The organism is Nocardia sp. NPDC049737 (genome assembly GCF_040674755.1).
Taxonomy (GTDB): domain Bacteria; phylum Actinomycetota; class Actinomycetes; order Mycobacteriales; family Mycobacteriaceae; genus Nocardia.
The window spans coordinates 1-57,671 of record NZ_JBFANH010000022.1; the positions used below are offsets into that span (position 1 = coordinate 1).

The following is a 57,671-nucleotide window of genomic DNA, read 5'->3' on the forward strand; positions in this document are numbered from 1 at the left end:
GGGGGGGCGGGGGGGGGGGGGGCGGGGGGCGGGGGGCGGGGGTGGGGGCCCCTCCGACAACCCGCCCCCCCCGGCCGCCCCCCCCCCCCCCCCGCCGCCCCCCCTCGACTGGGTCCCGGCGCGGTCGCGGGCGCCGGAACGAGTTCCGGCGCAACGACTCCCACTCGGCTGACTTCCAGAAATCTGAAGGCCGATGGGCGGATCCGGTGGCGGCCGGATCCGAGGAGGATGCGCGACGAACAGGTGCCGTTGTTCCCCGTGTAAGCGAGGATGATCCGCGGTCTCGTTCGGAGCGCAGCCCCCAAGGCGGGACGGTCGAGCAGGCAAAGGAGGCGTGTCTTCGCCTGCTCGCCGTCCGCGCCCGCAGCCGTGCCGAACTAGCGCAGCGTCTCGCGGCCAAGGGCTTTACGTCCGAGATCACCGAACGCGCCCTGGACCGCTTCACCGAGGTCGGCCTGATCGACGACGCAGCCTTCGCCGAACAGTGGGTCCACTCGCGTCACACCTTCTCCGGCAAGGGCAAACAAGCTCTCGCCCAAGAACTTCGCCGCAAGGGCGTATCCCAGTCCGACGCCGCCTCCGCCCTTGACGCCATCACCCCCGACGACGAGGAACAACGCGCCACCGAACTGGTCCGACGCAAACTACGCACCATGCCCACAAACCTGGACCGCGACAAAACAATCCGCCGCCTCGTCTCCATGCTCGCCCGTCGCGGCTACAACCAATCCACCGCCTTCACCGTCGTGAAAGCTGAACTCGCACAGGCCCAGTTCGACACGCCGGACCCCGACTGAGCTCTGGCAGCCCGCCCCGCCTGCGTGAGGCCTTGGTCGCCCACATGGCTCTTGCTCTAGGCACACGTGCGACCGGGCGTGTGCGTGGTGAACAGGGGTTGGGCTGCGGACTGGCTCCAATGGTTAGAGCTGAAGGGCGGGGGCGAGAACTTCCTCGCACCATTGGCGGAAGGTGGTGGGGGTTGTGGATTGAGGGGTGCGGGGTTCGGCGTTGTCGAGGCCGTTTTCCTTTGCCTCCAGCATGTCGTACATGCCCTGGGCCATGGCCTCGGACATGCCGGATTCGAGCATTGTGGCTTTGTAGGCTTCGCCGGAGACTTGTTGGAACCGGATCGGGCGGCCCAGCACTTCGGACATGATTCGCGCCATGTCGCTGTTGGACAGGTCTTCTGGGCCGAGTACAGGGACGCTGTCGTATCCGCTCCACGAGTCGTCGAGCAGCAGTTCGGCGGCGACGGCGGCGATATCGCGGGTCGCGCAGGTGGGGCGTTTCAAATCGGGGGAAAGCGGTGCGAAGAATATACCCTCAGCCTTGATTACTTCGACTTGGCGAAGCAGATTATCCATGAACGAGGGCATCGCCAGCGCTCGGTAGCTCACGCCGGTACGCGCAATCAGATCGTCCATGGCCAGCGACGCCGTGACCAGTCCGGCGTTCCCGACCACCGCTGACCCGCGACCGATGGATGAGACTCCGACCACTCGCTCGACACCCTGACTCTTGAATGCCTCGCACGCGGGCCGTGTGAAGTCCAGAACCGCGGCTTCGACGCTCGCGCCGCGATGGACCGGGGGCAGCAACCAGAACACGGCGTCGGCGTCGGCGAACGCCGGGGTGACGACATCGATATCGCTATGCGATCCCGTTACGACTTCGACGTGCTCGCGGATGTGCGCGGGCAGGCGTGCTGGATCACGCGCGATAACGCGGACCGGTGCGCCGCGGTCGAGGAGATGGGGGAGGACCTGACGGCCGATGGCGCCGGTAGGGGTAGTAACAACGATCATGACGACCTCTGCTCGAGTGATTTGGCACTGGCCAGTCAAGTCGGCGCGGCACCGAACCTGAAGGACCGATTCGATAAGCGTTGATACCGTGGGGATATGAGTGATCTGGAGGTTCGGCAACTCCGATACTTCGTGGCCGTCGCGGAGGAACTGCACTTCGGACGGGCGGCCGAGCGACTGGGGATGGCGCAACCACCCCTGTCCAGGGCGATCCGGGAACTGGAACGTCAACTGGGCGTTCAACTTTTCGAGCGCACCACCCGACACGTCGTGCTCACCGCGCCCGGCGAGACCCTGCTCCGCGACGCGCGGACCGCACTCGATGCCGTTGCGGCGGCTGCTCAGCGCGCCCGCCACGTCGGCAAGCCCGCGCCGGGGCTACGGCTCGCGCTCAAAGCTGACTACGATGCCGGACTCCTGCCGCGGATCTTCGAGACATATCACCTCGAGGACGCGGCAGTTCCGGTGGAGTTGATGTTGGGCGGTCGGGGCGAGCAGGTCCCGGCCCTTCGTCAGGGCCGCGCAGATGTCGCCCTCCTGGCCACCCCGTTCCACGACCGGGGTCTGGACGTCGAACCGCTGCTCACCGAACCCCGCTTGGTCGCGCTGGCCGCATCCGATCCGCTCGCCGCCCGGACAACTCTGTGCCTTGCCGACCTGGCCGGTCGAACGCTCCCCGACGGAACTCCCGCCGACCGCGACGGCCTCGCCCCGCCTCCAGAACCCCCGCGCCCGGTCCTGGATCTGGCGCAGCTGTTCAACCTGGTCGAACTCGGCAACATCATCTGGTTCCCGCCCTCCTCGGTCGCTCGCCGTCACCCACGCCCCGGGATCGCCTACCGCCCTGTCACCGACCTCCGACCAACGGCCCTCGCGATAGCCTGGCCGCAAAATTGCCACTCACCCGCGGTAGCGGCCTTCGTCCGTGCAGCCACCGCCGTAGCCGCGGCCACCTACCCTCCCGAATCCGCAATGCCCGCCGAAACTTTCACCGCTGCCCCGCGCTCCGAAACCGAAGAATTCCGCAGCACCGTGCCCTCATCCTGATCACCGACCACCTGATCGACGGCCCCCCGCGCATACGCTGGGCTCCCGCAACCCCCTGTGACGCCGCACAGCCCCGCATACCGGGTGTGCGGCGGTCCCAAAGGGGGTGAAAGCCTCCGCGCCACCAGTGCTCTCGTTCTGATTACCGCGACCGATTGCGCGCCACTCACCCGATCGACGCGACGATAACCCAACCGCTGCACACTGGAATCTGCAGGCGCTTGGTATCAGCCGCACGCCCCCGATACTGCGTCTGCGAAAGCCGAGTCAGCCCGAATGAGTCTGAGCGTGCACGTTCCCGCGAAATCTGGCGATCTCTGCTGGATTCGGGCGAAAGTGCGCGCTCAGACCCGTCAGGCCACGGACTCACGGCTTCTGCGTGATATCCATCCCCGGAGTCGCATCGGCGAGAATCGAGTCGGCCGCCACGACGGCCGCGCCCTTGGTCCGCTTGCGCGAGCGCAAACGCTGCTCCAGTTTGTTGGCCACGATCGTCAACGTGCTGTTGAGCAGAATCATCACTACTGCGACGACCATCAGTGCGGGCACCGTATTGCGTTCGGCAGCACCGAGCTGCGAGCCCTGACGCACGATCTCGAGGTAGGTGATCTGGTAACCGAGCGCCGAATCCTTCAGCGCCACAACCATCTGCGAGATCAAGGCGGGCAGCATGGCGGTAATCGCCTGCGGCAACAGGATCAACCGCATCAGCTGTCCCTTGCGCAGACCCAGCGCCACCGCGGCCTCGGTCTGTCCCTTCGGCAGCGATTTGATGCCCGCCCGCACGATTTCGGCGATGACCGAACCGTTGTAGACAGTCAACGCGATCACCACGGCCCACAGGGCGAGCTGATCGACCTTGAACACCTTGTAGTCGGAGAAGACGTAGAACAGGAAGATCATCAGGATCAGCACCGGAATGGCCCGGGCCACCTCGACGATCGTGCCGGCCACCCAGCGCACCACCCGGTGCTCCGACAGGCGCAGGATGCCGAAGACCATGCCGATCACCAGCGCGAACACGATCGAAAGCAGCGCCGCGACCAGGGTGCCGCGCAGACCGGGCAGCAGATAGGTCTTCCAGACGTCCGCCTCGATGAACGGCTTCCACTTCTCGGCGGTGAATTGTCCCTTATCGGCGAAGCCGCGATAGAACACCCACCCGAGTGCCAGCACCGCGACAATCGCGATGACGGAATAGATTTGGTTTCGAATGCGCGCGCGGGGCCCCGGCGCATCGAAAAGAACCGAAGCTCCACTCACCGGGCCACCTCGAATCGTTTGGCCAGCCAGCCGAACAGCAGACCGGTCGGCAGGGTCAGGATCACGAAGCCGAGTGCGAAGATGAAACCGATGGTGATCAGCGCGGCCTCGTTCTCGTTCATCTTGGCCATCAGGGTCGCGGCCTCGGCGACGCCGATCGCCGAGGCGATCGTGGAGTTCTTGGTGAGCGCGATCAGCACGCTGCCCAGCGGGGCGATAACCGAGCGGAATGCCTGCGGCAGCACCACGATTCGCAGATTCTGCGTAAAGGTGAAGCCCAAAGAGCGGCCCGCCTCGGACTGACCCATCGGCACGGTGTTGATACCCGAGCGCAACGACTCGCACACGAATGCCGCTGTGTAGATGCTGAGTCCGAGTACCGCGTAACGGAAGTTGTTCTGCGCCAGCGAGTTCGGACCCTCAGGCGCGAGCTTCCAGCCCATGGTGGAGTAGAGGCCGAGTGAGCTGAACACGATGATCAGCGTCAGCGGGGTATTGCGGAAGATGGTGACGTAGGCGGCGCCGAGAAAACGGGCGACCGGCACGGGGGACACGCGCATCGCGGCGACGAATGTGCCCAGGATCAGGGCCAGAACCGCCGACGACGCGGTCAGTTTGATGGTCACCCAGAAGGCGCCGAGGACGTCATACCTCGAGATCAGGTCGAACACAGTGGTCGCGTCCCTCCGATCGGATTGTGCGGCGGCCGGAGATCGTCCTTCCGCGCGCGATGTACAGGTTGCTCGTAGCGAAGTGACCGGGTGGCCCGCGCGGGCCACCCGATCACGAATCTCAGTACCGGTTCACCGTCGGGGGCGTGGGCGCCTGGTAGCCGGAGGCGCCGACCGTGGAATCGAACGCCTTCTTCCACGACCCGTCGGCGATCATCGCCTCGATCGCGTCATTGACCTTGTCGCGCAGCTCTTTATCGCCCTTCTTCAGGCCGATGCCGTAGTTCTCCGTGGTGAACGGCTTGCCGACGACCTTGAACGTGCCCGTGCTCTGTGCGGCGTAACCGGCCAGGATGATGTCGTCGGTGGTCACCGCGTCGTACGAACCGGCCTGCAGGCCCTCGAGGCACAGCGAGTAGGTGTCGTTGGTCTGCAGCTGCGTGGCCGGGTAGTTCTTCTCGATGTTCTGGGCCGGGGTGGAGCCCTTCACCGAGCAGACCTTCTTACCCTTCAGATCATCGGGACCATTGATGCTGTTGTTGTCGGCCTTCACCAAAAGCGACTGGCCCGCAACGTAATACGGCCCGGCGAAGTCGACCTTCTGCTTACGTGCGTCGTTGATCGAGTAGGTGGCGACGATGTAGTCGACCTGACCGTTCTCGATCAGCGTCTCGCGCTGACCGGACGGGGACTCCTTGAACGTAATGTTCTCCGGTTTCACACCGAGCTTGCCCGCGACGTATTTGGCGACCTCGACGTCGAAGCCGCTGTAGGAGCCGTCCTTATTGCGCAGGCCGAGGCCCGGCTGGTCGAATTTGATTCCGACGGTGAGCTTTCCGTCCTTGGCGTTGTCGAGTGCGGATTTGTCGCTACCACCGCCACAGGCGGCGGTTGTTGCGGCCAGCGTCAGGGCGATCGCCCCGATGCCGAGTCGAAGCGAACGGTTGATCCTCATCGTGTTCCTTCTCCCTCTGGTGATTTCGGTGGCCGAGGTCTTACGGTTGCGGTGATTACTCGGTTCAGTGGCTCAGAATCTTGCCGAGGAAATCCTTGGCACGGTCGGACTTCGGCGCGGTGAAGAACACCTCGGGTGTGTCGTCCTCGACGATCGACCCGTCCGCCATGAACAGCACCCGATTACCCGCCTTGCGCGCGAAGCCCATCTCGTGGGTGACGACCAGCATCGTCATCCCCTCCTTGGCCAACGACACCATGACGTCGAGCACCTCGTTGACCATCTCCGGATCCAGCGCCGAAGTCGGCTCGTCGAACAGCATCACCTTCGGGCTCATCGCCAGCGCACGGGCGATCGCGACGCGCTGCTGCTGGCCGCCGGACAGTTGCGCCGGATACTTATCGGCCTGATTGGCGATCCCGACGCGCTCGAGCAACTCCATCGCGCGCTTGCGGGCGTTCTCCTTTTTCACCTTGCGAACCTTCAGCGGCGCGAGCATCACGTTCTCGACGATCGTCTTGTGCGCGAAGAGGTTGAATGATTGGAACACCATGCCGACATCGGCGCGCAGTGCGGCAAGCGCGCGGCCCTCGGCGGGCAGTGGCACCCCGTCGATGGCGATATCGCCGGAGTCGATCGGCTCGAGTCGGTTGATGGTGCGGCACAGCGTCGACTTCCCGGACCCCGAGGGGCCCAGAACGATAACAACCTGCCCCTTGGGGACTTCGAGGTTGATATCGCGCAGTACATGCAGGTCACCGAAGTGCTTTTGCACATCGCGCATCGAAATCATCGGCGCGCTTGTGGCGGTACTGCCCTCATCAGAACTAGCTGCCCCGGTTTTGGCCAACCCGATTGTGTCGGGCGTGGTGGCGTCGTCGGTCATGGTCCAAGACCTTAAGCGGAAAACGGCGATTTGCCCGGGTTTCGGCGACACACCGTGACGCCGCGCCGATACGACACAGCGCCGTAACCCTACTGATGCGCCTCGGCCTGGGCCTGGAGCCAGCGCCGATGCGCTGAAAACCCGCGTTGCGCACCCCCGTACCCTGGACGAGTGGATTCGATCGGACAGGCAGTGCTGTCTCCCGCCCCTGCGGCCGCGGACGGCGCACGCAGTTACGAGGTCCGCACCTTCGGCTGCCAGATGAACGTGCACGATTCCGAACGCTTGTCGGGCCTGCTCGAGGGTGCGGGTTATGTGAAGGCCGCGCCGGGTGCGACGGCCGATCTCGTCGTCTTCAATACCTGCGCGGTGCGCGAGAACGCCGACAACAAGCTCTACGGCACCCTCGGCCACCTGGCCCCGATCAAGGCCGACCGGCCGGGCATGCAGATCGCCGTCGGCGGCTGCCTGGCGCAGAAGGACCGCGACACCGTCGTGCGCAAGGCGCCCTGGGTGGACGTGGTGTTCGGCACGCACAACATCGGCTCGTTGCCGGTGTTGCTGGAACGTGCGCGGCACAATGCCGAGGCGCAGGTGGAGATTCTGGAATCGCTGGAGGCGTTTCCGTCGAGCCTGCCCGCCAAGCGTGAATCCGCTTATGCCGGTTGGGTTTCGATCTCGGTCGGTTGCAATAACACCTGCACGTTCTGCATCGTGCCGTCGCTGCGCGGCAAGGAGGTCGACCGCCGTCCGGGAGATGTGCTCGCCGAGGTGCAGGCGCTGGTCGATCAGGGCGTGCTGGAAGTCACGCTACTCGGGCAGAACGTCAACTCCTACGGTGCGTCCTTCGCCGATCCCGATGAGGCGCGCGATCGCGGTGCCTTCGCGAAACTGCTGCGCGCTGCCGGGCGCATCGATGGGCTGGAGCGGGTGCGCTTCACCTCGCCGCATCCGGCCGAATTCACCGATGACGTGATCGAGGCGATGGCCGAGACGTCGAATGTCTGCCCGCAGCTGCATATGCCGCTGCAGTCCGGTTCGGATCGGGTGCTGAAGGCGATGCGCCGGTCCTACCGCAAGGCGCGCTACCTCGGCATCATCGAGAAGGTGCGGGCCGCGATGCCGCATGCCGCGATCACTACCGACATCATCGTCGGCTTCCCCGGCGAGACCGAGGAGGATTTCCAGGAGACTTTGGATGTGGTCCGACAGGCTCGGTTCACCAGCGCCTACACCTTCCAATACTCCAAGCGTCCCGGCACACCTGCCGCGGATATGCCCGATCAGTTGCCGAAGGCGGTAGTGCAGGAGCGCTACGAACGGCTGATCGCGCTGCAGGAGGAGATCTCCCTCGACGCGAACAAGGCGCTCATCGGCACCGAGGTCGAATTGCTGGTCGCCGAGGGTGCTGGCAAGAAAAACGCGGCGACCGCCCGAATGAGCGGCCGCGCCCGCGACGGCCGACTCGTGCACTTCCGTCCCGAAGGCGCTGCGGAAAAGATCCGCCCCGGCGACATCATCACCGTCGACATCACCGATGCGGCCCCGCACCATCTGATCGCTGACGCGACCATCAAAACCCACCGCCGCACCCGTGCCGGGGACGCCCACGAACGTGGCATCACACCCAAAACCGACCCCATCGGGGTCGGCCTCGGCCTTCCACGCATCGGCACCCCCAGCACCGAGCCGGTCGCCTCTGGCTGCTCAACCGGCTGCGGCGCATGAACACTCGGCCGGGTGACGATGACCTGACGCGTGCTGGGGGAGCGGGTCTCACACCCGGTGCGTCTGGAGCGTCGTCCGAGTCGTATTCGACTGGTGCCGAAGGGGATCGTCCGGTGCGTGCTGCCGAGGGGGCGGATCTCGAGTCCGGTCGTGCATCCGATGCGTCTGTCGGCAGTGCGCCTGAACCGGATTCGGGGGCAGGAGAGGCAAGTACTACCGAACGTAGTGGGGTGGTTGCGGGGGAAGAGGGCGGTGATGGCACAGTGGATGCGGGTATGGCAGCCGAGCAGGGATCAGCCGAAGGAGACGAGGGCGCAGTGAACTCGGTCGAGAGCAGTAATGGCTTCGAGCAGTTCAAGGACGATCTCGATGCCGTCGAGCGGCGCATTGCGGGGGAGATAGATCCGGGGGTGCGCGCGATGGTGGTCGCCGGTGCCGTTTTCCTGCTGCTGTTTTCACTCGTGCTGTCGCATGCGGGCGGCGCGCGCGGGTTCGATGTGTTGCTCGGTACCGATGCCGCACGTGCCGAGCACATCGGTCTGCCGTCGCGGATCTTCGTCTGGTTCGCCGTCGTCTTCGGCATCGGCTTCTCGCTGCTCGCTCTGATGACCCGTCGCTGGGTGCTCGCCTGGGTCGCGGTCGCCGGTTCCGCGATCGGCAGCGTGTTCGGCGTCTTCTCGATCTGGCACCGCCAGACACCAGGCCTCGGTAACTACCACGGCGCAGGCCCCGGTGTCGGCCTCATCCTCGGCGTCATCGCCATCATCGTGCTGACCTTCCACTGGATCCGCGTCGTCTGGAGCCGCACCGCGCTGCAACTCGCCGCGGAGGAGCAGCGCCGCACCGCCGCAGCCGCCGCCGAGGAACGCGACCGCCGCCGCCTCACCGGCGACTCCTGACCCCCGGCGCACCCGATTCCGGACCTACCCCTGAGCCCGCACTTTTCGCGACGACGTCGCCGAAACCGAAGTGCGAAGGGGCATTTGGCGATCGACCATATTCCGCGGGTCTCTGATCGGCACCGCGGCTGCGCGACAGCGTGAGCCGGATCCATGCTGCTGGAATTGGGAAGACACCCGCTGGGTGGCGGGCAGTGACGGTCGATCATGGGCGGATAGGCCCCTGTTCGTTCGACCTCAACAGGGCGCCGAGACTACGACCGAACCGGACAGGCTACCTCCGAGGCTGGCATGGCGGTGGGGTCGACCAGCGCGTCGACGAGCGGGGTCAGTCGCCGAAGTTCTTCCAGATGGGTCGCGCTGAGTCGTGCGAGGATTTCTCGACCCGCTTCGGTCAGTGCGAGACGGACGACGCGGCGGTCCTTGCCCTCCTCCCGATTGCGCGCGACGAGGCCGAGTTGCTCCGTGCGATCGATGAGTTGCACCACACTGTGGTGCCGGGTGCACAAATACTCAGCGATTTCTCCGATGCTGGGGCCCGCTGGATCGGAATGTCCTCGAATTGCCAGCAGCAGTTGATGCTGGGTGGCAGTGAGTCCCACGTCGGCTGCCCGTCGTTCGCTCCAATGCAGGAAGCGGCGGAGCCCGGCCCGGAACGTCAGCAGCCTCGAATACTCCTCGTCGCTGAGGTGATCAGCCACCGACATGGACTCATATATCATGTCGTGATATTATCACATAACGCTGCGTGGGCCGGGCGGTCAGGGCTGTGGGCCGTCTCCGCTCGACAGTCTCTATTCACACACTGCGTCTGAAGGTGGTGGAGGACATGACCAGTGAGGCCATGAGCATGAGCCGGCATCCCGACATCCTGGAGTTGCGGGCCAAGCATGAGAAATATGAGCTCGCCTCGGAGGCGCCAGCCGCCCAAGCGGTCGCCGGCCTGATGTTCCTGACCGGGCTCTATATCGCTATCTCGCCCTGGGTTGTCGGATTCAACGGGTTCACGACCTTGACAGGGAACAACCTCATCGTCGGGATCGCCCTGGCTATGCTGGCCGTCGGATTCGCTTCGGTGTACGGCCGAACCCACGGGATCGTCTGGGCCGCTCCACTGATCGGTGTATGGACGATCGTCGCTCCCTGGGTGGTGAGCGGGAACGTCGATACCGCATCAACGATCTGGAGCAACGTAGTCGCCGGCGCGGTCGCGGTACTGCTCGGCCTGGGCTCGATGTTCCTCGGAATGAGCCGAATGAGCCGAACCGGCCGAATGGCAGGCCGGGCGCCTGGTACGGGCGCGGTTCAGAGCTAGGACCGCCCGGGTACTCCCGAGGCAATGACAGCATTCGTCGTGTGGGATACGGATATTCTGGGTGCCACCAGGGCGAGGATGTTGCACGCGCCGACCGAGCATCGGAACCTGCCCGACCTCGTCGGCGCGCTCAACGCCGCCCGCTACGCAACCCAGTCCGGCCTCGTCGCCGCTGGACGGTTGGTGAGGCTGTGGCTGTCGGCCCGTGACGGCGTACCCGCTCCACTCCGCGGAACTACCGCGCGGCCTGCCACGGCACCGCTGCACGTGGCCATGGCGAATTACGCGAGCCGCCGCATCCAGATTCGCCACCTCGTCCCCGCCGCCCGACCACGCCCCGCCGCCGAACTGCTCTCAGGCGCCACCACCGGCGGCCTCACATGATCGCCGCGGATGTGCGGATCGAGGACCCGGTGACGGTCGCCGCCTACAAGTTCCCGACACCCGAGCCCGAGGCGGACGGCACTCTGACCTGGGACGCCACCACGGCAGTCGCGGTCGACCTGACAGCGGGGGGCGAACACGGGCTCGGCTGGACCTATAGCAGCCCCGCGGCTGCCACGGTCATCACGCACGATCTGGCGCCCGTTCTGCGGGGATGCTCACCGCTCGACATTCCCGGCTGCCGCGCGGCCCTGCAACGCGCTTGCCGCAATATCGGCACCACAGCCGTAGTGGCTCATGCGTTGAGCGCGGTCGACATCGCGCTGTGGGATCTAAAGGCCAGGCTGTTGCGAGTACCGCTGTCGAAGCTCTTCGGTTCAGCGCGGCCGGCGACCCCGGTGTACGGGTCGGGCGGCTTCACCAATCTCACCGACGGCGAACTCGCCGAGCAGATAGCGGATTGGCTCGCGGCGGGCTGCTCTGTCGTGAAGATCAAGATCGGTCAGGACCGGGGCGGCGCGACCGACCGCGATCTCGCACGTGTAGAGAAGGCCACCGACCTACTCGGCGGGACCGGTCGCCTGATGGTCGACGCCAACGGCGGGTACAGGGTCGGACAGGCGCGGCGTGTCGGCGCCGAACTCGACCGGCTCGGTGTGATCTGGTTCGAGGAACCGGTCACCAGCGACGACCCAGCCGGGCTGCGGCGAGTGCGCGACGCGGTGCGCTGCGATGTGGCCGCCGGTGAATACGTCTACAGCCGCTACGACGCCGCGCAACTCGTCGGCGCCGTGGATTGCCTGCAGCTCGACGTCACCCGATGCGGCGGCTACAGCGGATTCCTCGAATGCGCCGCCCTCGCCGCCGCCCACGGCTTGGATGTCTCGGCACACTGCGCACCGGCGTTGCACGCACCGATCACCGCAGCGGTGCCCAACCTGCGACACCTCGAATGGTTCGTCGACCACGCCCGCCTGGAACCGATCCTGGTCGAGGGCGTCCCTGTGGTCGCCGACGGTGTCCTGCCACCGCCCATCCGTCCGACCGGACACGGCATGTCTCTCGCCGAAACGGCTGTCCCCTACCAGATTTCATGACGACTACAGCGCGGTAATGCGGTCTCGCAGCACAAGTGAAACCCCGACCGATCCGTTTCGCACCAGCGCCCGGCGCTATCGGATCAGCGGTTGCTGACCGCGCCCTCTGCGGCCTCGGCCCACTCGCGCCACTGCTTGGCCTGCTCGAGCGCCTTCTCCGCATCGCGCTTATTGCCTGCGGCGGTTGCCTTGGCGGCTTGCTCCTCGAATTGAGCGACGCGCTCACGGAATTGGGCGGCGCGGGCCATGGCCTCCGGATCGGTGCGGCGCCATTGGGCGTCGACCGCATCGCGGACGCGCTTTTCGATGGTGCGGAGTTTGCCTTCTAGTTCCTGGATGCGTTCGCGCGGGACCTTGCCGATCGCGTCCCATTTGTCCTGAAGTTCGCGCAGCGCGGCGCGGGCGGTGTCCAGACCGGTGGCCGGATCGATGTGTTCGTAGGCGTGCAGCAATTCTTCCTTGGCTGCGGCGTTGTGCTCGAATTCGGCGTCGCGCTCGGAGACCGCGGCATTGCGTGCGGCGAAGAAGACGTCCTGGGCGCTCTTGAAACGCCGCCAGAGGGCCTCGTCGGCCTCGCGTGGTGCCCGGCCCGCCGCCTTCCATTCAGCGAGCAGATCGCGGAACACACCGGCCGTGCCGACCCAGTCGGTGGAGCCGGACAGTTCCTCGGCGCGCACGCAGAGCTCTTCCTTGCGCGACTTCGCGGCCGCGCGTTCGCGATCGAGTTCGGCGAAGTGTGCACCGCGGCGGCGGTTGAACGCCTCGCGTGCCTTGGAGTAGCGCTTCCACAGTGCGTCGTCGACCTTGCGGTCCACGCCGCGGATGGACTTCCATTCGTCCAGGATTTCGCGCAGTCGATCGCCCGCGGCCTTCCACTGCGTGGATTCGGTGGCGATCTTCTCGGCCTCGGCGCACAGCGCTTCCTTGCGCTCGGTGTGCTCGTGCCTGGCCTTTTCCTTCTCCTCCTTGGCGTGCGCGGCCGCCTCTTCGGAGTGTTCGGTAATGGCCTGCAGTCGTCGCGCCAGCCCGTCGACATCGCCGATGACCGCCGCGGTGGGCAGCGATTCGGCGATGGCGACCGCGGCTGCCTTGGTCTTGCGGGCATCCGCCCCGGCGGCCAGTCGCGCCTCGAGCAGCGCCACCTCGGTGGCCAGATCGTCGAACCGACGGCCGAAATGCGCTAGGCCCTCGGTGGCGTCACCGGCCTGCCAGGATCCGACGACGCGCTCGCCCTCGGCGGTCTTCACCCACGCGGTGCCGTCGTCATCGACGCGACCCCACACACTAGGATCGCTGGCGGTCGGGACGACGAGGGGATGCGGATGCTGCTGCGCGGCCTGCCCCGGAGCCGGTTTGACCGCATGTGGCTTGGGATGGGCCGTCGACCCGCCCGGCTTGGGGGTCGCGGCTGGTTTCGGGGCGGCGGAAGGTTTAGGCACGGCGGCCTTCGGAGAGTCCGAGGGGCGCGGCGTGCTGCCGGGGGTCGCTTTCGCCGTTCCGTTGCTCTCGCTCATTGCTCCTCGTCCCTGCCGCGCGTCACGGCTGCCTGGTTACGCCCTAGCTCACTCCATTGAACCCGGTCCGAGCCCTGTAAACCATCGATCAATGCCCTCCGACTGATGATTCCCAGGGAAATCAACCCGTGATGACCTGGGTTGTAGCACCTCGAACACTATCAATCTCGGCCGAGTTTGCGGCAGAGACACTCGAACCCCGACGTTGCGGACGCCGCGGCGGTGCTGTGGATCGCGCATTCGGCGAACGACTACGGTTACGGCGTGTTCTCCATTGCGGCCCTGGTCCCGTCGCCGCCGATCCTGGTGCCCGAGCTCTGCGGCGCTGTCGCGTACGCGGCCGGGTCGGATTCCGATGACGCGACTGTGGAGTTGCGCGCGGCCGCGCTCACCGCGGTCGGCGCGTTGGCCGCGACGACTCGGCACTGGACCGTCGTCGGTGTGGGCGCGTCAGCGCAGGTCCTCGGACCGGATACGGTCGGCACCTTCCGCGGTTTCGGTGCGGACGTGCAGGTCGGGATGTCGGCGGACGCTCTGTCGCGATCGCGGCACACGCCCGGCGCAGCGGACCCGCAGCAGCCGCTGCCCGCCCTGATCGCCGGGTGGTTGCGCGGCCAGGTCGCACCGGATGCGGTTGCCGCGACGACCCTCGTCGCTGCCGACACGCCCGCCGACGGGTGCGCCCGGGTCGGCGCGCAGTTGCGTACCGCCCTGGACGATTCGCCTGAGCAGGCGGGCGTGCTCGTCGTCGCGGACGGCGCGGCCACACTGACCCTCAAAGCACCGGGATACCTCGACGAGCGCGCGGCCGACGTGCAGCGCGAACTGGACCGTGCACTGGCCGGAGGCGATACCGCCGGATTGCTCGCCCTGGATCCGGACTTGTGCGCCGAACTCGTGCTGTCCGGCCGCGCGGCCTATCAGGTGCTCGCCGGACTGTTCGTCGCCGATCCGGTCGCACCATCTGTCGAAACCCTGTACAGCGATGCCCCTTTCGGCGTCGGATATCAGGTGAGCGTCTGGCGGCCGAGCGCATCGGGAGGCGATCGGTGATAAAGCCGATCGCCGTGGTCGGCCCCACCGCCACCGGCAAATCCGATCTCGGTCTCGACCTCGCCGAACGACTCGGCGGCGAAATCGTGAATATCGACGCGATGCAGCTCTATCGCGGTATGGATGTCGGCACCGCGAAACTCCTGCCCACCGAACGCCGGGATATCCCGCACCACCAACTCGATGTCCTCGAGGTGACCGAAACCGCTACCGTCGCCGCTTACCAGGCCGCGGCCAGTGTGGATGTGCGCGAGACCATGGCGCGTGGCCGCACGCCGATCATCGTCGGCGGTTCGATGATGTATGTCCAAGCGCTGCTCGACGATTGGGAATTTCCGGCCACCGATCCGACGGTCCGCGCGCGCTGGGAGGCATTGCTCGCCGAGCGCGGCGTCGGTGCGGTACACCAGGCATTGAAAGCGGCCGATCCGGCTGCCGCGGCGACCATCCTGCCGACCGATGGCCGTCGCATGGTGCGAGCGCTCGAGGTCGTCGAACTCACCGGCCGCCCGTTCGCGGCCTCGGCGCCGGTCATCGGAAAACCGCGCTGGGACACCGTGATCATCGGTGTGGACCGCGATACCGCCGAACTCGACGCGCGCATCGAACGGCGCACCGCGCTGATGTTCGAGGCCGGTCTGGTCGACGAAGTGCGCGGACTGATCGATATGGGTCTGCGCGAGGGTGTTACGGCGCGCCGGGCGATCGGCTACGCACAAGTCCTGTCGTACCTGGACAACGAATACGACCTGAACCACGCGCAGGAACGTACCCTGATCGGCACCCGGCGCTATGTCCGGCGGCAGCGCTCGTGGTTCCGCCGCGATCCCAGGGTGCGGTGGGTGGACGGCGCCGATCCCGAACTGGTCGCGACCGCGTTGTCCCTGCTCGAGAAGGAACGGATCCCGCAGTGACACGTCGTGTGAGTACCCGCAATGCCTCGGTCCAGGTGTGGCAGGCGTACCTGAACAACCGGACCAAGCGCCACCGCGACGGCCGCTTCCTGGTGCAGGGCGTGCGCCCGATCACCCAGGCGATCGCCAACGACTGGCCGCTGGAGACGATGCTCTACCGCATCGGCGCGCCGGAGCTGTCGAGTTGGGCACGCGAATTACTGGAGACCAGCGGCGTGCAGCAGGTCGGCCTGGTGCCGGAGTTGATGGCCGAACTCGGCGAAAAGTCCAGTGGTATACCGGAATTGGTGGCCGTCGCGATATCCAGGCAACCCGAGCTCGACACCTTCGAACCCGGCGAACCCGGCGACGGCGCGCCACCTGTTGTGGTGGTTTTCGACCGGCCCAACTCACCGGGCAATCTCGGCACGCTCATCCGCTCCGCCGACGCGTTCGGTGCCAGCGCAATCATCGTGACCGGTCACGGTGCCGACCAATACGATCCGCAGGCGGTCCGCGCATCGACGGGTTCGCTGTTCGCCGTGCCCGTCTTCCGGGCGGCCGGAGTCGCGCAGGTACTCGAATTCCGGGACCGGCAGATCCAGCGCGGCATCCCGACCCGCATTGTCGGCACCGATGAGAACGGCGCGGATGCCGTCTTCGACTACGACTTCGCCGAGGCGACGATTTTGGTCGTCGGCAATGAGAGCAGCGGCATGAGCGCGGCCTGGCAGGAGGCCTGTGACGATATGGTCTATATCCCGATGGGCGGAACCGCCAGCTCGCTCGGTGCGCCCTCGGCCGCCGCGGTCGCGCTGTACGAAATTTCGCGGCAGCGCCGTACGTTGGTTCGAGGACGATAAGCAGGGAGAATGCGCGACGTGTCGGATATCGAGTTCACCAAGGGCCACGGCACCGAGAACGACTTCGTGGTGCTGCCCGATCCGGAAGTTCGGCTGGACCTGACGCCGGACCGGGTCGCCGCGCTGTGCGATCGTCGCCGCGGACTCGGTGCGGACGGTGTGCTGCGGGTGGCGCGCGCGGGGGCACTGCGGGACGCGGGTGTGCTCGCCGAGATTCCCGAGGGCATCACCGATACCGACTGGTTCATGGACTACCGCAATGCCGACGGCTCGATCGCCGAGATGTGCGGCAACGGGGTGCGGGTTTTCGCGCACTACCTGGCGGCGAAGGGGCTCGAATCGAGTGCAGAATACGTCGTCGGCAGTCGGGCAGGGGCGCGTCCGGTCACGGTGCATTCCGGCGGCCCTGCCAATGGCGAGGTCACCGTGGGGATGGGCATTGTTCGTGAGCTCGGTTCCTCCACCGCGACCATCGGTGGTTGGGCGCTGCCCGGCATCGGCATCGACGTCGGCAATCCGCACCTGGCCTGCGTCGATGCGAATATGTCGGCGGACGCGCTCGCGAAACTCGATCTCACCGTCGCACCCGGCTTCGACCCGGACCTGTTCCCGCAGGGCGTGAATGTCGAGATCCTGACCGGACTGGAGCACGGTGCGGTCGATATGCGCGTCTACGAACGCGGAGTCGGCGAAACCCGTTCCTGCGGAACCGGAACCGTCGCCGCCGCGGCGGCGGCCTTGGCCGCAAATGGTTTCCGTATCGCCACCGATAGCGGCGAGGTGCGCGTACGAGTGCTCGGTGGCGAGGTAACCGTCCGCCTCGTCGAGGGCGTGGCCTGGTTGCGTGGACCGTCGGTGCTGGTCGCGACGGGGCGGATCGCCGAAAACTGGTGGTCGTCGCTTTCGCGGAGCTGAGTGCCGATACCGCGCGCCTGTATAAAGCCAGGATGACCGTCCTCGGCCGTATCCAGGGATAACCGAATGCGCATCGGTTAGTACTCGTGGCAGCATGGATGATGTATGACGAAATCGAAGACTTTTGAATTCACTCCGGCCGACGACGACAATGACCATGTCGAGGCCGTCGAGGACACGACGGAAGACACCGGCGATGTAGTCGCCGAGCACGCCGCGCGGATGCGCCGGTCCGGTTGGACCGCCGATCCCACGGTCGGCGAGATGCAGCTCGACGAGCGCTCCTCGCTGCGGCGTGTCGCGGGTCTGTCCACCGAGCTCACCGATATCACCGAGGTCGAGTACCGGCAGCTGCGACTGGAGCGGGTCGTGCTGGTCGGGGTCTGGACCACGGGCACCGCCACGCAGGCCGAGGCGAGCATGGCCGAACTGGCCGCGCTCGCCGAGACCGCGGGTTCTGAGGTGCTCGAAGGACTGATCCAGCGTCGCGACAAGCCGGATCCGGCCACCTACATCGGTTCGGGCAAGGCCGACGAACTGCGCGCCGTGGTACTGGAAACCGGTGCCGATACCGTGATCTGCGACGGTGAACTGACTCCGGCGCAGCTGACCGCGCTGGAGAAGGTCGTCAAGGTCAAGGTGATCGACCGGACCGCACTGATTCTGGACATCTTCGCCCAGCACGCCACTTCCAGCGAGGGCAAGGCGCAGGTGTCGCTGGCCCAGATGGAATACATGCTGCCGCGATTGCGTGGTTGGGGTGAGTCCATGTCCCGGCAGGCCGGCGGTCGCGCGGGCGGCAACGGCGGCGGTGTGGGTCTGCGTGGTCCCGGTGAGACCAAGATCGAAACCGATCGTCGCCGCATTCGCGAGCGAATGGCCAAGCTGCGCCGCGAGATTCGCGAAATGAAGACCGCACGCGATACCAAACGGTCCCGTCGCACCTCCAGCGGTATCCCGTCGGTCGCCATTGTCGGCTACACCAATGCGGGCAAATCCAGCCTGATGAACGCACTGACCGGGGCGGGCCTGCTTGTCCAGGACGCATTGTTCGCGACCCTGGATCCGACCACCCGTCGCGCCGAACTGGACGACGGCCGCGAGGTCGTCTTCACCGATACCGTCGGATTCGTGCGGCATCTGCCGACCCAGTTGGTCGAGGCCTTCCGGTCCACTCTGGAGGAGGTCACCGGCGCGGATCTGCTGCTGCACGTCGTGGACGGTTCCGACCCGCTGCCCGCCGAACAGATCAAGGCGGTCCGCGAGGTGATCACCGATGTGATCAAGCAATCGGGGTCACCCGCGCCGCCGGAGCTGTTGGTGGTCAACAAGATCGATGCGGTCGACCCGGTCGAGCTCACTCGGCTGCGCGCGATGTTGCCCGACGCCTCCTACGTCTCGGCGCAGAAGGGCACCGGCATCACCGAACTGCGCGAGCGCCTCGCCGAGGTGCTCGGCGGTCTCGATGTCGAAATCAGTGTGCTGCTGCCCTACACCCGTGGCGATCTGCTGGCCCGCATTCATGCGGACGGTCGCATCACCACCTCCGAGCACGAGGAGGGCGGCACTCGGGTGCGCGCCCGCGTCCCGCACGCACTGGCGGCGGCGCTGTCGCCGTTTGCGCATGCCGGTGGGTCGTCCGAGCCGGAGGGGGCAGATTCGCCCGAGGCCGATGGTGTCGCGCACTGAGCTGTGGTCTCGATCGACCGTCGCGTCGTTATCGGGCGTTGCATCGAGTGGGCCAGGTCGGACGCAATGCCGTTGACACAGGGCGCACAGCAATGGTGTGCCGACGGTCCGTTGAATCGTGGGCCGCGAGGATTGGCGAGCGGTCGCCGATCGCGGTTGTGGACTACCTGGCGCACCGGAGTCAGCACGATTCGATCGCGGACCGGCCGGTCGGTAGCGCATGCTGGGCACATCCGGTGCGACGCAGGCGAATTCGTTGCGCTATCGTCATCGAATCGACATCAGGAGGGTTAAATGTCGCATGACCACTCCGGTGCGGCCGATTCGGGTGATCGGCACTCCGGTGATTCGTCGCTCACCGGCCCGGCGCTGAGTGACGGTGCGCCACTGTCGGTTTCGCTCACCGACACCGATATTCGGGTGCTCGACACCCTGCTCGCGCCGTTGCGTGCGTGGACGAGTCCGCGGTTCTACGGTCTGGAGAACATTCCGGCGCATGGGCCGGTGCTGCTGGTCGGCAACCATAATCTGATGGGCGGCATCGACGCCCCGCTGTTGCTGCCCGAGGTGCTGCGCAGGCGTGGTCGGCTGATCCGCGGGCTGGCCGAAAATGTGCTCATCAATGTGCCCGGCATCCGTCAGCTGCTGCACCACTTCGGTACGGTGCGCGGTAACCGTCGCAACTGCTTGGCACTGCTGGCCCGCGGCGAGGCCGTCATCGTATTTCCGGGCGGTGGTCGAGAAGCGGTGCGCCGCAAGAACGAGAAGTACGTCCTCAAGTGGGAGGGGCGTTCCGGCTTCGCGCATATGGCGATCGAGGCGGGTGCGCCGATCGTGCCGGTGGCGATGATCGGCGTCGACGACGCCTACGACATCGTTTTCGACGGCGACCACCCCGTCATGCGACCGCTGCGCTGGGCCGTCGAGGCGCTGGGCTTGAACCGGGACCTCACCCCGCCGCTGATCCGCGGCGTCGGCCCCACCGGCATCCCGCGTCCCGAGCGCTTCTACTTCTCCGCCGGTGCGCCCATCGACCCAACGCCGTGGCGCGATGCGACCGATAAGCACGCCGCCGCGGTGGAATTGCGTGACATAGTGCGTAAGGAGCTGGAGGAAGAACTGAAGTTCCTGTTCAGCGAGCGCGATCGTGATCCTGGTCGCACCCTGTTCGGTCGACTGCGCAGTCTGTTCTGAGTCTGCTCTCAGTTATTTGCCAGTAACTCTCCATACCTTGGCCGAATGGCTGGAACGAGAGTGCGAATGGTGGCGGTAGCGGGTGTAGCGGCAGCTCTGGTGGCGTTTCCAGCCGCTTCGGGTGGTTTTCTGGCGTCGGCGGCCGCTGTCGCCGATCCGGTCATCGCGTCCGGCGAACTGCTCACCTCGTCGCGCTCGTCCGACGGCTCGTATGTCGCCGATGTCGCGGTCGTGGACAACCGCAATCTGACCTTGCAGGTGTACTCGGCTGCCATGGGCAAGAACATCGAGATTCATGTGCAGCGCCCCGCCGACACCTCTGCCCCGCGTCCGACCCTGTATCTACTCAATGGCGCGGGCGGTGGCGAGGATTCGGCGACCTGGCAGGCGCAGACCGATGCCGCGCAATTCTTCGACGACAAGGATGTGAATGTGGTCACACCGGTCGGCGGAAAATGGAGCTACTACACCGACTGGCGTGCCCCCGATCCGGAGCTCGGCGTGAACATGTGGAAGACCTTCCTCACCGAGGAATTGCCTGCGCTCATCAATAGCGGACTCGGCACGAACGGTACCAATGCCATTGCGGGCCTATCGATGTCGGGCACCTCGGTACTGCAACTGCCGATCGCCGCGCCGGGCCTGTACAAATCGGTGGCCGCCTACAGCAGTTGCGCGCAGATTTCCGACCCCATCGGCTACGACTTCGTCAACGCCGTGGTCGCTGCGGGCGGTGGTGATTCGACGAATATGTATGGGCCGCAAGGTGATCCGATGTGGGCCGGTAATGACCCGTACGTGCACGCCGACCAACTACGCGCCCTGGACCTGTTCATCTCCGACGGCACCGGCATTCCCGGCCAATGGGACACCCTGAACGGGTCGCACGCCCTGCCCGGCGTCGGTGGCCTCGCCGATCAGGTCGCCGTCGGCGGCGCACTCGAAGCCGCGACCAACTACTGCACACACAACCTGCAGACCCGCCTGAACCAACTCGGCATCCCCGCCACCTACGACTTCCAACCCACCGGCACCCATTCGTGGGGCTACTGGGAAGACGCCCTGAAGGCCTCCTGGCCCGTCCTCGCCCAGGGACTCGGCCTGCCCGCCTGACCGGACGGGCTCATCATGCGGTGGTGCGGGCACACGTCGACCGAGAGCGAACCTCCATGAGCGCGTTCTCGCCCGCTGCGCGCTTCCTGGGTGGCAGGTGAGGGCGGGATTCTGGGGTTGGAAGTGAACGGGGGTTCTTGTTGCGGGTAACGTGTGGGGGACGACGGGTCGGTGTGGACCGGCCGTGGGGTTACTAGGAGGTTGGCGTGGAGCGCACACTGTTCGAGCCCGAACACGAGCTGTTCCGGGAGTCGTTCCGCAAGTTTCTCGATCAGCATGTCGCGCCGAATCACGCGAAGTGGGAAGAGCAGGGCATTGTCGACCGCGAGGTCTGGCTCGAGGCCGGTAAACAGGGATTCCTCGGCATGGCCATGCCGGAGGAATACGGCGGCGGCGGGGTCAAGGACTTCCGCTATAACGCGATAGTCGCCGAGGAGTCGGTGCGCGGCCAGTACTCCGGCCTCGGCTTCGCCCTGCACAACGATGTGATCGCGCCTTATCTGCTCGAACTCGCCAACGATGAGCAGAAGCAGCGCTGGCTGCCCGGTTTCTGTTCCGGCGAGATCATCACCGCCATCGCGATGACCGAACCGGGCACCGGCTCCGACCTCCAGGGCATCAAGACCCGCGCGGTCCGCGACGGCGACGACTGGATCCTCAACGGCGCCAAGACCTTTATCACCAATGGCATCAACTCCGATATCGTCATCGTGGTCGCCCAGACCGATCCCGCCAAGGGCGCGATGGGCTTCAGCCTGCTCGTCGTGGAGCGCGGCATGCCCGGCTTCGAACGCGGTCGCAACCTCGACAAGCTCGGTCTCAAGGCGCAGGACACCGCGGAGTTGAGCTTCACCGATGTCCGTGTTCCGGGTAAGAATCTGTTGGGTACCGAGGGCATGGGCTTCATCCACCTGATGAACAACCTGCCGCAGGAACGCATGTCGATCGCCGTCATGGCGGCTGCCGCCATGGAAGCCTGCCTGGAGATGACCATCCAGTACGTGCGCGATCGCAAGGCCTTCGGCAAGCCGATCGGAGCCCTGCAGAACACCCGGTTCGTGCTGGCCGAATTGGCCACCAAGACCACTGCCGTCCGTGTCCTGGTCGACCGCTTCATCGAGGACCTCAACGCGGGCAAGCTATCGGTCGAGGACGCCGCAATGGCCAAGTGGTGGAGCACCGAGGAGCAGATCGATCTCATCGACCGCTGCCTGCAGCTGCACGGCGGCTACGGCTACATGAAGGAATATCCGATCGCCAAGGCCTACATGGACGCCCGCGTCCAGACCATCTACGGCGGCACCACCGAGATCATGAAGGAGATCATCGGTCGTTCGCTGAAACTGAGCTGATACCAACCGGTTTCGCGCCGCCCGCCGCAGGCTCCGGTCCGCGGCGGGGAAATCGAGCCTGTTGCGCTGCCGCCCGAAGTTGTCTAGTCCTGTTATCGGGCCACCGCGGCTCGAAGGGCGAGGGAGACGGTAGGTTGGGCACAGTGACGGAGCAGGCCCTCGGGCAGGAGCACACCTTCGGTACGAGCGCATTCGCGACCACATCCGATGGCCGTCGACTGCACTACATGGTGCGCGGAACTGGTAGGCCGACCGTTGTTTTCGAATCGGGTATGGGTTTCTCCCGCTCGATCTGGGGCTTGGTGCAGCCAGTGGTCGCCGAGCGCATGCGCGCCGTTGTCTACGACCGCGCCGGGACCGGCCGCAGCGATGACGATCCGAACCCACGCACCATCACCCGGATGGCCGACGACCTCGCCGCCGTGCTGGCGGAATTGGGGGATGGTCCCTTCATTCTCGTCGGTCACAGCTGGGGCGGGCCCATCGTACGTGTCGCCGCGACTGCGGATCCGACCCGCATCCAGGGCATCGTGCTGGTCGATCAGAGCGACGAGAACTGCGAATTGTATTTCCTGCCCTCCGCGGAAAAGCGGTACGCGATGACCCGCGTCCTGTTGCCCGAACTCGCCCGCTGCGGCCTCTACCGTCTGCTCGGCAGTCGGATCGGCGGTAAGCAGCCCGCCGATATCGCCGCCGATCACCGGGCCGAGGATTTCACCCCGCGCGCCGCGCGCACCATGATCGCCGAACAGGACCAATTCAGCGCAGGCCTGCGAAGCCTGCGCGACCAGCCGCAGGAACTGGGCGCCTTGGATGTCAGTGTCATCACCGGCACCAAACTTCCCCGACTCGACAAGACCACCCGAACCGCACTGACCGCCGCCCACCGCCGTACCGCCGCCGCCTTTCCCAACGGCCGACTGGTCGAGGCCGAGCGCTCCGGTCACCTCATCATGTTCACCGAACCCGACCTGATCGTCGACGAAATTCTCCGCATCGCGGACAATGTTCGCTAGGGCCGGGGTACCTAGGGCAGCAACGGAATATTCGCGTTCAGGCAGAACGGATGACCGGCCGGATCCAGTAACACACGCCAGCGATCCGGCCCGGCTGCTCATCGGCCAGGCACGCACCGAGTTTCACCGCGCCCGCCGCATCGACAATGAGATCGTCAACGCGCAGATCCAGGCGCGCGGTCGACTCTTGCATGCCGTCGCCAGGTCGGTGGTCGGCAGCGTTTCGCCAGCCGGGGTGGTGACGGCCCTGGAGGCCGCTGCCGCCCGATCCTCGGCGGCTGAGCCGCGCGACGGTACCCGGCGGTTCTCATGGCGACCGCGTCGTTCGGGACGGCGCGATCGTGTCCGCATCCATGCACGTGGCCTGAGGATCCAGCAGCATGGCGATGGTGTCGGCGGTCCAGCCGAGGTCCGCTCCGGGGCGGGTGGCGATATAGGTGGCGATCTCTTCGACTGTCCAGGTGTGGGATTCGGTGAGGCCTGCGGCGAGGTGGCGTATGTAGGCGGCCGACGGCGGGTTGCCGGGCAGGTCGGTATAGCGCCAAGGCGCGGTGATGGTGAGGACCGGATGTCCTTCGAAAGTACCAGTACAGACCAGGGTCTCGTATCGACCGGGACCGAGCGTCATGCGGCCGTGGGTGATTGCCTCGCACAGGTCGTGGTCGGTGCCGGGTGTTCGGTACATCTCCTGGGCGGCGATATCGCAGAACTGATCGATGGTCACCAGGTGGCCGCGGGCGGCGGTTTCACCGGCGGCGTCGGGATCGTAGAAGGCTCGGCCGCCGGTCCAGGTCAGGGATTCGGTGGCGAAATATTGCAGGCCGGGGAGCGTGAGCGGAACCGAACGCAGCGGTTCGGCCCCGCGACGGCAGCCGGGCAGCGTGATCGCGCCGCCGTCGGGTGTGCCGCCTGCCAGATAGCAGCGTAGGCGGCTCAGATGCATATTCGAGCCGTATGACGCGTACCACACGATCTCGGTCATGGCACTGATCCGGGCATCGCACCCGCCTTCCGGTCGGAAATCGCCTATACGACGAGCATGCCACGGGTGGCGGCATCAGCACTTGCGACCGTCAGCACGTCCGGTACCAGCGCATTCGGCAGTGGCCGATGTACCGCCGCTGTTCAATGACGGTGATTCTCGACCAGTGAACGCATCTGCTCCGGCGACCGAAAGTAGGCGAGTCCCCACGGCAGGCGGCTGTAGGTGCCTCGCCCATCGGCTACGCGGGTTATTGATCACGATCGCGAGCAACTCGCCCGGCACCAGCACCCGATGGAACTCCGCGACCGGCGCAGCATGTTCGAGAAATGGAAGGCGTGTGTGGATACCACGGCGTCAACCGCTCCGTCTGGCAATGCCGAAAATCCTCGGCCTGCCGATTTCGCCGGCGCACCCGATCCGACCGCGACCGTGCCTGCGTCGACATCCCCACCGACACATCGCAGCCGTGGACCACATCCGGGCGCAGCTGGCCTTCGATGCGGGCGGCGAGAATGCCGGTGCCGCAGGCGATATCGGTGCTTCCGACGCGCCGCTGCCGAATCCTGAATGCCTGTTTGACGCCAACATTGCGGCGCATCGAATACAACGCAATCAAATTCAACGCACACCGTTGCGGCGCTAAGAGATTCGCGTGAGCTGGGAAGTCGAATCCGTGGCGGGCGTGTGTGAAATGCGTACACTGGCCCAGCCGGAAGCAAATCTGAAACGGGTGTCCGTCACACGACGTTGGAGGGTAATTGTCAACACGACGCGACGACATTCTCGACGCGGCACGGGATCTGATCGTCCGCGAGGGTTACGCCGGCGCCAGTATGCATGCGATCGCGCGCGCGGCGGGCATCACCCGACCCGGCTTGTACGCCGAATTCGGTGATCGGGACGAACTATTCGAGGCACTGCTCGATCGCGAGGAAGAACGGGTACTGGCCATGGCGGCCGAGGCCACTCCGGTCTTCCAGGAGGGCGCGGACCTGGCCGCGATCGCCGCGGACGTCTCGGCCGATGCCGTCGACATCTTTCTAGACCTCGTCTCGGCCGCACCGCAGAGCTGGCGTTTCGTGCTGATGCCCGGCGACGGGCTGCCCGATACCGCGCACGAACGAGTGGACCGTGGCCGTGCGGCCTTGCGGGCGCGCAGTCGAGCGGTGCTCGCGCTGGTCGCCGCGCTCACCGAGCGAGAGATGGACGAGGAGTTGTTGAGCCACGCGGTAATCAGTGCGAGCGAGACCGGTGCCCGATTGGTCCTCGCCGCGGACGGCGCGCAACGGCGCGAGGCGGTATCCAAGACGTTGCGCTGGCTGGCACGCCGGGCGGTCGTCGCCGCCGGAGTCGGGGAGCAGTAGCGATGGCCGCCGCGAAACAAGCAGCGCCCCAGAAGCAATCGGCACCTCGACCGCCTAAACGCAAGTACGCCAAGCGGCTTCAGCCTGCGGACCGACGTGAGCAATTACTCGACGCGGCATTGCGCCTTGTGGCGCAAGAGGGGTTCACCAGTGTGAACATCGCTGCCGTCGCCGAGCGCGGCGGGGTGACCAGGCCGGTCGTCTACGACTCCTTCGGCAGCCGTGACGAACTGCTCGAGGCGCTCATAGAACGCGAGACCGCCCGCATGGCGGCGGCGGTGGCCCGCTCGGTCGCCGAGACCACCACGGCACCCGACTTCGCTTCCGCCGCACCGGAACAGCTGCCCGCGATGCTCGGGCGCTTCCTCGCCGAGGTCTGCGCGATGCCCGACACCTGGCGGCTGGTGTACTTCCCGATCGACGGTGTGCCGCCGGTACTGCGGGAACGGGTCGCCGCGGCTCGTGACGAATTGCGTGCACCGCTGCGGCAGGCGCTGGGGCTGTGGCTGGTGGAGCAGCCCGATGCCGATGGCGTGGATCCGGATGTCTTGGCCGAGGTCGTACAGGGCACCATCCAAACCGCGGCGCGCCTGGTGCTCGACCAACCCGATGAATTCGGCATCGACCGGATTCTGGCCCTGTTCGACTATCTGTTCTTCCGTGCGGCATAGCGGCTTTCACCTGTGAAAGGGCTCGGTTCCGTCAGAGTTGTCGCCAGTGCCGCGCGCGACGGAATCAGGGTGCACAGGCTGACACCGCGACTGCCGGCGACAGGCGATTGCCGATATCACCCAGTGGTGGCAAGGAGGTGAAAGTCGGCGTGCACCGGCTCTGCCCGAGGTGGAAACAGCCAGGCTGAATAGCTTCCGCGCCTGAGTTTTTCAGTTCATGGACCAGTTCGGCCATGGTTTCACTGCTGGGCGCATAGGGCTGATAGAAGCACACCCGATCGGAGATTGTCCCGGCACGGTCGCGGATATCGGCGGCGACCGTCGTCGGTTTGCCGCGCGCCGCAATGGTTCCGAGGATGTCGTCGTCGATCAGTTCACCATCTCGGTCCAGCGCCTTCTCGATCTGCGGACGAATCTGGGTGCCCAGCCCCAAGGTGAATCGGCCCTCGGGCAGCAGTTGGAGATCGTTCGCCTGGTGCGCGAGGTGAATCGGGTTGCGCGGGAAGACGACGGGCTGTGATTTGACCCTGACGTTACGTCAGGCTCGACGATGTGGCGGTGAGCGAAACCTACCCAGCATTCGATATCAGTCCGGTTCCCGTACCCGCCCACGATGCCGTGGCGCCGGAACTTTTCCGCGGCATCTACGGGATGCCGATGTTCGTCACGGTGCCGACGGCCGATCTGGCTGTGTCGGTGGACTTCTGGACGCGCGGACTCGGCTTCTTCGACCTGTTCTCTGTCCCCGGCCGACTCACCCATCTGCGGCGCTGGGCATTCCAGGATGTCCTGCTCTTATCCGCTGACCAGCCCGCGGCGGCAACCGAGCTGAGCGTGAGCTTCTCCTGCGTGCTGAGCCAGCTCGCCGAGATCGCGGCCGCATGCGAGCAGTTGCTGCCCGATTGCATGTCGGGGCCGCGTCCGATGCCGTGGAATACCGTCGACCTCGAGATCCGCACGCCGGACAACACACGGGTGATCATGACGGCGGCGCGACCGTACGATCCGGACAGTGCCGAGGCCGAGAATTTGCGGTCCATGGGGATCGGAGGTCCGCCGGCATGAGCGTTCCTGTCAAACTGGGCGGTGTGACTGATCAGGGCGATGCCGGTCTCACCGTCGGTGCGGCCGCCGCGCGCATGGGCGTCACGATCCGCACACTCCACCATTGGGATGCGATCGGGCTCGTGTGCCCGACCGAGCGCACCGACGCCGGGTACCGGCTCTACACGAGTGCGGACCTCGCCCGCATCCATCGCGTACTCATCTACCGTGAGCTGGGCGTACCTCTCGATGAGATCAAAACGGTCCTGGATGCGCCTGCCACCGATGCGACGGTGTCGCTGCGTCGGCAGCGCGACGAACTCCGCGAGCGCGCCGTCCGCCTGCAAAAGATGGCGGATGGGATGGACCGCATGATCGAGGCCAGAGAGTCCGGAATCCTGCTCTCCGCCGAGGAACAGGTGGCGATCTTCGGCGAGCACTGGCAACCCACCTGGACCGCGCAGGCCCACGACCGCTGGGGTGACACCGTGCAGTGGGCCCAGTACGCCGAACGCGCCGCGAACCGAACCGCCGAGGACTGGCAGCAGATCGCCGAATCCGTCGACGCACTCAACGCCGACCTGGTCGCGGCCTACCGCGCCGGAGTGCTGCCCGGCAGCGACGAAGCCAACGACCTCGCCGAACGCCACCGCGCCTCCATCGACACCTACTTCGACTGCACCCCCGCCATGCAGATCTGCATCGCCCATACCTACCTCACCGACCCGGGCTACACCGCCTTCTACGACACCCTCGCCCCCGGCCTGACCCCCTGGCTATCCGCCATCATCCAAACCAATGCTGGTCAGCCGAGAACGCACTGACGCAATTCCTCTCGGCATTTGCGGCGACCAGCGCATGGTCGAGGGTTCAGCTGGTGCCGACGAGAGTGCCGCGGGCTCGGAATTCCTGGGGTGGGCAGCCTTGCCAGCGGCGGAATGCGCGGATGAAGGATGCGGCCTCGGCATAGCCGAGGCGGGCGGCGACCTGTTCGGTGGTCATATCGGTGTGGCTGAGCAGTTCCTCCGACATCATTTGACGGACTTCGTCCAAGAGGTCGCGGAAGGACGTGCGCTCTTCGCGCAGGCGACGAGATAGTGTGCGCGGGCTCATGAAAAGCGCTGCGGCGACGGCGATTTGGTCCGGAATCTCGCCCGGATTGCGGACCAGCAGATCACGCACCGCAGCGGCAACGCCGGTGCGGGCCCGGCGCGCGGTGAGCAGATCGCGGCACAGTTGTTCGCATGTCCCGCGCGCCCATTCGTTGGCCTGGGGCAGTGCGACATCGAGATACGCACTGTCGAAGGCTAATTCGTTGACCGGCGCGTCGAATTCCGGCTCGATACCGAAGACGGTGCGGTAGCGCGTCGTATCCGCCGGAGCCCGATGACGGAAGCTGATCCGGGTGGCGGGCACACCGGCGGAGAACCGCTCGCGGCCGATGGACTGGATACCGGTGATGACGCGCTCGGTCAGGAAGGCGCGCACATCCTCCGGAATCTGCGAATCGTCGAAGATGACCCGCGACTCGGCCGGTCCCTCCTCGAAGATCAGCCGGCCGAACACGAAGGCCAGATCGACATAGCGCAACGAAACCTCGATCACCTCGCGCACCGTGCGACTGCTCAGCAGCGCCAGCCCCCACGGCCCGTACAGCGATAAGTGGTAGCGGTTCCCGGCCTCGACACCCAATCCTGGTTCACCGCCGAATCGCGCAAGCAGATTCCGCACGACGCGTACCTCTTGACGTGCCGTGACCTCGGCATCGGGATCGCTCACCGCCTCGGGCCTCAGTTTCGTGCCCTCGAGACAGTCCTGCGGCGACATGCCACGTTCCTGCGCCAATTCCATCAGCACATGCACGCTGGAGGTGCTACGCAGTAGATCCCAATCGAACACTAACTGCATCCTCGTCGAAGCCGGTCCCGTCTTGCTATTGGCGGAACGTATCAATCCTTTCTTCTCCATCGCAGGAAAATCGGAACACCCGGTGCCAGACCGACGGAAATGCCACGCTGGAGGGCGGGGGCACAGCGCAGGAGGTGAGCCGGATGAGTACGGCGCAACAGCAGGTCGAGATCGAGGTACACAATCCGGCCGACGGCAGCGTCACCGGCCGGGTGCCCGAGGAATCGAGTGCTGCGGTCGCCGCGGCGGTCCGCCAATTGCGCCTTCTCCAGCCGGAATGGGAGGCGATCGGCTCGAACAAGCGCGCCGAATGGCTGTTTCGGCTGCAGGATTGGCTGATCGATAATTCCGACGAGCTCACCGATGTGGTCCAGTCCGAAACCGGTAAGACCCGCTACGATGCGGAGATCGAGGTACCCGCCGCGGTCAATCTGATCAAGTACTGGGCGCGCAATGCCGCGAAATTCCTGCTCGATGAGCATCCGGCTCCGCACAGTCCGCTCGGCCGGACCAAGCGCCTGGTCAAGACCTATCGGCCGCATCCGGTCGTCGGGATCATTACGCCGTGGAACTTTCCGCTGCTCAATGTGTGCTTCGATGCGCTGCCTGCGCTGATGGCTGGTGCCGCGGTGCTGGTCAAGCCGTCGGAAGTAACGCCGTTGAGTGCGGTCGCGCTGGCGCGAGGGTGGGCCGAGATCGGTGCGCCACCGGTATTCGCGGTGTCGACCGGGCGTGGAGATACCGGACGCGCAGTCGTCGAGGCGGTCGACTACGTCCAGTTCACCGGGTCCACCAAGACCGGTAAGGCGATCGCGGCCGCCTGCGCAGCGACGCTGACCCCGTACAGTCTGGAACTCGGCGGCAAGGATCCAGCGATCGTGCTCGCGGACGCCGACATCGAGCGGGCCGCGGCGGGCATCGCCTATGGCGGACTGTTCAATTCCGGTCAGGTCTGTGTGTCGATCGAGCGGGTGTATGTCGAGGCGCCGGTCTACGACGAGTTCGTGACCACCCTGACCGAACAGGTGCGCAAGCTGCGGCAGGGACACGATGGGCGCGGGTTCGCCTTCGATATCGGCGCGATGGCAACCGAGGCGCAGCGCGATATCGTGGCCCGCCATGTCGAACAGGCCGTAGCCGCGGGCGCGCGGATCACCACCGGCGGCAAGGCGAGCGGGGTCGGGACCTTCTTCGAACCGACCGTGCTGGTGGATGTGGATCATTCGATGGCTTGCATCAGCGAGGAGACATTCGGCCCGACCATTCCGGTGCTGAAGGTCGCCGACGAGGATGAGGCGGTGCGCTTGGCCAACGATTCGGTCTATGGGCTCTCGGCCACGGTGTGGACCGGTGACCGCAAGCGCGGCGAGCGGGTGGCGCGGCGGCTGGAAGCGGGTGCGGTCAATATCAACGATGCCTTCGCGAATCTGTTCAGCTTCGCGCTGCCGATGGGTGGGTGGAAAGATTCCGGGGTGGGCGCGCGATGGGGCGGCCCCGCCGGAATCCGGAAATACTGTCGCCAGCAAGCGATTACGGTGCCACGCGGGCCGGCGATGAGGCGTGAGCTGGCGTGGTACCCGGCCTCGCGGGTGCGGTTGCGAGTGGTGACCGGACTGATGCGCGCACTGGATGGGCGTGGCAAGCGCAAGCTGCCGAAGTTCTGGAGCGGCAAGCGATAAGGCGCGGGCTCAGACGAGAATCGAACGCGCTATCCGGAAGCCGACATCATCGATCCGGTAGGTCGGATGGCTGCGCCGTCGCACCGAGGCCCGGCAGCTCCACTTCTCATCGGACCACCCACCCCCGCGCAGCACCCGATATGAGTCGTACACCTCGGCGTCGTAAATGTCCCAGCACCAATCCCATACGTTGCCGAGCATGTCGTACAGGCCCCAGGCGTTGGGTAGCTTGCCGCCGACCTCGTGCACGTGCTCCGCGGAATTGCCTCGATACCAGGCGATTTCGTCGAGCTCGCCATATCGTGGGCCCGAAGTGCCCGCCCGGCACGCATACTCCCATTCGGCCTCGGTCGGCAGCCGGTACCCGTCGCTATCGGCATCCCACTCGACCTCGTCGTCGTGCACGCGATACGCGGGCGGCAAACCCGTACCCAGCGACAGGCCATTGCAGAACCGGATCGCATCGAGCCACGAAACACCCTCGACCGGCAGCCGATCACCCCGAGACGCACTCGGCGCCCCACCGGTGACCTGTTCATACTGCGACTGGGTAATCGAAAACGCCGCCAGCCCAAACCTCGCCACTTCGACCGCCCAACTTCGCTGGGTTCGCCGATCCGACAGCGTCACCTGCCCTGCGGGCAGCGCGACCATCTCGATTTCCGCACGCACAGCTAGCCGATCGTAATGCATGTGTATCGGCTTGCGGCACCGCGACGACCAGGGCGGGGCGTGGAGGTACAGGATCGCCGCAGCGTACGTCTCGTGCCGGTCGTCACGGTGCAGAGCACGAATCCGGTGGTCACCCGGACCGTTGCGGCCGCCGCGTTGCCGCACCTGCCGAGCTGACGAAGCACTGGTCCGTCGAACCCGACCTCAGTGAGTCTCGTCCGAGTCTTCGGTTGGCTGTATGAGTCGGTCGGACATGGTGCTGGTGATGAACTTGGGGATCGCTGGGGCGAATAGTTTGAGGTAGGAGTCTATCCATTCATGGCGGGAACTCAGGAATGGGAAGTCAGTGGGGGCCATATGACGAACGGCGAGCATGGGCAGTGGCGCGTCGAGTGCGGGGAAGGCCGGGTTGTGCAGCCCCGGGACGGTGCACCCCGGATAGAACTGACCCAGCATCAGACCCTTTTCAACGAACCGAGACTTCTGTTCATGTTGAATCGCGTCGATATCGGTGTATTCGGTGAGGTCCGGGAAGACCGCGAGCAGAGCCTTGAGCCTGGACTCGGGTTCGTCCCGGGGCTCCAAGGTGGGGAACAGGCTGAACAGATCGTCGATGACTGCCGTCAGCTGCTCGACATCGATGGAACGACCTTCGATGAATGCGGCCCACAGGAAATTGTTCGAGATGGCGCGGCTGGTGTATGGACAGACCGGGCCGGATCGACCGAGGTCGGGGTGCGGCCGACACAGATATTCGAGAGTCCACCTACGCAATTCGGCAGCACTGGGGTGCGAGCCGATTCGCGACGTCGGTGGATCGGGAGCGAACAGGTTGACTGGCTCGACGCCGGAACGTGTCCCGACGATTCGGTCGGTTCTCATGAGCGGCTTGTCCTTGCAGAGGTGGGGGGCTCTGGCGGGGTTCGGGATGAGCGGAAGTGCTCGGTGAGCACGAATCCGATCGCGCGCAGCGAGTCGGGCTCGATCATCCGTTCGTGTCGGACCGGAATGCGATGTTCGGTGATCCGGCCGGTGATGAGGTTGTTCCAAGCCAGGACGGGGGAGGGGCCGTCCGCTGTGTCGGCGGCAGCGCTGAAGTAGATCAGGTCACCGTCGAAGGGAGTCGGCCGGTGATTCCACGTGAGGTCGACGAGCCGGGCGTAGTCGTCGTGCAGGATCACCAGATGCTCGGGGGTCACCGCGGTGAACAGCCCGCCTTGCCGGTGTAGCAGTTCGGCTGCGGCCGCGGCGGTGATATCAGCCGGGCCCGGTGGCACGTCGAGGCCGGCGAACTCGGCGAGCAGCTCCGCGATCGTAGGAGTGGGCAAGCGGACGGTGCTCGCGGTGACGACGCGGGTATCCATCATGGCCAGGGTGGCGACGGTCTCACCGATGCCACGGAGTCGGACGGCGATCGCATGCGCGATGGTGCCGCCGAGCGAGTAGCCGAGCAGGTGGTACGGGCCGTGCGGTTGGACAGCCCGGATCTCTCGGACGTAGCGGGCGGCCAGCTGGTCGAGCGTCTCGAACTGCGCGGTGGCGTCACTGAATGCCGGGGATTGCAGACCGTACACGGGGTGGTCGAGGTCGAGGTGCTGCACGAGTCCGCTGAAACCCCAAGCCAATCCGATGGCGGGGTGGACGCAGAACAGTGGCGGCGCGTCCCCGGTGGCGCGCAGGGGGAGAACGACGGACAGCGCGTCGCCGGGGTCCTGCTCGTCGAAGCCGTAGCGGCCGAGGTCGATGCGGCGGGCCAGCGACTCGGGCGTCGGGTCGGTGAAGATCCACTGAACCGGCACGTTGACACCGGTCGACTCCGCCAGCCGCGCCACCAGCTCGGCCGCGGCAAGCGAGTTGCCACCGAGGGTGAAGAAGCCGTCGTCGAGGCCGACTCGCTCGAGGCCGAGGGTTCGGGTGAAGGCGTCGCACACGGTGGCCTCGAGTGCGGTGGACGGCGGCCGGAACCGAGCAGGTCGCCAGCGGGGTGTGGGCAGGGCTTTGTAATCGACTTTGCCGGTAGAGGTCAGGGCGATTCGGTCGACGATGAGAATGGCGGTGGGGATCATGTGTGTGGCCAGTCGCGTTGCGAGGTGTGCGGTCAGTGTGGCGGTGTCGGTCGTGGTGCCGGGAGTCGGCACGACATAGCCGACGAGCTGATTGCTGCCGTTGGGCCGGGTGTGGATCGTGACGGCGGCCTGGTCGACATCGGGGTGACCGCGGAGCGCGGCTTCGATATCACCGGGTTCGATGCGGTGGCCGTTGATCTCGAGCTGCAGGTCACTGCGACCCGAGAATCGCAGAGTTCGGTCGGTCGTCCAGCTGACCAGGTCGCCGGTCCGATACATGCGTGTCCCGGCAGGACCGTATGGGTCGGGGACGAATCGGGCTGCCGTGGTTGCGGGCTGCCGGTGGTAGCCGCGGGCGAGGCCCGGTCCGGACACGTACAGTTCGCCGACCACTCCGGCCGGGACCGGACGCAATCTGCGGTCGAGTACGACGGCGGTGAATCCGAGCACGGGCCCGCCGAATGTCGCCGGGCCGCCGCCCGTGGTTGTGGTCAAAGGAGCATGGCCGCAACTGACGATTGTGGTTTCGGTAGCCCCGTATGCGTTGAGCACGGTGCGGCCCGGCGTCCACTGTGCTGCCAGATCGGGCGGACAGGTCTCGCCGCCGAGGATCAAGGTGTCGAGGGTGTCGAGTTCGTCCGGGTGCAGTGATGCGAGCACGGTGGGAGTGACGGCGGCATGGGTCACGTGTTCGGCATTGATCAACTCGGTCAGTTCGGCGCCGGCGGCTACCGACGCGGGGGCGAGCACGAGGGTGGCACCGGCCGTGGTCGCGGTGAGCCATTCGAGGATCGAGACGTCGAAGGTCGGGGAGGCGGCGGCCAGCATCCGAGAGGCAGGGGTCAGGCCGAACCGCTCCCGTATTTCGGTGGCCAGGTTCGCTATCCCGGTATGGGTGACCACGACCCCTTTGGGGGTCCCGGTGGAGCCTGAGGTGTATATCAGGTAGGCCGGATGCTCAGGCCGTAACGGGGTCGCGCGCTCGGCGTCATCAATCGCTGTGGGGTCCGCCGCCGCCGTGGTCGCGTCGAAGGTGGGCTCGTCGAGGGCGAACCATCCGAGCGCATCCGATAGCCGATCCCGGTAGGTCTCGAGGGTCAGCCCCACGGCGGCACCGGAGTCGGTGAGGATGCGCGTGACCCGGTCGCGAGGATGGGCGGGGTCGATCTGGACGAACGCGCCGCCGGTCTTGGCGACCGCCCACACGGCGATGATGGCGTCGATCGAGCGCGGTAGCGCTACCGCGACTATCGCTTCCGGTCCAATCCCCATATCGATCAATGCCCGCGCCCACCGGTTGGAGGTTTCATCGAGTTCGCGGTACGACAGCCTTACACCGTTGCCGACCAGCGCTTCTGTACCCGGCGTCGTCGTGACCGCGTCCGACAACACCTGCGGCAACACCGACATCACCGTGCCGGGCCGACCGCAGACGGGCACCAGCGTGGCCTGCTCGACGGGCGACAGCAGCTGCAGTTCGGTCAGCGGGAGGTCGATATGCGTGGCGATGGCGTCGAGCACCCGCAGCACTCGGTCGGCGAGGGCGTCGATCTGCTGTCGAGTGAACAGTTCAGGCAGGTATTCGAAGCTCAGGTGCAGCCGAGTGTCGTGGTGAACGATCAGGCCGAGCGGATAGTGCGCGGCGTCACGTCCTTGGATGTCGAGGACGTGCATTCCGGCGATGTCGATGTCTTCGGACAGCCCGGTCCGGTCGACTGGGTAGGACTCGAAGACGGTCACGGTGTCGAACATCGCGCCGGGGCCGGCCACCTGCTGGATCCGGGCGAGTCCGAGATGGTGATGGTCGAGTAGCGCCGCTTGTTCGGTTTGGATTCGCCGCAGCAGTCGGGCGAGGCTTTCGCAGTGGTCGAGCCGGACCCGCACGGGCACGGTGTTGACGAACAGGCCGATCATCGATTCGATGCCGGGAAGCTGCGGCGGACGCCCGGAAACGGTCGTGCCGAAGACCACGTCTTCGCGGGTGGTCGCGTTGGCGAGCACGAGCGCCCAGGCCGCCTGGATGACGGTGTTGAGGGTGGCCTCTTGTTGGTTGGCCGCGGCGACCAGGGCCGCGGTGCGGTTCTGGTCGAGCTGCACCCGCACTTCGTGTCCGGCGGCGGTGGTCCGGCGGCCACGGTCCGCGGGGGCCAGCAGAGTCGGCTCGGCCACACCGTCGAGTGCTTGTGCCCACGCGGTTTCGGCCCCGGCCCGGTCCTGGTTGTTCAGCCACACCAGGTAATCGCGATAGGGACGCATCGGGGGCAGTGCCGAGGGGACGCTGTCGCCGGCGTAGAGGATCAGCAGTTCCCGAATCAGCAGTGGGGTGGACCAGCCGTCTATCAGGATGTGATGGATGCTCAACACCAGGCGGTACTGCTGGGGGGCGATGCTGATCAGCGTCAGGCGTAGCAGTGGCGCCGAGGCCAGGTCGAAATGGCGGTCGCTTTCCATGACCTGTTCGAGTGCGGCAGCGATGTCGTCGCGCTCGGCCAAGTCGACTTCGGCGAACGGCACCTCGACATGCCGGTACACCACCTGGACCGGCTCGTGGGCGCCGTCGCGCACGAATGCGGTCCGTAGGTTCGGGTGCCGTCCGAGGAGAGTTTGCGCCGCGCGGCGCAGCCGGTCCGCGTCGACGTGTCCGCCGAGTTCCACACAGAGTTGCACGATGTAGGCGTCGGGTGCGCCGTCGGCGAGCTGGGCGTGGAACAGCAGCCCCGCCTGCAGCGGCGTGAGCGGCCAGACGTCGTCCAATGCATGATGTCGGGTCTCCAGCCGGTCGATCGCGGCCTGGTCGAGGTCGACGAGGCCGATATCGGAGGGCGTCAGCCCGCCGACACCGGGCCGGGACGCGTGCGCGGCGAGAGCCGTCACGGCGTCGCGCCACAGTTCGGCGAGGTCGGTGACTTCGGCGGAGGTGAGCACGCCGGTCGGGTAATCCCAGGCGGCGGTCAGGGCGGGGCCGTCCGATGTATCCGCGGTGGCCGCGTTGACGCCGAGCACGGCTGCCGCGGACGCGTCGGGATTCTGGCTTCCGCCGCCGTCGGTTGCGGCACCGGCGGGCATCCATCCGCTGTCGCGCAACTGCGCGGGAATGGTGTCGAAACGACCGAGATAGTTGAAGCTCACCTGCGGGGTCGGCAGCGCACGCAGGATGGGGGCGGTATCCGCGTTGAGGTAGCGCAGCAGCCCGTAGCCGATCCCGCGATCGGGGATCGCGCGGAGTTGTTCCTTGACCGATTTGACGACCGCCGCCGCGGCAGCGCCCGCTGCGAACGCGTCGTCGACGTCGATACCGGACAGGTCGAGCCGCACCGGGTAGGTGGTGGTGAACCATCCGACCGTGCGGGTGAGGTCGGCGCCGGGCAGCACCGTGTCGTGCCGACCGTGGCTTTCGAGGGTGAGCAGCGTTTCGGTCACGTTGTCGCCGTGCCGGCGCCGCCATCGCGTCAGTGCCAGAGCGAGTCCGGCTATGAGGGCGTCGTCCACACTGCCGCGGAATATCCGGGGCAGTGTGGTGAGCACGGCGCGGGTCACCGAGGTCGGCAGCGTCACCTCGACAGTGGCGACCGTCGCTTGCACGTCCACCTCCGGGTCGAGCGGGCGGGCACCGATCGCCGGATCAGCGGTACCGAGGGCGGATCGCCACCAGTCGAGTTCATCGAGGCGCTCGGCCGCGGTGCTGAGGCCGTACGCCCAGCGTCGCATCGAGGTGCCGACGGGCGCGAGCCGCGGCCGTTGCCCGGCACTGACCTGGGCCCATGCCGAGGCGAGGTCGGGAATCAGAATTCTCCACGACACACCATCGACGACCAGGTGGTGTGCGACGACGAGCAGGCGTCCCGGCCGTTCGGCCCAGTCGAACCAGACCAGCTGCAGCACGATTCCGCTGCCGGGGTCGAGGCGTTCGGCGGCCGCGTTCGCCTCGGCGGCGGCGATCGCGGCGAAGGCGGCGCTGTCCGGTGCCGCTTGCACCGACACGCGCCGGATCAGCCCGGCGGCGGTCATCGCGGCCGGCCGCACCTGCAATATCCACCCGGACGGGTGCGTGGGTTCCGGACGCACTCGGGCCCGCAGCATGTCGTGGTGATCGATCACCGCTTGAACAGTGGCCCCGATCCCGGTCATGTCTATGCCGCTCGGCAGCGTGAGCATCACCCACTGGCAGAAACGGTCGAACCCGCCACGCTCGAACATCCAACACATGATCGGTGTCAGTGGTACCGGTCCCACGCCTGCTCCTGGGAGTTCCGTCGGGAGGGGGACCGCCTTCGTGCTGTCCCGGCCCGCGACCTGAGCCAGTCCGGCGACCGTCTTCCGCTCGAACACCTCCCGCGTGGAGCACACCAGACCTGCTGCCCGGGCTCGGGTTACCAACTGGATCGACATGATGCTGTCGCCGCCCAGGGCGAAGAACGAGTCATCGAGACCGACCGTGTCGACGCCCAATACCTCGGCGAACAGTCCGGCCAGGGTTGTCTCCACGTCGGTGATCGGCGCTCGGAATTCGGCTCGACCCGTAGTGAAGTCCGGCTCGGGTAGCGCGGCACGGTCGAGCTTGCCATTCTGGGTCACCGGCAGCGTGTCGAGCACCACGATGGCCGCGGGCACCATGTACGAGGCCAGCCGCTGGCCGGCGAAAGCGAGGACCGCGGCCGGGGCGAGGTCGACGCCGGGCTCGGGCACCACGTACCCCACCAACCGGTCACCGGCGGGGCTCCGGTGGATGGTCGCGGCCGCGCGCGCCACACCGGAGGCCAGCAAACCCGATTCGACCTCGCCGAGCTCGATGCGGAAACCACGGAGCTTGACCTGGAAGTCGGCCCTACCCACGTAGTCGAGCGCCAGATTCCCCTGCGGTAGCCGCAGCCACCGCGCCAGGTCACCGGTCCGATACATGCGCTGTCCCGGCTCCGCGAACGGATCGGCGACGAACCGCGCCGCCGTCAGCCCCATTCGGTTGCGGTAACCACGAGCCAGCGCGGGACCCGTGAGATACAGCTCGCCGACGACTCCGACGGGCACCGGCCGCAACCAGGCGTCCAGCACGACCTGCCCGACCCCGCGGATAGGTTCGCCGACCGTTACCGGCTCGCCTGCCACCAGCGGCGCACTGGCGTCGGTCAGGATGGTGGCCTCTGCCGGACCGTAGGTGTTGAACAATCTCCGGCCCGGCGCCCACCGTGACACCAGGTCCGGTGGTGGCGCTTCACCACCGAGCACGACGGTCTCGAGGTTCTCCAGACCGACGGGGTCGACCGTCGCCAAGGCCGTCGGCGTCATCGCGGCGTGGGTCACCCGCTCACTCGACAGGATCCGCGCGAGCTCGTTCCCGCCGTAGACACTCGGCGGTGCGATCACCAGCCGGCCACCCGAGGTGAACGCCCAGAGCATTTCCAGGACCGCCGCATCGAAACTCGGCGACGCGACATGCAGTACCCGCGCGCCGGGCTCGATATCGAACCGCGAACATTGCTCGGCCACCAGATCAGCCAACCCTTGGTGCGAAACCACCACCCCTTTGGGCACACCCGTCGAACCGGAGGTGTAGATCAGGTACGCCGCATGGTCGAGCCGGATCGGCCTTGTTCGCTCCGCATCGGTCACCGGTGCCGCGGACGCCTCGCCTTCGGCCGCAGCCTCGTCGAGGAGCAACCACGGCACCGATCCCGGCAATTGATACCGCCACTGGGACAAGGTGATTCCCACCGCCACGCCCGAATCGATGAGCATGTGTTCGATCCGGCCGGTCGGATACTGCGGGTCTACCGGCACGAATGCCGCCCCTGACTTCGCCACCGCCCATACCGCGAGCACCGACTCGACCGATCGCGGCAGGCCCACCGCGACAGTGGCCTCCGGCCCCACACCCCGAGCGATCAGCAACCGTGCCAACCGATTCGACTGGGCATCGAGCTCGCCGTAGGTCCACCGCCGATCCTCGTACACCACCGCGACCGCCCCGGGATCTCGCTCGGCCGTCGCCGTCAACAGCTCCGGCAACACTCGCCCCGGCACCGCGGGGGAGCCCGACACCGGTGTCAACTCCCGGTATTCTGCGGCGGAGAGCAGGTTCAGGCGGGCCAGCGGTAGATCCGGGTCGGTTGCGACGACGCCGAGCACGCGCTGGACTCGCCGCAGGGTTGCGTTCATAGTTTCGTGGTCGAACAGTTCGGGCAGGTACTTGATCTTCAGGTGCAGTCGGGTATCGACCTGTGCGACCAATCCCAGCGGATAGTGCGCGCCGTCCATGCCCGAGACGTCGACTACTCGCATGCCCGCGATATCGGTGTCCGCCGTCAGCCCGAAACGGTCGATCGGGAACGACTCGAACACTGTCATCGTGTCGAACACCGCCCCAGGCCCGGCCACCCGCTCGATTTCGGTGAGGCCGACGAACTGGTGGTCGAGCAGGGCCGTCTGTTCGGTCTGGATTCGGTCTAGCAGCTGTCCGAGGGTTTCGTCGGGGTTCAGACGGACGTGCACCGGCACCGTGTTGATGAACAGTCCGATCATCGATTCGATGCCCGTGATCCGCGGGGACCGTCCGGAGACCACGGCACCGAACGTCACGTTGTCCCGAGAGGTCAACGTGCCCAACACGATTGCCCATGCCAGCTGGATCACGGTGTTGAGGGTGACGCCACGGGCCCTTGCGAGGCTCGTCAGCGCCGTGGTCTGCTCCTCGGTCAGCTCGCCGAGCACATCGCGGGATTCGGTGTAGCGGCGGGTGGGATCGGCTTGCGCCACCAGGGTCGGCTCCTCGGCACCCTCGAACGCGCGGGCCCAGGCATCGAGCGCCGCGGCCGGGTCCTGCCCGGCGATCCAGGCCAGGAAGTCCCGGTAGGGGCGGACGTCGGGCAGCATCGCGGCATCGCCGTTGGTGGCGTAGAGCACCAGCAACTCCTTCAGGAGCAGCGGCGTCGACCAGCCGTCGAGCAGCAGGTGATGATTGGTCAGGACCAGTCGGTAGCGCTGCGGCCCGGTGGTGACGAGCATCCAGCGCAGCAGGGGGGCGCGAGCGGGATCGAACCTGGTTGCCCGGTCCGCCGCCAAGAGCAGCTCCCACTCGCGATCGCGTGCACTGTCATCGAGCCCGGACAGGTCGAGCTCCGACCAGGCGGCTTCGACATCGTGCTGGATCACCTGCACCGGCCCGACATCGGCGTCGAAGGCGGTGCGCAGATTCGCATGCCGGTCCAGCAGCACTTGTCCGGCTCGGCGCAGCCGCTCCGCATCGACTTGTCCGCGCAGTTCGAGGACCAGCTGGGTCAAGTAGGCGTCCACCGACTCCACCGACACCAACGCGTGGAACAGCAACCCCTCCTGCAACGGCGTCAGTGGCCAGATGTCGCTCAACGCCGGATACCTGTTCTCGAGTCGCTCGATTTCGGCCTGCCCGAGCCTGACCAGATCGAGATCCGATGGTGTCCGTCCCCCGCCCCCGGCATTGCGGGCATGGTTCGCCAATGCGGTCAATGCCCGGCACCACGACTGCGCCACCGCGGACACCTCGTCCGCGGTGAGAACCTCGGCGGGATAGGACCAGATGGCCCGCAACCGCGGCCCTTCTCCGTCGTCGCGGGTGCAGGCTTCGATGTCGAGCACCGCCGACACCGGCATATCCGGATTCCGCGCACCGACGATTTCGCCGCCGTCCACCGGCAGCCATCCGACCGCCGGAACCCCTTCGGGAATCCCGGTGGAGACGCCGCCGAGGTAGTTGAATCCGATCTGCGGCGTCGGCTGCGCAGCGAGTGTCGAGCGGGTGTCGTCGTTGAGGTACCGGAGCAAGCCGTAGCCGATCCCGTGGTCGGGGATGGCGAGCAGTTGTTCCTTGACGGACTTGACCGCTGCGCCCATGGCCGGCCCGCCCGCGCACGCGTCGTCGATATCGATCCCCGCCAGATCCAAACGCACCGGATAACTCGTGGTGAACCAGCCGACCGTCCGGGTCAGGTCCGAGCCCGCGACGACGTCTTCCTGGCGACCGTGCCCTTGGAGACCGATCACCATATCCGTCAGCGCCGCGGTCTCCGGTTCCCGTTCGCGCCGCCACTTCGTCACCGCCACCGCCAGCGCGGCCAGTAGTCCATCGCCCACCCCGCCGTGGAACGTCGCGGGCACCTCGGTCAACAGCGTCTCGGTCATCTCGGGGGACAGCTCGATCTCGACCGTCCGAGCGGTGGCCGCAACGTCGATCGCGGGGTCGAGGGTTCGCGACCCGATCATCGGATCGGGCCCGTCGGCGGTTGCTCGCCACAGTTCGAGCTCAGCGGTGCGTTCCGGCTGTTGTGCCGCCTCGACCAGCCCATAGGACCACCTGCGCATCGACGTCCCGACCGGGGCCAGATCGGGTGGCTCGCCGGATTCGATCCGCGCCCACGCGACCGCGAGGTCGGCCACCAGCACTCGCCAGGAAGCCGTATCGATCACCGAATGATGCACCAGCACCAGGACTCGGCCCGGTTCCGCCGTGTGCACCGGATCGAACCAGACCACCTGCAGCACGATCCCGGCGTACGGATCGAGCCGGTCGGCAGCGGAAGTCGATTCCGCCGCCGCCGATGTCGGGAACTCGGTGCTGGCTTGTATCGGCACCCGGTGGATGACGTCGTCGGCGCGAATCGTTCCTATCGGCAGCACATCCCACGCTCTGCGCCCGTCGTCGTACGAGAGCCGTGCACGCAGCATGTCGTGCCGATCGAGTACCGCCTGCACGGTGTTCGCCAGCCGCTGCCGGTCGATTCCCCTCGGCAGATTCAGCATCATCGCCTGCGAGTAGCGGCCGAACTTCGACTCGGTCCGTTCGAGTAGCCGTCGCATGCTCGGTGTCAGCGGTACCGGTCCCACACCTGCGCCGGGCAGTTCCGTCACAAGGGACGTCGCGGTGCCGTCGCGGACCGCGACCTCGGCCAGTTCGGCGACCGTCTTTCGCTCGAACACATCGCGTGCGGAGAACGCCACACCGGCTGCCCTGGCTCGGGCAACCAACTGGATCGACATGATGCTGTCGCCGCCGAGGGCGAAGAAGGAGTCGTCGAGACCGATTGTGTCGATGCCGAGTACGTCGGTGAATGCTTGGGTGATGGTGTGTTCGGTTGGTGTTCGGGGTGCTCGGAAGGGTTTGTGGTCGGTGAAGATTGGTTTGGGTAGTGCTTTTCGGTCGAGTTTGCCGGTTGGTGTCAATGGGATGTGGTCCAGGACCGTGATCGAGGTTGGGACCATGTAGGACGGTAGGTGGTCGGTGAGGTATTGGGTGAGGGTTGTGGTGTCGATGGTGTGGTCGGGTGTGGCGAGGACGTATGAGATGAGTGTTTGGGTTCCGGTGGTGTTGTGGTGGCCGATGGTGGTGGCGTAGGCGACGGTTTCGTGGGTGGTGAGTGTGGTGTCGATTTCGCCGAGTTCGATGCGTAGGCCGCGGATTTTCACTTGGAAGTCGGATCGGCCGAGGTGTTGGATTGTGCGGTTGGTGGTCCAGCGGACGATGTCGCCGGTGCGGTACATGCGTCGGCTGGGTATCCAGGGGCAGGCTACGAATCGTTCGGCCGTCACATTTGTTCGATGGTGGTATCCACGGGCCAGCAAATCGCCGGCGACATACAATTCGCCGGCTACACCAACGGGTACCGGTTGCAGCCGTTGATCCAACACCCATGCCGAGACACCACGGATCGGGTGGCCGATCGTGACCAGCTTTCCGGCCGCCAAGACGGCCCGCGTCGCAGTGACGGTGGTTTCGGTTGGACCGTAGTCGTTGCACAGCTTCCGGTCGCTGCCCCAGCGTTCGACCACCTCACTGCCGTAATTCTCACCGCCGACGATCAGGTGTCCCAGATCCGGTAGTGGCCAGCGGGTGTGGTCGATGGTGGACAGTACCGACGGTGAAATGAGGGCGTGGCTGATGTGTTCGCGTTCGAGCAGTGCGGCGAGTTCATCCCCGCCGTAGACGTCGGTGGGTGCGACGACCATGGCCGCGCCGACGGGCAGGGGCAGCAGCATTTCCAGTACTGATACGTCGAAGCTGGGTGATGCCAGATGCAGTGTGCGAGAGCTGCGTTCGATCCCCATCAGGTCTTTGTTCGCGGTGGCGCAGTTGCGGAGTCCGCGGTGGGTGACCGCTACGCCTTTGGGGAGTCCGGTTGAGCCGGAGGTGTAGATGACGTAGGCGATATCGTCGATCCGCACGGGACGAACCCGGTCGCTGTCAATGATCGGACTGCGGTCGGTCTCGTCGAGGTCGTCCAGTATCAACCAATCGGTGTCGTCGGGTAACTGCGCCCGTACGGACGCGGTCGTAATGCCGATGGCCGCATTGGAATCGGTCATCATGTGGGTGATGCGCTCAGCCGGATAGGTCGGGTCGATCGGCAGAAAAGCAGCCCCCGACTTCGCGACCGCCCAAACCGAGAGCACCGAGTCCGCCGAACGTGGAATACCAATCGCAACAACATCTTCCGGCCCGATACCACACCCGATAAGCCGCCGCGCCAACCAATTGGAGCGTTCGTCGAGCTCCCGATAACTCAAACCCTGACCACCACAAACGATCGCAGTAGCATCCGGATCCAGTGCGACCGCCGCCGTCAACAAATCAGGCAACGTGGCAGGCGATGCCGAAGACGCGCCGGAGCGAGTCAACAGATCAGCCCGCTCGGCAGGTTCGAGGACATCGATCACCCCGACAGCAACAGTCGCATCGGCGGTTACCGATTCCAGAATCCGAATCCACCGACGCACAACAGAATCGATCGTCGCGGGATCGAACAAATCCGTCGCATAAGTGACCGCGACAGTCATATCGCCGCTGTCATGGTTTTCCGACAGGATGAATTGCAGGTCGAACCGGGAGACCTCGTTGGGCAGATCGACCATCGAGAGCTCGAGATCGGGGAGCCGCAGCGCTACCGGTTCCAGGTTCTGGAACGCCAGCATCACCTGGAACAGCGGGTGTCGTGCTTGGGACCGCTGTACGACGAGTTTGTCCACCAGCTGCTCGAACGGAACATCGGCGTGTTCGAAGGCGTCCAGATCGGTTTGTTTGATCCGGCCGAGCAGATCGGTGAAGGATTCGTCGAGATCGATCTCGGTCCGCAGTACCAGGGTGTTGACGAACATGCCGATCATGTCGTCGAGTGCGGCTATTCCGCGCCCGGCGATCGGTGTGCCGATCGGAATGTCGGTGGTGCCGCTCAACCGGGCGAGCAGCACCGCCAATGTGCCGTGGATCGCCATGAACAGTGACGAATTATGCTGCCGCGCAAACCGTTCCAATGCCCGCACCAAACCGGCGGGCACCGAGTAATCGACCGTGGCGCCTCGATTCGACAGCACCACCGGCCGCGGCCGGTCGAACGGCAGACGGAGTTCCTCGGCAACGCCGTCCAGAGCCTCGGTCCAGTATCGGATCTGTTCGGCGCCCAGCGATTCCGGATCGCCGGGCGCGCCGAGGATGGCTCGATGCCACAGTGCGTAGTCCGCGTACTGGACCGGTAGTGGTGCCCACGCCGGGGCCGCCCCGCGGATCCGGGCGGCATAAGCGGTCGTCACGTCGCGCGCCAGCGGCGTCATGGAGAAGCCATCCGCGGCGATGTGGTGCACCACGACGGCCAGTACGTATTCCGGTTGCGTGCCCCCGACAATGCGGAACAACCGGGCACGCGCGGGCGCCTGGGTGGTCACATCGAAGCCTTCGGCGACGAATTCGGTTACCGTCTCGACCAACTGGCTCGGCGCGACCGGCACCACGATCAGTTCGCGGTCCACGTTCTCGACGGGCTCGATCAGTTGGATCAGCGTTCCGTTGAGATCCGGGTACCGCGTTCGCAACGACTCGTGCCTACCCAGCACGTCGATAACCGCCGAGTGCAGGGCGTCGACGTTCAAGTCGCCACGCAGCCGAATGGCGATCGGCATGTTGTATGCACCCGACGCGGTGTCGTACTGATTGAAGAACCACATCCGTTGTTGGGCTGGCGCCAACGGCACGAGATCGGGGCGCGGCCCGGCGATCAGCGGTGGGCGTCTGCGCCCTGTACCGGCATGCTGCTCTATGCGAGTGGTGAGTTCCGCGACTGTGGAAGCCTCGAACAACAGTCGCACCGGAATCTCGGCATCCAATGCGGCCCCGAGTCGCGCCGCGACGCGGGTCGCGACCAAGCTGTCGCCGCCGAGGGCGAAGAAGGAGTCGTCGAGACCGATTGTGTCGATGCCGAGTACGTCGGTGAATGCTTGGGTGATGGTGTGTTCGGTTGGTGTTCGGGGTGCTCGGAAGGGTTTGTGGTCGGTGAAGATTGGTTTGGGTAGTGCTTTTCGGTCGAGTTTGCCGGTTGGTGTCAATGGGATGTGGTCCAGGACCGTGATCGAGGTTGGGACCATGTAGGACGGTAGGTGGTCGGTGAGGTATTGGGTGAGGGTTGTGGTGTCGATGGTGTGGTCGGGTGTGGCGAGGACGTATGAGATGAGTGTTTGGGTTCCGGTGTTGTTGTGGTGGCCGATGGTGGTGGCGTAGGCGACGGTTTCGTGGGTGGTGAGTGTGGTGTCGATTTCGCCGAGTTCGATGCGTAGGCCGCGGATTTTCACTTGGAAGTCGGATCGGCCGAGGTGTTGGATTGTGCGGTTGGTGGTCCAGCGGACGATGTCGCCGGTGCGGTACATGCGTCGGCTGGGTATCCAGGGGCAGGCTACGAATCGTTCGGCCGTCACATTTGTTCGATGGTGGTATCCACGGGCCAGCAAATCGCCGGCGACATACAATTCGCCGGCTACACCAACGGGTACCGGTTGCAGCCGTTGATCCAACACCCATGCCGAGACACCACGGATCGGCCTACCGATCGTGACCAGCTCGCCCACTGTCAGCGAGGCGCTCAGCGTCGTGGAAATGGTGGTTTCGCTTGGTCCGTATTCGTTGAGCACGACACGGTCACCGCCCCAGCGTTCGACCACCTCACTGCCGTAATCCTCGCCGCCGACCATCAGATACTTCAGATCCGGTAGTGGCCAGCGGGTGTGGTCGATGGTGGACAGTACCGACGGTGAAATGAGGAGGTGGCTGATGTGTTCGCGTTCGAGCAGTGCGGCGAGTTCATCCCCGCCGTAGACGTCGGTGGGTGCGACGACCATGGCCGCGCCGGCAGCCAGCGGCATCAGCAACTCGAGTACTGATACGTCGAAGCTGGGTGATGCCAGATGTAGCGCGCGGGAGCTGGGTTCGATGCCCATGGCAGCCCGGTGAGCCGCGGCGCAGTTGCCGAGTCCGCGGTGGGTGACCGCTACGCCTTTGGGGAGTCCGGTTGAGCCGGAGGTGTAGATGACGTAGGCGATATCGTCGATCCGCAAGGGACGAACACGATCGCTGTCAGTGACGGGCCGGTTGTCATCGGTGTTGGGCCGGTCGCCGGAAGTATCGAGATTGTCCGATATCAGCCAGTCCATATTGTCGGGTAGTTGCGCGTGTACGGATGCGGTTGTAATGCCGATGGCCGCTTTTGAATCGGTCATCATGTGGGTGATGCGTTCGGTCGGGTAGGTCGGGTCGATCGGCAGGAAAGCGGCCCCCGATTTGGCGATGGCCCATACCGCGAGTACCGAGTCCACCGAGCGTGGAATGCCGATGGCGACGATGTCTTCGGGTCCGATGCCGCGCTCGATGAGCTGTCGTGCCAACTGGTTGGAGTGTTCGTCGAGCTCTCGATAGCTCAGTTGTTGTCCGTCGTAGACGATCGCGGTGGCGTCGGGATGGAGTGTGGCTGCTGCCGCCAGCAGATCGGGCAGCGTGGTAGGGGTTGTGGAAGGCGCGCCGGAGCGGGTCAGCAGGTCGGCTCGCTCGACGGGTTCGAGTACGTCGATGACTCCGACGGGAATGGATGGATCGGTCGTTATCGATTCCAGAATCCGAATCCACCGATGCGCAAGAGAATCGATGGTCGCGGCGTCGAACAGAGCCGTGGCGTAGGTGACCGTGACGGTCATATCGCCGCTGTCATGGTTTTCCGACACCAGGAACTGCAGCTCGAAGCGAGACGCCTCTTCGAGAAGATCGATCCCCGACGTCTCGAGAGCGGATTCCGGATTCCGCAACGCCAGCATCACCTGAAGCAGCGACTGCCGGGACCGAGACCGCTGCGGAACGAGTTCGTCCAGCACCTGCTCGAACGGAACATCGGCGTGTTCGAAGGCGTCCAGATCGGTTTGTTCGACACGACCGAGCAGGTCGGTGAACGATTCATCGAGATCAATCTCGGTCCGTAGCACCAGAGTATCGACGAATCCGTCGGCGGCATCGTCGCGCGTGGCGATCGGTGTGCCGATCGGAATGTCGGTGGTGCCGCTCAACCGGGCGAGCAGCACCGCCAATGTGGCGTGGATCGTCGTGAACAGTGACGAATTATGCTGCCGCGCGTACCGTTGCAACGCCGAAACCAGATCGGCACGCAACGGGTACCGCGCGGTGGTGCCTCGCTTCGACAGCGCCGCCCGCCGTGGCCGGTCGAACGGCAGGCGAAGCTCTTCGGGAAGGTCCGCGAGCGCGGCTCGCCAGAACGCCAGATTCTCACGGCGACGCTTGATCCGGGCACCCGCACGGGCGCTGTCGGGGTGAACCTGCTCGAGAGCAGTGTTCGGCGCGGCGGCGAATGCGTCGAGGAACTCCCCGAATCTGGTGCAGTGCGCCGAGAGTTCGGCGTCGGTATAGAGGTTGGGATTAGCAAGGAAGTGCAGGATCGTCCGTGGCGGATCCCCGGTTTGATACAGGTCGATCAGCAAGTCGTCGACCGGCCCCGAGCTGAGGATATGGACTTCCCCGGTCATTGATCCGAACCGGATCTCCTGATAGAAGAACATGACATTCACTACCGGGCCCGCGAAACGCCGCTGCCCGCCGTGGTATCCGGCGGCGGCACGGATATCGGTTAGGCCGAACCGCTGGTGCCGCAACGCCCCCACCAGATCGGACTGCACCCGCCGCGTAACTGTCGCCACGGTGTCGCCCGAATCCAGCAGGAGCGGAAGGGGTGCGACATTGACGAACATCCCGCCGGAGCGCCGCAGTACGGCGTTGGTGCGACCCGAAACGGGAATATTGACCATGACCTCGTCGCGGCCGGTCATCCGGGCCAGGTAGCAGCCGAACGCGGCGATTACCACCGCGGCCGGGCTCGCGTTCAAGGCTTTCGCGGAATGATCGATCCGCTCCACCGTCTCCGGCGAAAGTTCGGCGGTTGTAACCGTGCTGTCCGCGCGGGCAGGTGCGTGCCCGTCGACCAGACTGGACTCGTCCCCGGCGTCGGCGAGTCTGTTCAGCCAGTATTCCTGATCGTCGGCGAACCGCTTGGACTCCCGATAGTCGCGGTCGGCCTGGTACAGGGTGCGTACGTCCGCCGCCCGGTTCGGTTCCGCCGTCCGTCCCCGCCCCGCCGCCGTGTACAGCGCCGCGATGCGGTTCACGATCATCATTCCGGCATAGCCGTCCAACGCGACGTGGTGGATTCTGGTGTACAGCAGGTAATGCCGGTCCCCTACCTGCACAATCGCGGTTCCCACCAACCGGTCCCGCGTCATGTCGAGGGGTGTGGTGTACTCGCGACGCATCCACTCCAAGCCCGCAGCAACGGGATCTGGTGCACCGCGTACATCGATCACAGGCCCCGCGTACTCGAGCGACGGGTCGAAGAACTGATACGGCTCGCCGTCGACCTCTACCAGCCGCAGGTATCCGGACTGGAACTCGTGGCCTGCTCGAATCGACACCTCGCGCAGGAGATCGACATCGAGGTCTCCACGCAAGTCGATGTACTGTGCCTCGGATATCGGCACATCCGGACTCAACTTCTGCGCCAGCCATAACCCGCGCTGCCCAGCGGACAGCGGCACATGCGCTATTGCTGACACGTCCGGCTCGGTAACGCCGCTCGATCCCTCGTCGGGATGTAGCGGTGGTCGCAGAACAGTCATTGAACTTTCCTCTATTCCCGACCACGGCCCAGTCTAAGCTGATTAGTTTGCTATGCAAACCCGGTTTTCGAAATCCGCATCGCGAAATGCTCACCGTATTCATAAGGGTGACAGGGGATGATCTAGATTTTCATCGAGAGCGTTAACCTGGAGGTCGGCCGACCGAATGTATCGCTGTGTGACGCAGGGCCTTCGGTGCTCGATCCGATGACCGAATGCCCTAGCCAGCGATGGTGTATGGCGTATATATAAACGGGCGAAACGTGATTCGAGATGCACAAAACGATATATATTCTGCCGGGGTTGTTAACATAAGGCAGCGGCGTTGCGATGGCCATTTCGTCCGAAATTGGTGATCCGGTCCGTGGAATCGCCGCCCTGATGTCTCACCGGCGCGGCGGTAGTAGCTCATGTGCCACCGCCCGGTTCGCGTCCGGATCTCTATGGCGAGGTGGCTCGGCAGTTCGACCAGCACCGCGGAGCATGTCCGTCGACGGTGATCGAGTCCTGGAAGCTCTTGGCGCGTCGATGAGTATCGGCCTAGCCTGTACTCCCACCGCGCGAAGAGGAGACGACCGTGCCCGACGTCCGGGAAGTGTGGCAGAGCCGAGTCTGGGGGAATCTCGGGGCTCCGGTATACGACTTCGTGCTCGACCATCCGCAGGTGGCCCGGCCTGCGGGACAGGTGATGTGGGGCTGTGATACCCGCCGAATGTATGCGGCGATGGATGTCGTGAATCAGCTGGCGGAGGGTTCGGCGGTGCTGGATCTGCCGGTCGGCGGCGGCGTGACGCTGCGTCGACTCGAGTCCGGTCGCAAGCTCCGCTATGTGGCCGCGGACATTTCCGATGATCAATTGGCGGCGGCGCGCCGCGCGGCCGAGCGCGCCGGGCTGTCCGATATCGACTATGTGCGCGCGGATGTGGTCGACCTGTCCTTCGGCACCGGCGAATTCGATCTGGTAGTGAGTTTCGCGGGCCTGCACTGTATGCCGGATCCAGCCGCCGCGGTCGCCTCGCTCGCCCGGGTGCTCGCGCCGGGTGGACGGCTGGTCGGCAGTTGTGTGGTGCGCGGGGTCCGGCCGCGTTTCGACTTGCACATGCGCGTGATGCGGGCAATGGGCGTATTCGGTCCGTCCGGTACCGCGGCCGAGCTGTCGGGCTGGATCGCCGCGGCGGGTCTGCGCGAGGTCGAGCTGGTGTGCAATGGCGCGCTCGCACAGTTCACGGCCGTGAAGGACTAGCCTCGCGGCTCGTAGCGCGGGCCGACCAGGGCGATGGCCGTATCAACCGCGACGTCGACGATGTCACGGATATCCTTGCCCTCTTCGACCGTGGAGGCGATGAGCTCGCGGAAACCGCCGTAGAGGATGGTCGCCATCTGACGGGTCGGTGGATGTAGTCCGGGAGCTTCGAACCCCGGTGTGGCGGTGAGGCTTTGAATCAGATTGATAAAGGCCTCGCCGACGTCGTGGTGGAGCTGCTGAGCCGCCTCGCCGAGCGCGGGGATGTCCCGAATCCAGGCCAGAGTGATCGTCGGATCCTGATTGGATACGTCGATCCAGGCCTCGATGGCCTGCCGGACCTGGGTGCGCCAGGGTGTGGCCGGATCGACGGCATCGTAGATTTGCTGGATGGTCTCATTGTTGCGCTCGGCCAGCAGCGCGATGAAGCAGTCCTGCTTGCTGTCGAAATGTTCGTAGAAGGTACGGCGGGAGGTGCGCGCATGGCGGACCACATCGGCCACGGTTGTTTCGCGATAACCTCGATCGCGCACGGCCTCGGCCATCGCGTCGAGGAGGCGACGCCGGAATGCGGATTCCGGCGTGCTCTCCGCGGCGATGCTGGCGGCGGGCTCGGCACGGGTCACGAGAATCAGGTTAGTGCGCCCCGCCGCCACGGCGATCATGACCTCACATGTATCGGAATATGGCCGGGTGCGGTGGCCCGGCTCGCGAACCGAATGGTGCCGTCCTCGATCCGCCCGTGGCGCAGTGCGAGCACATCATGCGCGTAGTTCATCCCCAATCGCCAGGGCCGTCGCGATCCGGCTCGCGGAAAGTGGTCGATGGAACGCTGGACGTAGCCGGATTGGAAATTCAGCAGGGGCTCCGTGGCGATACTCGGATCCGGCCACGGCGTGCACTGGTCATAGCCGTTGTCGTCCATATGCCGCAGCAATCGGCACACGAATTCGCCCACCAGATCGGCCTTCAACGTCCAGGACGCATTGGTGTAGCCGACGGTGAAGGCGAAGTTGGGGACGCCGCTCAGCATCATTCCCTTATAGGCCATGGTGTCCGGCAGTGGGATGGCCCGGCCGTCGACGCTGAATTCGATCCCGCCGAAGGCGAGCAATTGCAGACCGGTGGCCGTCACCACGATATCGGCGGGGAGGTCGGCGCCCGAGGCCAGACGCAGGCCGTCGGCGGTGAACTTCTCGACGCGGTCGGTGACCACGGCGGCTCGCCCGGCCCGGATCGCCTGGAACAGATCTCCGTCCGGCACCAGGCAGAGCCGTTGGTCCCACGGGTTGTAGGTCGGTTTGAAGTGGACGTCCACCTCGTATCCGGTCGGCAATTGCGCGGCCGTCTGCTTGCGGATGAAGTTGCGCATCATGCGGGGACGGCGCTGGCTGAGTTGGTAGATGAGCGTGCCGATCAGCACGTTCTTCCAGCGGGTGATCGTATAGGCCCGGCGGGGTCCGAGCCGTTCGCGCAGGCGGATCGCCACCGCGTCTTCAGTGGGCACGGACATGATGTAGGTAGGGGAGCGCTGCAGCATGGTCACCTGCGCCGCCGTCTCGGCCATGGCCGGAACCAGGGTCACCGCGGTGGCCCCGCTGCCGATCACCACGACCCGCTTACCCGCATAGTCCAGGTCGGTGGGCCACTGCTGCGGATGCACGAGTTGGCCACGGAAATCCTCGATTCCGGCGAATTCGGGGGTATAGCCGTGGTCGTAGCGGTAGTAGCCGCTGCACACATAAAGGAAGCCGCAGGTGAATGTCGAGGTGGTGCCCTCGTGTTCGGCGGTCACCGTCCACTGTGCTGCTTCGGTCGACCAGGATGCGCCGATAACCTCGTGCCCGAACCGGATTCGACGATCGATACCGGCTTCGGCCGCGGTGTCACGGATGTAGTCGAGGATGGACGTCCCGTCGGCGATGGCCGCGGCCTGTGTCCACGGGCGGAAACGGTAGCCGAGGGTGTGCATATCGGAATCCGAACGCACCCCCGGATAGCGGAACAGATCCCAGGTGCCGCCGATTGTCGTGCGCGCCTCCAGAATTGCGTAGGTACGCTTCGGGAAGGCCGTCTGGAGGTGGTGCGCCGCGCCGATGCCGGACAGGCCGGCGCCGACGATCAGCACATCGAAATGCTCGGGTCCACCTGTCTCCCGGCCACCACCCATCATCGAATCGCTGCGCGATGCTCTCATGCTGTCACCTCCGCCTTCGCGCGTGCCCGCAGACGCCGCTCCAGCACCGCGAATATGTCGTAGTAGTGCGTTGGTGCAACGCGTGCGAGTGCGTCGAAAACGTAGGCATCCGGCCCGACCAGAATCCGCGACTTCCCGCGTTCGACTCCGCGACAGATGATTTCGGCCGCCTTGTCCGGTGAGGTCAAGGTCATCGCCTCGAACTCAGCCGCTATCTGCTCGCGCGAACGGCCGCGTCCCTCGGGATCCTTGCGCACCCGGGCATTGCGCGCGATGTTGGTGGTGATACCACCCGGATGCACATTCACCGCCGACACTCCCGTGCCGCGAAGTTCCTGGCGCAGTGAATCGGTGAAGCCGCGCACGGCGAATTTCGCCGCGCAGTAAGCACTTTGATTGGGCATTCCGAGCAGCCCGAATACGCTAGAGGTATTCACGATGACACCCTGGTTCTGTTCGACCAGAATGGGCAGGAACGCGCGAGTGCCATTGACCACGCCGTCGAAGTTGATCTGCCGCAGCCATTCATCGTCTTCGGGAACCGCGTCGAGCACCGACGAGCCCACCGCCACGCCGGCATTGTTGAATACCGCCGCCAATGGCTCGGTCAGCCAATCCTCGACCTCGGCGGCGAAGGCGAGTTGGTCGGCGGCATCGCGCACATCGAGAACGCGGACGAGCATCGGACCGGTCAGCGTGGCGGCCGTCTGCTTCAAGCCGACCTCGTCGATATCGGCAATGGCCACGGGTGACCCGCGGCGCGAAAGCAATTGGGCGAGACTGCGGCCGATGCCGGAGGCGGCGCCGGTGATCATGGCGGGACGGCCGGACAGCGGCCTAGCGGTGCGGGGCATCGGTGCTCCTGGCGGTGCGGATGTGGGTGTCGATGAGATCGGTGAGCGTCGGCCGGACGCCGACGGGCAGGTCGTGGCCCATGCCCGGCAGGGTGTGCAGGCGCGCACCTGCGATGGCGCTTGCCGTGACGGTGCCGCCGGTGGGATGCACCATGAGGTCGCGGTCACCGTGCAGGATCAGCGTCGGGGCGACGACGGTGCTGAGTTCCGTGGTGCGGTCACCGGATTTGAGGATGCCGGCGAGCTGACGGCCGACGCCCGGTGCCGGATGGGGATCGCGGTCCCAGGTCGTCGCCGCGGCGGCGCGCACCGCCTGTTCGTCGAACGGATAGCCGTGCGAGCCGATGTGGCGGAACATGCGCACCGAGCGTTCGATGTGTTCGGTGCGTGTGCGAGCAGGTCGGCCGAACATCAACCGCCATGTCGACAGGGCCGGTCGCCCGACCCGTGCCGCACCGGTGGTCGACATGATCGAGGTCAGCGAGGCGACTCGGGCCGGATAGCGGGCGGCCACGGTCTGCGCGATCATCCCGCCGAGCGACATTCCGACCACATGCGCGCAGCTCAGTTCCAGCGCGTCGAGTAGCCCCACGGTGTCGGCGGCCATATCCGAAAGATCGTATTGCGCTGTGTGCCAACGCTTTCGCAAGAAATTGAGCGGACTCGGAGGTGGGAAGCCGAAGTGTGTCGACGCGCCGACATCGCGATTGTCGAAGCGGATGACATCGTAGCCGCGGGCGACGAGGAGTTCACAGAGACCATCGGGCCAGTCGTGCAGTTGCTGACCCAGTCCGGCGACGAGTAGCACCGGAGTCCCGCCATCACCGAGGCGTTCGTAGGCGAGGGTGACGCCGTGGCCCACGTCGGCGAATTGCTGGGTCATGCCGTCACCTGTTCGGCTTTGGCCACGGTCGTGCTGGGCCGGGGCGCGCGGCGATACACCACGGCGCGGCCCTTCTTGGCGGGCACCAGCGCGACACCGCGGAAGTGCGTTCGCTCATCGGCCGCGTCGGTCGGCTCGAGCGTGAAATCCCTTAGCAGCGTGCGCAATACGACATTCATCTCCATGGTGGCGAAGGCCGCACCGATGCAGCGCCGGGCGCCGCCGCCGAACGGAATCCAGCTGAAGGTGCCGGGCCGGACATCGACGAAACGATCCGGATCGAAGGCGCGGGCATTCGGGAACAGCTCCTCGTTGTCGTGCATGAGCCGAATGCTGACCAGCACGTTCTGCCCCTCGGGCAGGGTCCACCGACCCAATTGCATCGACTCCGCGCGGACCTTGCGGAACGTCGAGTCGATGACCGGACGTACCCGTTGCACCTCCAGCAGGGTGGCCTCGCGCAGTGCCGAACCGCCTTCGTCGACCTCGTCGACCAAGCGCCGCAACACTTCCGGATGCCTGCGCAACCGCTCAATGGTCCATGACAGTGTGGTCGCCGTGGTCTCGTGGCCAGCGGTGAGCAGAGTTAGCAGTTCGTCGGCGATCTCGCCGCGGGTCATCGCGGTGCCGTCGTCATAGCGAGCTTGCAGCATCATTGCCAGCACATCGTCGCGGTCGGCAAGCCGCTCGTCGGCGGCGGCGCGGTCGATAAGCCTGCCGACGATCTCGTCGTAGTCGCGGCGGTATGCGGCGAAGCGGGCCCACGGACCATACTGCCCCAAGAACTTTCGCGGCACCGGCAGTGCCGCGAGCGCCGAACCGACCAGCACCAGTCTGGGCAGCAGCTCGCGCAGTTCGTCGAATTCCTTACCTTCGGCGCCGAATACGGCGCGCAGGATCACGTTCATGGTGATCCGCATCATCGAATCCATCGTCGCGAACTCCCGGCCCTGCGGCCAGGTGGCCAGCTCGCGCACCGCCTCTTCCTCGATCAGCGTCTCGTACACCGCGAGGCGACGACCGTGGAACGGCGGAGTGAGCAATTTGCGCTGCTTACGGTGTTCGGCGCCGCGCAGCGAAAAAAGTGAGCCGGGGCCGAGGAACTGCCCGAGATTGAGATCGACATTATCGACCACGTCGGAGCTCGCGGTGAACAGCGCCTTCACCTCGGCCGGTTCGGATAGCACCACGATCCGCCCGAAGCGGGGTAGGTAGGCCGTGAACGCCGAGCCGTACCGCTGATGCAATCTGCGCCACGCGCGGGTGCGGCCCGCCAGCACTTCGATGGCCTGTACGAAGGCCGGAGTCGTCGGCCCGTCGGGCAATTTCACCGTGGTCATGCGGCACCTCCCAGCGCGGTACATCTACGTACCATCTGCACGGTACGCTCACGTACCGGGGTGTGGCAAGGGTCACTTTCGGGATTGCCGCCCGCTTCCGCGGTGCGTGTGGCTAGCGTGAGCGCGTGCGCAAGCATCGTTGGGGCTGGTTCGCCATCCTGGCGTCGGTCATCGTGCTGATCGGCGTCGCCGGACCCGCTCCCGCCCAGCCGGCCGCCGCCGATCTCGTCACCGTCGAGACCGGTCAGTTGCGCGGCATCGTGGCCGCGCAGCATCGACTGTTCGAGGGCGTTCCCTACGCCGCCCCGCCGGTCGGCGAATTGCGCTGGCGGCCACCGGCTCCAGCCGCACCGTGGCCCGGTATTCGAGATGCCGCGGTGACCGGGCCGAGCTGCCCGCAGGACAACGACTTTTACGGGATAGTCGGTGCGAACCCGACGAAATCGGAAGACTGTCTTTATCTGAATGTTTCGACCCCGCGCAACCTGCCCGCCGACGGTGGGGGGCTCCCGGTGCTGGTCTGGATCCACGGCGGCAGTTTCGTTACCGGCTCCGGCGACGTTTACGGCGCCGAGCCGCTGATCGCGCACGGTGACGGTGACCTGATCGTGGTCACGATCAACTACCGGCTCGGCACCCTCGGCTACCTCGCCGCCTCGGCGCTGGACGACGGTTCCGGGCCCGGCAATTACGGCTACCTGGATCAGCAGGCCGCATTGCGCTGGGTGCGGCGCAATATCGCGGCATTCGGTGGTGATCCGGAACGCGTGACGCTGGCCGGCGAGTCGGCCGGCGCGACATCGGTATGCACTCAGATGGTCGCGCCGAGCTCGCGTGGGCTGTTCCGGGCAGCGATCATGGAGAGCGGGCCGTGCAGCCCCGGTGTGCCGGCCGCGACGGCACTGGCAGATGGTGACGCATACGCGGCACGTCTCGGATGCACCGGGCCCGGTACCGCGGCGTGCCTGCGCGCGCTGCCGGTCGATACGTTGGTGGCTGATTCCATCACCCCAACTGTGTACGGGGGCCAGTTCCTACCGTCCGCGCCACAGGTGGCCGTGCGCAACGGCGGCTTCGCCGATGTGCCCACGCTGGTCGGTGCGAACAACGACGAGATGTCGCTGTGGGTTTACATGAAATACGGTGTGCCCCTTGGCAG

At 65.8% G+C, this 57,671-nt stretch carries 41 protein-coding genes and 2 pseudogenes (1 of these 43 running past the window's edge); 24 read left to right on the top strand and 19 right to left on the bottom strand.

What is annotated here, in order from left to right:
* Positions 1-206 precede the first annotated feature (206 nt).
* A complete protein-coding gene (recX, locus tag AB0J47_RS27010) occupies positions 207-797 on the top strand; it encodes a recombination regulator RecX (protein WP_364351689.1) in 591 nt (196 codons plus the stop codon).
* Positions 798-920: 123 nt separating this feature from the next.
* On the opposite strand, the gene AB0J47_RS27015 is transcribed toward recX, so the two are convergent.
* Positions 921-1,805, bottom strand: coding sequence for an NAD(P)H-binding protein (locus AB0J47_RS27015; protein WP_364351692.1), 885 nt, complete (start codon positions 1,803-1,805; stop codon positions 921-923).
* Positions 1,806-1,901: 96 nt separating this feature from the next.
* On the opposite strand from AB0J47_RS27015, the gene AB0J47_RS27020 reads away from it, so the two are divergent.
* On the top strand, positions 1,902-2,852 hold the full coding sequence (locus tag AB0J47_RS27020) for a LysR family transcriptional regulator (protein ID WP_364351695.1): 951 nt from the start codon (positions 1,902-1,904) through the stop codon (positions 2,850-2,852).
* 366 nt (positions 2,853-3,218) lie between these two features.
* Here AB0J47_RS27020 and AB0J47_RS27025 read toward each other — a convergent pair whose 3' ends face one another.
* The 4 genes from AB0J47_RS27025 to gluA all read right to left on the bottom strand — a co-directional run bounded on the left by AB0J47_RS27025 (position 3,219) and on the right by gluA (position 6,534).
* Positions 3,219-4,115, bottom strand: a complete 897-nt coding sequence (locus tag AB0J47_RS27025) for an amino acid ABC transporter permease (RefSeq protein WP_364351698.1) — start codon at positions 4,113-4,115, stop codon at positions 3,219-3,221.
* The gene (locus AB0J47_RS27030; RefSeq protein ID WP_364351701.1) at positions 4,112-4,786 is read right to left on the bottom strand and encodes an amino acid ABC transporter permease; all 675 of its coding nucleotides are present in this window, start codon (positions 4,784-4,786) and stop codon (positions 4,112-4,114) included. Before AB0J47_RS27030 ends, AB0J47_RS27025 begins: the two co-directional genes overlap by 4 nt.
* Before the next feature lie 121 nt (positions 4,787-4,907).
* Complete coding sequence (locus tag AB0J47_RS27035; RefSeq protein ID WP_364351704.1) at positions 4,908-5,741, bottom strand: glutamate ABC transporter substrate-binding protein; 834 nt, start codon at positions 5,739-5,741, stop codon at positions 4,908-4,910.
* A 64-nt stretch (positions 5,742-5,805) separates the two neighbouring features.
* Positions 5,806-6,534, bottom strand: a complete 729-nt coding sequence (gene gluA, locus AB0J47_RS27040) for a glutamate ABC transporter ATP-binding protein GluA (protein ID WP_364352041.1) — start codon at positions 6,532-6,534, stop codon at positions 5,806-5,808.
* Between the two features lie 264 nt (positions 6,535-6,798).
* On the opposite strand from gluA, the gene miaB reads away from it, so the two are divergent.
* Together miaB and AB0J47_RS27050 are read left to right on the top strand one after the other, a co-directional pair.
* Positions 6,799-8,355: a tRNA (N6-isopentenyl adenosine(37)-C2)-methylthiotransferase MiaB gene (gene miaB / locus AB0J47_RS27045; protein ID WP_364351707.1), complete on the top strand. Its 1,557-nt coding sequence runs from the start codon at positions 6,799-6,801 to the stop codon at positions 8,353-8,355.
* 275 nt (positions 8,356-8,630) lie between these two features.
* Complete coding sequence (locus AB0J47_RS27050; protein ID WP_364352044.1) at positions 8,631-9,254, top strand: hypothetical protein; 624 nt, start codon at positions 8,631-8,633, stop codon at positions 9,252-9,254.
* Positions 9,255-9,508: 254 nt separating this feature from the next.
* On the opposite strand, the gene AB0J47_RS27055 is transcribed toward AB0J47_RS27050, so the two are convergent.
* On the bottom strand, positions 9,509-9,976 hold the full coding sequence (locus AB0J47_RS27055) for a MarR family transcriptional regulator (RefSeq protein WP_364351710.1): 468 nt from the start codon (positions 9,974-9,976) through the stop codon (positions 9,509-9,511).
* A gap of 107 nt (positions 9,977-10,083) precedes the next feature.
* Between AB0J47_RS27055 and AB0J47_RS27060 the strand changes: the two genes are divergently transcribed.
* The 3 genes from AB0J47_RS27060 to AB0J47_RS27070 are packed head-to-tail and all read left to right on the top strand — an operon-like array spanning position 10,084 to position 12,050.
* On the top strand, positions 10,084-10,569 hold the full coding sequence (locus AB0J47_RS27060) for an SPW repeat protein (protein WP_364351713.1): 486 nt from the start codon (positions 10,084-10,086) through the stop codon (positions 10,567-10,569).
* A gap of 24 nt (positions 10,570-10,593) precedes the next feature.
* The gene (locus tag AB0J47_RS27065) at positions 10,594-10,953 is read left to right on the top strand and encodes a hypothetical protein (protein ID WP_364351716.1); all 360 of its coding nucleotides are present in this window, start codon (positions 10,594-10,596) and stop codon (positions 10,951-10,953) included.
* Entirely contained in the window at positions 10,950-12,050 is a 1,101-nt protein-coding gene (locus tag AB0J47_RS27070; RefSeq protein WP_364351719.1) for an enolase C-terminal domain-like protein, read from the top strand. The genes AB0J47_RS27065 and AB0J47_RS27070 overlap by 4 nt, the downstream gene beginning before the upstream one ends.
* Positions 12,051-12,133: 83 nt before the next feature.
* Here the strand turns inward: AB0J47_RS27070 and AB0J47_RS27075 are convergent, their stop codons facing one another.
* Complete coding sequence (locus tag AB0J47_RS27075; RefSeq protein ID WP_364351722.1) at positions 12,134-13,564, bottom strand: DUF349 domain-containing protein; 1,431 nt, start codon at positions 13,562-13,564, stop codon at positions 12,134-12,136.
* Positions 13,565-13,828: 264 nt separating this feature from the next.
* Between AB0J47_RS27075 and AB0J47_RS27080 the strand changes: the two genes are divergently transcribed.
* The 9 genes from AB0J47_RS27080 (at position 13,829) to AB0J47_RS27120 (ending at position 23,652) form a co-directional block, all read left to right on the top strand.
* Complete coding sequence (locus AB0J47_RS27080; protein ID WP_364352047.1) at positions 13,829-14,617, top strand: hypothetical protein; 789 nt, start codon at positions 13,829-13,831, stop codon at positions 14,615-14,617.
* A complete protein-coding gene (gene miaA / locus AB0J47_RS27085) occupies positions 14,614-15,531 on the top strand; it encodes a tRNA (adenosine(37)-N6)-dimethylallyltransferase MiaA (RefSeq protein WP_364351725.1) in 918 nt (305 codons plus the stop codon). The genes AB0J47_RS27080 and miaA overlap by 4 nt, the downstream gene beginning before the upstream one ends.
* A complete protein-coding gene (locus AB0J47_RS27090) occupies positions 15,528-16,373 on the top strand; it encodes a TrmH family RNA methyltransferase (protein WP_364351728.1) in 846 nt (281 codons plus the stop codon). The genes miaA and AB0J47_RS27090 overlap by 4 nt, the downstream gene beginning before the upstream one ends.
* 27 nt (positions 16,374-16,400) lie before the next feature.
* Positions 16,401-17,288 (top strand): diaminopimelate epimerase, encoded by an 888-nt coding sequence (gene dapF / locus AB0J47_RS27095; RefSeq protein WP_364352050.1) that lies wholly within the window; start codon positions 16,401-16,403, stop codon positions 17,286-17,288.
* Between the two features lie 222 nt (positions 17,289-17,510).
* Positions 17,511-18,977 (top strand): GTPase HflX, encoded by a 1,467-nt coding sequence (hflX, locus tag AB0J47_RS27100; protein WP_364352053.1) that lies wholly within the window; start codon positions 17,511-17,513, stop codon positions 18,975-18,977.
* A 294-nt stretch (positions 18,978-19,271) separates the two neighbouring features.
* A complete protein-coding gene (locus tag AB0J47_RS27105; RefSeq protein ID WP_364351731.1) occupies positions 19,272-20,171 on the top strand; it encodes a lysophospholipid acyltransferase family protein in 900 nt (299 codons plus the stop codon).
* 45 nt (positions 20,172-20,216) lie between these two features.
* Entirely contained in the window at positions 20,217-21,284 is a 1,068-nt protein-coding gene (locus AB0J47_RS27110; RefSeq protein ID WP_364351734.1) for an alpha/beta hydrolase family protein, read from the top strand.
* Between the two features lie 206 nt (positions 21,285-21,490).
* Entirely contained in the window at positions 21,491-22,636 is a 1,146-nt protein-coding gene (locus AB0J47_RS27115; RefSeq protein WP_364351737.1) for an acyl-CoA dehydrogenase family protein, read from the top strand.
* 143 nt (positions 22,637-22,779) lie between these two features.
* A complete protein-coding gene (locus AB0J47_RS27120; RefSeq protein ID WP_364351740.1) occupies positions 22,780-23,652 on the top strand; it encodes an alpha/beta hydrolase in 873 nt (290 codons plus the stop codon).
* Between the two features lie 11 nt (positions 23,653-23,663).
* Here AB0J47_RS27120 and AB0J47_RS27125 read toward each other — a convergent pair.
* Positions 23,664-23,779, bottom strand: a pseudogene (locus tag AB0J47_RS27125) (VOC family protein); the annotation flags it as partial.
* 180 nt (positions 23,780-23,959) lie between these two features.
* Positions 23,960-24,634 (bottom strand): histone deacetylase, encoded by a 675-nt coding sequence (locus AB0J47_RS27130; protein ID WP_364351743.1) that lies wholly within the window; start codon positions 24,632-24,634, stop codon positions 23,960-23,962.
* A 469-nt stretch (positions 24,635-25,103) separates the two neighbouring features.
* Between AB0J47_RS27130 and AB0J47_RS27135 the strand changes: the two genes are divergently transcribed.
* The 3 genes from AB0J47_RS27135 (at position 25,104) to AB0J47_RS27145 (ending at position 26,672) form a co-directional block, all read left to right on the top strand.
* Complete coding sequence (locus AB0J47_RS27135) at positions 25,104-25,280, top strand: hypothetical protein (protein WP_364351746.1); 177 nt, start codon at positions 25,104-25,106, stop codon at positions 25,278-25,280.
* Between the two features lie 115 nt (positions 25,281-25,395).
* The gene (locus AB0J47_RS27140; RefSeq protein WP_364351749.1) at positions 25,396-26,001 is read left to right on the top strand and encodes a helix-turn-helix domain-containing protein; all 606 of its coding nucleotides are present in this window, start codon (positions 25,396-25,398) and stop codon (positions 25,999-26,001) included.
* A 2-nt stretch (positions 26,002-26,003) separates the two neighbouring features.
* Entirely contained in the window at positions 26,004-26,672 is a 669-nt protein-coding gene (locus tag AB0J47_RS27145; RefSeq protein ID WP_364351752.1) for a helix-turn-helix domain-containing protein, read from the top strand.
* A gap of 394 nt (positions 26,673-27,066) precedes the next feature.
* Here AB0J47_RS27145 and AB0J47_RS27150 read toward each other — a convergent pair.
* Positions 27,067-27,183: pseudogene (locus tag AB0J47_RS27150) on the bottom strand (LLM class flavin-dependent oxidoreductase); the annotation flags it as partial.
* Between the two features lie 47 nt (positions 27,184-27,230).
* Here AB0J47_RS27150 and AB0J47_RS27155 point away from each other — a divergent pair.
* Complete coding sequence (locus AB0J47_RS27155) at positions 27,231-27,737, top strand: VOC family protein (protein WP_364351755.1); 507 nt, start codon at positions 27,231-27,233, stop codon at positions 27,735-27,737.
* Positions 27,734-28,540 carry a MerR family transcriptional regulator gene (locus AB0J47_RS27160; protein ID WP_364351758.1) on the top strand — a complete coding sequence of 269 codons (807 nt, stop codon included), beginning with the start codon at positions 27,734-27,736 and terminating at the stop codon, positions 28,538-28,540. Before AB0J47_RS27155 ends, AB0J47_RS27160 begins: the two co-directional genes overlap by 4 nt.
* A gap of 46 nt (positions 28,541-28,586) precedes the next feature.
* On the opposite strand, the gene AB0J47_RS27165 is transcribed toward AB0J47_RS27160, so the two are convergent.
* On the bottom strand, positions 28,587-29,615 hold the full coding sequence (locus AB0J47_RS27165; protein WP_364351761.1) for an AraC family transcriptional regulator: 1,029 nt from the start codon (positions 29,613-29,615) through the stop codon (positions 28,587-28,589).
* 152 nt (positions 29,616-29,767) lie between these two features.
* Between AB0J47_RS27165 and AB0J47_RS27170 the strand changes: the two genes are divergently transcribed.
* Positions 29,768-31,303 carry an aldehyde dehydrogenase family protein gene (locus AB0J47_RS27170; protein WP_364351764.1) on the top strand — a complete coding sequence of 512 codons (1,536 nt, stop codon included), beginning with the start codon at positions 29,768-29,770 and terminating at the stop codon, positions 31,301-31,303.
* Between the two features lie 9 nt (positions 31,304-31,312).
* Here AB0J47_RS27170 and AB0J47_RS27175 read toward each other — a convergent pair whose 3' ends face one another.
* The 3 genes from AB0J47_RS27175 to AB0J47_RS27185 all read right to left on the bottom strand — a co-directional run bounded on the left by AB0J47_RS27175 (position 31,313) and on the right by AB0J47_RS27185 (position 49,995).
* A complete protein-coding gene (locus tag AB0J47_RS27175) occupies positions 31,313-31,957 on the bottom strand; it encodes a formylglycine-generating enzyme family protein (RefSeq protein ID WP_364352056.1) in 645 nt (214 codons plus the stop codon).
* Between the two features lie 222 nt (positions 31,958-32,179).
* Positions 32,180-32,857 carry a DUF6875 domain-containing protein gene (locus tag AB0J47_RS27180; RefSeq protein WP_364351767.1) on the bottom strand — a complete coding sequence of 226 codons (678 nt, stop codon included), beginning with the start codon at positions 32,855-32,857 and terminating at the stop codon, positions 32,180-32,182.
* On the bottom strand, positions 32,854-49,995 hold the full coding sequence (locus AB0J47_RS27185; protein WP_364351770.1) for an amino acid adenylation domain-containing protein: 17,142 nt from the start codon (positions 49,993-49,995) through the stop codon (positions 32,854-32,856). The genes AB0J47_RS27180 and AB0J47_RS27185 overlap by 4 nt, the downstream gene beginning before the upstream one ends.
* A gap of 577 nt (positions 49,996-50,572) precedes the next feature.
* Here AB0J47_RS27185 and AB0J47_RS27190 point away from each other — a divergent pair.
* Positions 50,573-51,238 (top strand): class I SAM-dependent methyltransferase, encoded by a 666-nt coding sequence (locus tag AB0J47_RS27190; RefSeq protein WP_364351773.1) that lies wholly within the window; start codon positions 50,573-50,575, stop codon positions 51,236-51,238.
* Here AB0J47_RS27190 and AB0J47_RS27195 read toward each other — a convergent pair.
* From AB0J47_RS27195 to AB0J47_RS27215, 5 genes are read right to left on the bottom strand one after another with little or no spacing between them, the layout of a single operon-like run.
* Entirely contained in the window at positions 51,235-51,864 is a 630-nt protein-coding gene (locus AB0J47_RS27195; protein WP_364351776.1) for a TetR/AcrR family transcriptional regulator, read from the bottom strand. The genes AB0J47_RS27190 and AB0J47_RS27195 overlap by 4 nt on opposite strands.
* 35 nt (positions 51,865-51,899) lie before the next feature.
* A complete protein-coding gene (locus tag AB0J47_RS27200) occupies positions 51,900-53,435 on the bottom strand; it encodes an NAD(P)/FAD-dependent oxidoreductase (RefSeq protein WP_364351779.1) in 1,536 nt (511 codons plus the stop codon).
* Positions 53,432-54,289, bottom strand: a complete 858-nt coding sequence (locus AB0J47_RS27205) for an SDR family NAD(P)-dependent oxidoreductase (RefSeq protein WP_364351782.1) — start codon at positions 54,287-54,289, stop codon at positions 53,432-53,434. Before AB0J47_RS27205 ends, AB0J47_RS27200 begins: the two co-directional genes overlap by 4 nt.
* The gene (locus AB0J47_RS27210; protein WP_364351785.1) at positions 54,273-55,172 is read right to left on the bottom strand and encodes an alpha/beta hydrolase; all 900 of its coding nucleotides are present in this window, start codon (positions 55,170-55,172) and stop codon (positions 54,273-54,275) included. Before AB0J47_RS27210 ends, AB0J47_RS27205 begins: the two co-directional genes overlap by 17 nt.
* Positions 55,169-56,512 (bottom strand): cytochrome P450, encoded by a 1,344-nt coding sequence (locus AB0J47_RS27215; RefSeq protein ID WP_364351788.1) that lies wholly within the window; start codon positions 56,510-56,512, stop codon positions 55,169-55,171. Before AB0J47_RS27215 ends, AB0J47_RS27210 begins: the two co-directional genes overlap by 4 nt.
* A gap of 125 nt (positions 56,513-56,637) precedes the next feature.
* Here AB0J47_RS27215 and AB0J47_RS27220 point away from each other — a divergent pair, with 125 nt between their 5' ends.
* Positions 56,638-57,671: the 5' portion of a carboxylesterase family protein gene (locus tag AB0J47_RS27220; RefSeq protein WP_364351791.1), read on the top strand. Its footprint extends 550 nt past the window's final position; only the first 1,034 of its 1,584 coding nucleotides appear in the window; the start codon lies at positions 56,638-56,640; its stop codon lies off the right edge, out of view.

Bases quoted from the DNA above. Each gene is read 5' to 3' on its own strand.
- AB0J47_RS27105 (WP_364351731.1), top strand. From the start codon at position 19,272: ATGTCGCATGACCACTCCGGTGCGGCCGATTCGGGTGATCGGCACTCC.
- AB0J47_RS27205 (WP_364351782.1), bottom strand. From the start codon at position 54,289: ATGCCCCGCACCGCTAGGCCGCTGTCCGGCCGTCCCGCCATGATCACC.
- AB0J47_RS27210 (WP_364351785.1), bottom strand. From the start codon at position 55,172: ATGACCCAGCAATTCGCCGACGTGGGCCACGGCGTCACCCTCGCCTAC.
- AB0J47_RS27070 (WP_364351719.1), top strand. From the start codon at position 10,950: ATGATCGCCGCGGATGTGCGGATCGAGGACCCGGTGACGGTCGCCGCC.
- AB0J47_RS27050 (WP_364352044.1), top strand. From the start codon at position 8,631: ATGGCAGCCGAGCAGGGATCAGCCGAAGGAGACGAGGGCGCAGTGAAC.
- AB0J47_RS27180 (WP_364351767.1), bottom strand. From the start codon at position 32,857: ATGAGAACCGACCGAATCGTCGGGACACGTTCCGGCGTCGAGCCAGTC.
- AB0J47_RS27075 (WP_364351722.1), bottom strand. From the start codon at position 13,564: ATGAGCGAGAGCAACGGAACGGCGAAAGCGACCCCCGGCAGCACGCCG.
- AB0J47_RS27065 (WP_364351716.1), top strand. From the start codon at position 10,594: ATGACAGCATTCGTCGTGTGGGATACGGATATTCTGGGTGCCACCAGG.
- AB0J47_RS27215 (WP_364351788.1), bottom strand. From the start codon at position 56,512: ATGACCACGGTGAAATTGCCCGACGGGCCGACGACTCCGGCCTTCGTA.
- AB0J47_RS27175 (WP_364352056.1), bottom strand. From the start codon at position 31,957: ATGGTCGCGCTGCCCGCAGGGCAGGTGACGCTGTCGGATCGGCGAACC.
- AB0J47_RS27170 (WP_364351764.1), top strand. From the start codon at position 29,768: ATGAGTACGGCGCAACAGCAGGTCGAGATCGAGGTACACAATCCGGCC.
- AB0J47_RS27015 (WP_364351692.1), bottom strand. From the start codon at position 1,805: ATGATCGTTGTTACTACCCCTACCGGCGCCATCGGCCGTCAGGTCCTC.
- AB0J47_RS27110 (WP_364351734.1), top strand. From the start codon at position 20,217: ATGGCTGGAACGAGAGTGCGAATGGTGGCGGTAGCGGGTGTAGCGGCA.
- AB0J47_RS27020 (WP_364351695.1), top strand. From the start codon at position 1,902: ATGAGTGATCTGGAGGTTCGGCAACTCCGATACTTCGTGGCCGTCGCG.
- AB0J47_RS27055 (WP_364351710.1), bottom strand. From the start codon at position 9,976: ATGATATATGAGTCCATGTCGGTGGCTGATCACCTCAGCGACGAGGAG.
- gluA (WP_364352041.1), bottom strand. From the start codon at position 6,534: ATGATTTCGATGCGCGATGTGCAAAAGCACTTCGGTGACCTGCATGTA.
- AB0J47_RS27035 (WP_364351704.1), bottom strand. From the start codon at position 5,741: ATGAGGATCAACCGTTCGCTTCGACTCGGCATCGGGGCGATCGCCCTG.
- hflX (WP_364352053.1), top strand. From the start codon at position 17,511: ATGCGCCGGTCCGGTTGGACCGCCGATCCCACGGTCGGCGAGATGCAG.
- AB0J47_RS27145 (WP_364351752.1), top strand. From the start codon at position 26,004: ATGGCCGCCGCGAAACAAGCAGCGCCCCAGAAGCAATCGGCACCTCGA.
- AB0J47_RS27200 (WP_364351779.1), bottom strand. From the start codon at position 53,435: ATGAGAGCATCGCGCAGCGATTCGATGATGGGTGGTGGCCGGGAGACA.
- AB0J47_RS27130 (WP_364351743.1), bottom strand. From the start codon at position 24,634: ATGACCGAGATCGTGTGGTACGCGTCATACGGCTCGAATATGCATCTG.
- AB0J47_RS27185 (WP_364351770.1), bottom strand. From the start codon at position 49,995: ATGACTGTTCTGCGACCACCGCTACATCCCGACGAGGGATCGAGCGGC.
- AB0J47_RS27060 (WP_364351713.1), top strand. From the start codon at position 10,084: ATGACCAGTGAGGCCATGAGCATGAGCCGGCATCCCGACATCCTGGAG.
- AB0J47_RS27160 (WP_364351758.1), top strand. From the start codon at position 27,734: ATGAGCGTTCCTGTCAAACTGGGCGGTGTGACTGATCAGGGCGATGCC.